60 protein-coding genes and 3 tRNA genes (1 of these 63 only partly in view) are annotated in these 54,282 nt (G+C 70.8%); 38 read left to right on the top strand and 25 right to left on the bottom strand.

Translation table 11 applies throughout. The features are described 5' to 3' along the window. The 4 genes from ABZX22_RS17160 to ABZX22_RS17145 all read right to left on the bottom strand — a co-directional run. Window positions 1–435, bottom strand: partial view of a dienelactone hydrolase family protein gene (locus tag ABZX22_RS17160; RefSeq protein ID WP_354909663.1) — the 5' portion only. It extends 354 nt beyond the left edge of the window; 435 of the gene's 789 nt are visible here — the first part of the coding sequence; its start codon is at window positions 433–435; its stop codon lies beyond the left edge, outside the window. 121 nt (window positions 436–556) lie between these two features. Next, entirely contained in the window at window positions 557–1,144 is a 588-nt protein-coding gene (locus tag ABZX22_RS17155; protein WP_354909660.1) for a GNAT family N-acetyltransferase, read from the bottom strand. A 15-nt stretch (window positions 1,145–1,159) separates the two neighbouring features. Then, window positions 1,160–1,762 (bottom strand): Uma2 family endonuclease, encoded by a 603-nt coding sequence (locus ABZX22_RS17150; protein ID WP_354909657.1) that lies wholly within the window; start codon window positions 1,760–1,762, stop codon window positions 1,160–1,162. A gap of 82 nt (window positions 1,763–1,844) precedes the next feature. Next, complete coding sequence (locus ABZX22_RS17145) at window positions 1,845–2,489, bottom strand: O-methyltransferase (RefSeq protein ID WP_354909654.1); 645 nt, start codon at window positions 2,487–2,489, stop codon at window positions 1,845–1,847. Window positions 2,490–2,558: 69 nt separating this feature from the next. Between ABZX22_RS17145 and ABZX22_RS17140 the strand changes: the two genes are divergently transcribed. Both ABZX22_RS17140 and cimA read left to right on the top strand, forming a co-directional pair. Continuing rightward, window positions 2,559–3,209, top strand: a complete 651-nt coding sequence (locus ABZX22_RS17140) for a thioredoxin domain-containing protein (RefSeq protein WP_354909652.1) — start codon at window positions 2,559–2,561, stop codon at window positions 3,207–3,209. Between the two features lie 175 nt (window positions 3,210–3,384). Next, a complete protein-coding gene (gene cimA, locus ABZX22_RS17135) occupies window positions 3,385–4,959 on the top strand; it encodes a citramalate synthase (RefSeq protein WP_354909650.1) in 1,575 nt (524 codons plus the stop codon). A gap of 189 nt (window positions 4,960–5,148) precedes the next feature. Here cimA and ABZX22_RS17130 read toward each other — a convergent pair whose 3' ends face one another. Continuing rightward, window positions 5,149–6,780, bottom strand: a complete 1,632-nt coding sequence (locus tag ABZX22_RS17130; protein ID WP_354909648.1) for a heparinase II/III family protein — start codon at window positions 6,778–6,780, stop codon at window positions 5,149–5,151. Between the two features lie 96 nt (window positions 6,781–6,876). Between ABZX22_RS17130 and ABZX22_RS17125 the strand changes: the two genes are divergently transcribed. Next, window positions 6,877–7,464: an HD domain-containing protein gene (locus ABZX22_RS17125; protein ID WP_354909646.1), complete on the top strand. Its 588-nt coding sequence runs from the start codon at window positions 6,877–6,879 to the stop codon at window positions 7,462–7,464. Between the two features lie 4 nt (window positions 7,465–7,468). On the opposite strand, the gene ABZX22_RS17120 is transcribed toward ABZX22_RS17125, so the two are convergent. Next, a complete protein-coding gene (locus ABZX22_RS17120) occupies window positions 7,469–7,849 on the bottom strand; it encodes an antibiotic biosynthesis monooxygenase (protein ID WP_354909643.1) in 381 nt (126 codons plus the stop codon). Window positions 7,850–7,992: 143 nt separating this feature from the next. Between ABZX22_RS17120 and ABZX22_RS17115 the strand changes: the two genes are divergently transcribed. Next, a complete protein-coding gene (locus ABZX22_RS17115) occupies window positions 7,993–8,196 on the top strand; it encodes a cold-shock protein (protein WP_354909641.1) in 204 nt (67 codons plus the stop codon). 49 nt (window positions 8,197–8,245) lie between these two features. Here ABZX22_RS17115 and ABZX22_RS17110 read toward each other — a convergent pair whose 3' ends face one another. Genes ABZX22_RS17110 through ABZX22_RS17085 form a run of 6 tightly spaced genes read right to left on the bottom strand, consistent with a single transcriptional unit; the run spans window position 8,246 to window position 10,724 of the window. After that, window positions 8,246–8,827: a hypothetical protein gene (locus tag ABZX22_RS17110; RefSeq protein WP_354909640.1), complete on the bottom strand. Its 582-nt coding sequence runs from the start codon at window positions 8,825–8,827 to the stop codon at window positions 8,246–8,248. Beyond that, window positions 8,824–9,468, bottom strand: a complete 645-nt coding sequence (locus ABZX22_RS17105; RefSeq protein ID WP_354909638.1) for a DUF6286 domain-containing protein — start codon at window positions 9,466–9,468, stop codon at window positions 8,824–8,826. The genes ABZX22_RS17110 and ABZX22_RS17105 overlap by 4 nt, the downstream gene beginning before the upstream one ends. Continuing rightward, window positions 9,465–9,803 (bottom strand): Asp23/Gls24 family envelope stress response protein, encoded by a 339-nt coding sequence (locus tag ABZX22_RS17100; RefSeq protein ID WP_354909637.1) that lies wholly within the window; start codon window positions 9,801–9,803, stop codon window positions 9,465–9,467. Before ABZX22_RS17100 ends, ABZX22_RS17105 begins: the two co-directional genes overlap by 4 nt. Next, window positions 9,800–9,988 carry a DUF2273 domain-containing protein gene (locus ABZX22_RS17095; RefSeq protein WP_354910065.1) on the bottom strand — a complete coding sequence of 63 codons (189 nt, stop codon included), beginning with the start codon at window positions 9,986–9,988 and terminating at the stop codon, window positions 9,800–9,802. The genes ABZX22_RS17100 and ABZX22_RS17095 overlap by 4 nt, the downstream gene beginning before the upstream one ends. Further along, on the bottom strand, window positions 9,988–10,263 hold the full coding sequence (locus tag ABZX22_RS17090) for a hypothetical protein (RefSeq protein ID WP_354909634.1): 276 nt from the start codon (window positions 10,261–10,263) through the stop codon (window positions 9,988–9,990). Before ABZX22_RS17090 ends, ABZX22_RS17095 begins: the two co-directional genes overlap by 1 nt. After that, entirely contained in the window at window positions 10,260–10,724 is a 465-nt protein-coding gene (locus tag ABZX22_RS17085) for an Asp23/Gls24 family envelope stress response protein (protein WP_354910057.1), read from the bottom strand. The genes ABZX22_RS17090 and ABZX22_RS17085 overlap by 4 nt, the downstream gene beginning before the upstream one ends. Before the next feature lie 147 nt (window positions 10,725–10,871). On the opposite strand from ABZX22_RS17085, the gene ABZX22_RS17080 reads away from it, so the two are divergent. Both ABZX22_RS17080 and gltX read left to right on the top strand, forming a co-directional pair. Further along, entirely contained in the window at window positions 10,872–11,636 is a 765-nt protein-coding gene (locus ABZX22_RS17080) for a fumarylacetoacetate hydrolase family protein (RefSeq protein ID WP_354909632.1), read from the top strand. After that, entirely contained in the window at window positions 11,629–13,005 is a 1,377-nt protein-coding gene (gene gltX, locus ABZX22_RS17075; protein WP_354909630.1) for a glutamate--tRNA ligase, read from the top strand. The genes ABZX22_RS17080 and gltX overlap by 8 nt, the downstream gene beginning before the upstream one ends. Here the strand turns inward: gltX and ABZX22_RS17070 are convergent. Continuing rightward, complete coding sequence (locus ABZX22_RS17070; RefSeq protein ID WP_354909628.1) at window positions 12,899–14,161, bottom strand: MATE family efflux transporter; 1,263 nt, start codon at window positions 14,159–14,161, stop codon at window positions 12,899–12,901. The genes gltX and ABZX22_RS17070 overlap by 107 nt on opposite strands. 54 nt (window positions 14,162–14,215) lie before the next feature. Between ABZX22_RS17070 and ABZX22_RS17065 the strand changes: the two genes are divergently transcribed. Beyond that, entirely contained in the window at window positions 14,216–14,776 is a 561-nt protein-coding gene (locus tag ABZX22_RS17065) for a PadR family transcriptional regulator (protein ID WP_354909625.1), read from the top strand. 75 nt (window positions 14,777–14,851) lie between these two features. On the opposite strand, the gene ABZX22_RS17060 is transcribed toward ABZX22_RS17065, so the two are convergent. Beyond that, the gene (locus tag ABZX22_RS17060) at window positions 14,852–16,822 is read right to left on the bottom strand and encodes a M3 family metallopeptidase (RefSeq protein ID WP_354909622.1); all 1,971 of its coding nucleotides are present in this window, start codon (window positions 16,820–16,822) and stop codon (window positions 14,852–14,854) included. 158 nt (window positions 16,823–16,980) lie between these two features. Here ABZX22_RS17060 and ABZX22_RS17055 point away from each other — a divergent pair. The 5 genes from ABZX22_RS17055 (at window position 16,981) to ABZX22_RS17035 (ending at window position 19,186) form a co-directional block, all read left to right on the top strand. After that, window positions 16,981–17,052, top strand: a tRNA-Gln gene (locus tag ABZX22_RS17055). Window positions 17,053–17,200: 148 nt separating this feature from the next. Then, window positions 17,201–17,276: transfer RNA gene (locus tag ABZX22_RS17050), tRNA-Glu, on the top strand. Between the two features lie 17 nt (window positions 17,277–17,293). Next, window positions 17,294–17,366, top strand: a tRNA-Glu gene (locus ABZX22_RS17045). Window positions 17,367–17,450: 84 nt separating this feature from the next. Further along, the gene (locus tag ABZX22_RS17040; protein ID WP_354909620.1) at window positions 17,451–18,563 is read left to right on the top strand and encodes an ATP-binding protein; all 1,113 of its coding nucleotides are present in this window, start codon (window positions 17,451–17,453) and stop codon (window positions 18,561–18,563) included. Then, window positions 18,554–19,186 (top strand): response regulator transcription factor, encoded by a 633-nt coding sequence (locus ABZX22_RS17035; protein ID WP_354909617.1) that lies wholly within the window; start codon window positions 18,554–18,556, stop codon window positions 19,184–19,186. Before ABZX22_RS17040 ends, ABZX22_RS17035 begins: the two co-directional genes overlap by 10 nt. Here ABZX22_RS17035 and ABZX22_RS17030 read toward each other — a convergent pair. Next, a complete protein-coding gene (locus ABZX22_RS17030) occupies window positions 19,176–20,543 on the bottom strand; it encodes a serine hydrolase domain-containing protein (protein WP_354909615.1) in 1,368 nt (455 codons plus the stop codon). The genes ABZX22_RS17035 and ABZX22_RS17030 overlap by 11 nt on opposite strands. A gap of 137 nt (window positions 20,544–20,680) precedes the next feature. On the opposite strand from ABZX22_RS17030, the gene ABZX22_RS17025 reads away from it, so the two are divergent. Further along, on the top strand, window positions 20,681–21,061 hold the full coding sequence (locus tag ABZX22_RS17025; RefSeq protein ID WP_354909612.1) for a hypothetical protein: 381 nt from the start codon (window positions 20,681–20,683) through the stop codon (window positions 21,059–21,061). Window positions 21,062–21,199: 138 nt separating this feature from the next. Here the strand turns inward: ABZX22_RS17025 and ABZX22_RS17020 are convergent, their stop codons facing one another. Together ABZX22_RS17020 and ABZX22_RS17015 are read right to left on the bottom strand one after the other, a co-directional pair. Beyond that, a complete protein-coding gene (locus ABZX22_RS17020) occupies window positions 21,200–22,918 on the bottom strand; it encodes a hypothetical protein (RefSeq protein WP_354909609.1) in 1,719 nt (572 codons plus the stop codon). A gap of 144 nt (window positions 22,919–23,062) precedes the next feature. After that, the gene (locus ABZX22_RS17015) at window positions 23,063–23,779 is read right to left on the bottom strand and encodes an IclR family transcriptional regulator (protein ID WP_354909607.1); all 717 of its coding nucleotides are present in this window, start codon (window positions 23,777–23,779) and stop codon (window positions 23,063–23,065) included. Window positions 23,780–23,842: 63 nt separating this feature from the next. On the opposite strand from ABZX22_RS17015, the gene leuC reads away from it, so the two are divergent. The 4 genes from leuC (at window position 23,843) to ABZX22_RS16995 (ending at window position 26,475) form a co-directional block, all read left to right on the top strand. Then, the gene (leuC, locus tag ABZX22_RS17010) at window positions 23,843–25,228 is read left to right on the top strand and encodes a 3-isopropylmalate dehydratase large subunit (protein WP_354909604.1); all 1,386 of its coding nucleotides are present in this window, start codon (window positions 23,843–23,845) and stop codon (window positions 25,226–25,228) included. A gap of 40 nt (window positions 25,229–25,268) precedes the next feature. Then, window positions 25,269–25,856, top strand: coding sequence for a 3-isopropylmalate dehydratase small subunit (gene leuD, locus ABZX22_RS17005; RefSeq protein ID WP_354909601.1), 588 nt, complete (start codon window positions 25,269–25,271; stop codon window positions 25,854–25,856). Next, complete coding sequence (locus ABZX22_RS17000; RefSeq protein WP_354909598.1) at window positions 25,835–26,074, top strand: hypothetical protein; 240 nt, start codon at window positions 25,835–25,837, stop codon at window positions 26,072–26,074. The genes leuD and ABZX22_RS17000 overlap by 22 nt, the downstream gene beginning before the upstream one ends. 101 nt (window positions 26,075–26,175) lie before the next feature. Beyond that, a complete protein-coding gene (locus ABZX22_RS16995) occupies window positions 26,176–26,475 on the top strand; it encodes an HU family DNA-binding protein (RefSeq protein ID WP_354909596.1) in 300 nt (99 codons plus the stop codon). A gap of 88 nt (window positions 26,476–26,563) precedes the next feature. On the opposite strand, the gene ABZX22_RS16990 is transcribed toward ABZX22_RS16995, so the two are convergent. Continuing rightward, window positions 26,564–26,767, bottom strand: coding sequence for a hypothetical protein (locus ABZX22_RS16990; protein ID WP_354909594.1), 204 nt, complete (start codon window positions 26,765–26,767; stop codon window positions 26,564–26,566). Between the two features lie 57 nt (window positions 26,768–26,824). Between ABZX22_RS16990 and ABZX22_RS16985 the strand changes: the two genes are divergently transcribed. Further along, complete coding sequence (locus ABZX22_RS16985; protein ID WP_354909591.1) at window positions 26,825–28,057, top strand: MFS transporter; 1,233 nt, start codon at window positions 26,825–26,827, stop codon at window positions 28,055–28,057. On the opposite strand, the gene cofC is transcribed toward ABZX22_RS16985, so the two are convergent. Further along, on the bottom strand, window positions 28,029–28,667 hold the full coding sequence (gene cofC, locus ABZX22_RS16980; RefSeq protein ID WP_354909589.1) for a 2-phospho-L-lactate guanylyltransferase: 639 nt from the start codon (window positions 28,665–28,667) through the stop codon (window positions 28,029–28,031). The genes ABZX22_RS16985 and cofC overlap by 29 nt on opposite strands. Before the next feature lie 79 nt (window positions 28,668–28,746). Here cofC and ABZX22_RS16975 point away from each other — a divergent pair, with 79 nt between their 5' ends. From ABZX22_RS16975 to ABZX22_RS16960, 4 genes are read left to right on the top strand one after another with little or no spacing between them, the layout of a single operon-like run. After that, the gene (locus tag ABZX22_RS16975) at window positions 28,747–29,457 is read left to right on the top strand and encodes a lysophospholipid acyltransferase family protein (protein ID WP_354909587.1); all 711 of its coding nucleotides are present in this window, start codon (window positions 28,747–28,749) and stop codon (window positions 29,455–29,457) included. Between the two features lie 5 nt (window positions 29,458–29,462). Beyond that, on the top strand, window positions 29,463–30,473 hold the full coding sequence (locus tag ABZX22_RS16970) for an NAD(P)H-dependent glycerol-3-phosphate dehydrogenase (RefSeq protein ID WP_354909585.1): 1,011 nt from the start codon (window positions 29,463–29,465) through the stop codon (window positions 30,471–30,473). Beyond that, complete coding sequence (locus ABZX22_RS16965) at window positions 30,470–31,411, top strand: PLP-dependent transferase (protein WP_354909583.1); 942 nt, start codon at window positions 30,470–30,472, stop codon at window positions 31,409–31,411. The genes ABZX22_RS16970 and ABZX22_RS16965 overlap by 4 nt, the downstream gene beginning before the upstream one ends. Window positions 31,412–31,422: 11 nt before the next feature. Next, window positions 31,423–32,517 carry a D-alanine--D-alanine ligase family protein gene (locus ABZX22_RS16960; RefSeq protein WP_354909581.1) on the top strand — a complete coding sequence of 365 codons (1,095 nt, stop codon included), beginning with the start codon at window positions 31,423–31,425 and terminating at the stop codon, window positions 32,515–32,517. Window positions 32,518–32,605: 88 nt separating this feature from the next. On the opposite strand, the gene ABZX22_RS16955 is transcribed toward ABZX22_RS16960, so the two are convergent. Then, window positions 32,606–33,028 (bottom strand): DUF3515 family protein, encoded by a 423-nt coding sequence (locus tag ABZX22_RS16955; RefSeq protein WP_354909578.1) that lies wholly within the window; start codon window positions 33,026–33,028, stop codon window positions 32,606–32,608. After that, entirely contained in the window at window positions 33,025–33,258 is a 234-nt protein-coding gene (locus ABZX22_RS16950) for an Lrp/AsnC ligand binding domain-containing protein (RefSeq protein ID WP_354909576.1), read from the bottom strand. The genes ABZX22_RS16955 and ABZX22_RS16950 overlap by 4 nt, the downstream gene beginning before the upstream one ends. 113 nt (window positions 33,259–33,371) lie before the next feature. Between ABZX22_RS16950 and ABZX22_RS16945 the strand changes: the two genes are divergently transcribed. From ABZX22_RS16945 to thiD, 3 genes are all read left to right on the top strand, one after another. Continuing rightward, the gene (locus tag ABZX22_RS16945) at window positions 33,372–34,349 is read left to right on the top strand and encodes a thiamine-phosphate kinase (RefSeq protein ID WP_354909574.1); all 978 of its coding nucleotides are present in this window, start codon (window positions 33,372–33,374) and stop codon (window positions 34,347–34,349) included. Window positions 34,350–34,579: 230 nt separating this feature from the next. Beyond that, window positions 34,580–36,238 carry a cellulose binding domain-containing protein gene (locus tag ABZX22_RS16940; protein WP_354909571.1) on the top strand — a complete coding sequence of 553 codons (1,659 nt, stop codon included), beginning with the start codon at window positions 34,580–34,582 and terminating at the stop codon, window positions 36,236–36,238. A 17-nt stretch (window positions 36,239–36,255) separates the two neighbouring features. Next, window positions 36,256–37,044 (top strand): bifunctional hydroxymethylpyrimidine kinase/phosphomethylpyrimidine kinase, encoded by a 789-nt coding sequence (thiD, locus tag ABZX22_RS16935; RefSeq protein WP_354909569.1) that lies wholly within the window; start codon window positions 36,256–36,258, stop codon window positions 37,042–37,044. A 3-nt stretch (window positions 37,045–37,047) separates the two neighbouring features. On the opposite strand, the gene ABZX22_RS16930 is transcribed toward thiD, so the two are convergent. The 3 genes from ABZX22_RS16930 to rpmB all read right to left on the bottom strand — a co-directional run bounded on the left by ABZX22_RS16930 (window position 37,048) and on the right by rpmB (window position 38,125). After that, window positions 37,048–37,479, bottom strand: a complete 432-nt coding sequence (locus tag ABZX22_RS16930; protein WP_354909566.1) for a hypothetical protein — start codon at window positions 37,477–37,479, stop codon at window positions 37,048–37,050. Next, on the bottom strand, window positions 37,479–37,781 hold the full coding sequence (locus ABZX22_RS16925) for a hypothetical protein (RefSeq protein WP_354909563.1): 303 nt from the start codon (window positions 37,779–37,781) through the stop codon (window positions 37,479–37,481). The genes ABZX22_RS16930 and ABZX22_RS16925 overlap by 1 nt, the downstream gene beginning before the upstream one ends. A 158-nt stretch (window positions 37,782–37,939) precedes the next feature. Further along, window positions 37,940–38,125, bottom strand: a complete 186-nt coding sequence (gene rpmB / locus ABZX22_RS16920) for a 50S ribosomal protein L28 (RefSeq protein ID WP_354909561.1) — start codon at window positions 38,123–38,125, stop codon at window positions 37,940–37,942. Between the two features lie 193 nt (window positions 38,126–38,318). Between rpmB and ABZX22_RS16915 the strand changes: the two genes are divergently transcribed. The 8 genes from ABZX22_RS16915 to mutM all read left to right on the top strand — a co-directional run bounded on the left by ABZX22_RS16915 (window position 38,319) and on the right by mutM (window position 46,104). Further along, entirely contained in the window at window positions 38,319–39,875 is a 1,557-nt protein-coding gene (locus tag ABZX22_RS16915; RefSeq protein ID WP_354909559.1) for a DAK2 domain-containing protein, read from the top strand. Between the two features lie 36 nt (window positions 39,876–39,911). Continuing rightward, on the top strand, window positions 39,912–42,086 hold the full coding sequence (gene recG / locus ABZX22_RS16910; protein ID WP_354909557.1) for an ATP-dependent DNA helicase RecG: 2,175 nt from the start codon (window positions 39,912–39,914) through the stop codon (window positions 42,084–42,086). A 355-nt stretch (window positions 42,087–42,441) separates the two neighbouring features. Next, a complete protein-coding gene (gene rsmD, locus ABZX22_RS16905) occupies window positions 42,442–43,005 on the top strand; it encodes a 16S rRNA (guanine(966)-N(2))-methyltransferase RsmD (RefSeq protein ID WP_354909553.1) in 564 nt (187 codons plus the stop codon). Between the two features lie 14 nt (window positions 43,006–43,019). Then, window positions 43,020–43,496 carry a pantetheine-phosphate adenylyltransferase gene (coaD, locus tag ABZX22_RS16900; protein ID WP_354909550.1) on the top strand — a complete coding sequence of 159 codons (477 nt, stop codon included), beginning with the start codon at window positions 43,020–43,022 and terminating at the stop codon, window positions 43,494–43,496. A gap of 71 nt (window positions 43,497–43,567) precedes the next feature. Continuing rightward, on the top strand, window positions 43,568–44,119 hold the full coding sequence (locus ABZX22_RS16895; protein WP_354910054.1) for a YceD family protein: 552 nt from the start codon (window positions 43,568–43,570) through the stop codon (window positions 44,117–44,119). 1 nt (window position 44,120) lies between these two features. Continuing rightward, window positions 44,121–44,300: a 50S ribosomal protein L32 gene (gene rpmF / locus ABZX22_RS16890; RefSeq protein WP_183656428.1), complete on the top strand. Its 180-nt coding sequence runs from the start codon at window positions 44,121–44,123 to the stop codon at window positions 44,298–44,300. A gap of 292 nt (window positions 44,301–44,592) precedes the next feature. Then, window positions 44,593–45,276 (top strand): ribonuclease III, encoded by a 684-nt coding sequence (rnc, locus tag ABZX22_RS16885; protein ID WP_354910052.1) that lies wholly within the window; start codon window positions 44,593–44,595, stop codon window positions 45,274–45,276. After that, window positions 45,277–46,104 carry a bifunctional DNA-formamidopyrimidine glycosylase/DNA-(apurinic or apyrimidinic site) lyase gene (gene mutM, locus ABZX22_RS16880; protein ID WP_354909548.1) on the top strand — a complete coding sequence of 276 codons (828 nt, stop codon included), beginning with the start codon at window positions 45,277–45,279 and terminating at the stop codon, window positions 46,102–46,104. Here mutM and ABZX22_RS16875 read toward each other — a convergent pair. Next, window positions 46,052–47,200 (bottom strand): MFS transporter, encoded by a 1,149-nt coding sequence (locus ABZX22_RS16875; RefSeq protein ID WP_354909546.1) that lies wholly within the window; start codon window positions 47,198–47,200, stop codon window positions 46,052–46,054. The two genes, mutM and ABZX22_RS16875, sit on opposite strands and share 53 nt — an antisense overlap. 80 nt (window positions 47,201–47,280) lie before the next feature. Here ABZX22_RS16875 and ABZX22_RS16870 point away from each other — a divergent pair, with 80 nt between their 5' ends. The 5 genes from ABZX22_RS16870 to ftsY all read left to right on the top strand — a co-directional run bounded on the left by ABZX22_RS16870 (window position 47,281) and on the right by ftsY (window position 53,913). After that, a complete protein-coding gene (locus ABZX22_RS16870; RefSeq protein ID WP_354909544.1) occupies window positions 47,281–48,159 on the top strand; it encodes a LysR family transcriptional regulator in 879 nt (292 codons plus the stop codon). Continuing rightward, window positions 48,152–48,430, top strand: a complete 279-nt coding sequence (locus ABZX22_RS16865) for an acylphosphatase (protein WP_354909542.1) — start codon at window positions 48,152–48,154, stop codon at window positions 48,428–48,430. Before ABZX22_RS16870 ends, ABZX22_RS16865 begins: the two co-directional genes overlap by 8 nt. 190 nt (window positions 48,431–48,620) lie before the next feature. After that, window positions 48,621–48,815, top strand: coding sequence for a hypothetical protein (locus tag ABZX22_RS16860; RefSeq protein WP_183656443.1), 195 nt, complete (start codon window positions 48,621–48,623; stop codon window positions 48,813–48,815). A 177-nt stretch (window positions 48,816–48,992) separates the two neighbouring features. Next, window positions 48,993–52,676 carry a chromosome segregation protein SMC gene (gene smc, locus ABZX22_RS16855; protein WP_354909539.1) on the top strand — a complete coding sequence of 1,228 codons (3,684 nt, stop codon included), beginning with the start codon at window positions 48,993–48,995 and terminating at the stop codon, window positions 52,674–52,676. 64 nt (window positions 52,677–52,740) lie between these two features. Continuing rightward, a complete protein-coding gene (gene ftsY / locus ABZX22_RS16850) occupies window positions 52,741–53,913 on the top strand; it encodes a signal recognition particle-docking protein FtsY (RefSeq protein WP_354909537.1) in 1,173 nt (390 codons plus the stop codon). Window positions 53,914–54,282: the final 369 nt, after the last annotated feature.

Here is a 54,282-nt window from a genome sequence, read left to right as displayed (position 1 = left end):
GCGCCCGCCGAAACAGAAACCGAGCGAGAAGAGCGACCGGGCCTCGATCGACCGCACGTGCTCGGCCGCCGCATTGATGTCGGCGTCGAGGCTCGCGGGGGTGAGGCGGACCAGATGCGGCATGAGAACGGCCATGTCGTCGAATTCGGCACCGCGGCTGCGGTAATCGATGCCGGCGGTGCGGGCGAAATAGTCGATGGCCAGCGCGGTATGCCCTTGTTCGGCGAGCCGGATGGTGAGCGTTTCATAAAAGACGGACAGGCCCTTGTTGTCGGGCAGCACCAGCACGGCCGCCCCCGACGGCCGTTCGGGACGGGCGAGATAGGCGCCGACCAGGGCGCCGTCGGTGGCGGTGAGCGTCAGCGGGCCGGCCTCGGCGACCTGGGTGACGGCGGGGCCGGGCACGGGGGGAAGGGCGGCGGCGTCATAACACATGAGAAATTCCTCGCGGTGGGAGTTGAACGACCGCGAGGAAGGCTAACAAGAAATACACCGCCTATTTCTCAGCATAGCAGGCGGAAATAAATTTATCGCAACTGTTCGGGCCTGTTTTCGGTCACCGGGTCGAGCTGGAATTGCGGCCGGCTTCCCATTCGGCCTTGGTCAGGGCGTATTCGACCTCGCCCTCCTCGGACCCGTCGATGCTCTCCGGCCAGTCCTGGAAGAAGGTCCGTACGAACCGCAGCCCCGACTTCTCCATCACGCGCCTGGATCCGGTGTTCACCGACATCGTGAAGGCGGTCACCCGCTCCACGCCCTGTTCGGTGAAGCCGCGCTCGATGAGCGCGCGCGAGCCCTCGGTGCCGAAGCCCTTGCCCCACGCCGGCCTCCGCAGCCGGTAGCCGAGCTCGATCTCGCCAGGAGGGGCGTCCCGCTGCGGCCTGAAGTGGAACCAGCCGATGAACTCGCCCGTGGCCTTCTCCTCGGCCCCCCAGAAGCCGAAGCCGCCGGGCCGCTCGTAGTAGGCCAGGAGCCTGGGCAGTGTGACGTCCCTGATCTCCTCGCGGGCGACGGGCTTGCCGCCGTTGAGGAAGCGCATGACGTCGGGGTCGTTGTCGAGTTCGACGAGGTTGTCGAGGTCGTCAGGGGTGAGGCGGCGCAGGATCAGCCGCTCGGTCTCGAGAACAAGGTGCACGCCGGGCATTCTTACGGGGCCAGGTCACCCGGGCGAACCGGTTTTCGGCTCGTCCGCGTCGAAGAGCTGGCCGGTGTCGATGGTGAGCTTCCATGGTTCGGGCAGGTCGAGGGGCGCGCCCAGTGCCACTTCGACCTTCTGCTGGTAGCGGCCACCGACAGGGTCGCTGAACAGGAGAACGACGGCCCGATCGGGATCGATGAGCAGGTAGAGCGGAACCTTCGCCTTGGCGTACTCGCGAGGCTTGGCGACGTAGTCGTCGTTGACGCTGGAGGGGGATACCACCTCGACCACGAGCTTCGTCTCTTCGCCGTAGACCTCGTCGGCGCCCCACATGCGGGGGTTGCGCGGGACGATGGTCAGATCGGGAACGTAGCGATCGGCCTGCGGGCCAAGGAAGACCTTGATATTGGTCCAGAGCTTCCACCCGTTGGCGGCGACCACGGCGACGATCTGCAGCAGCAGGTTGGAGATGATGTCGTTGTGAACTCCTGTTGGCACCTCGTTCACCACGATCCGGCCGTCGACGACTTCGACGCGGTAGTAGGGCAACAGGTCACAGACGCGTTTGTAGGCCTCCTGCATTGTCGGCTTCTCTGTGGTCGGTCGTTCCAGAACCTTGGCCATGGGACCATCATCCCCTCCGGGAGGTCGAGCGCAACGTGTTCAGCGCACGACGGATCGTAACCAAGGCTTGACTGTCTTTTGGCTAATTCTTTCGAATCATCGTCAGCCCGTCCGCGACCGGCAGGATCACCGACGTCACGCGAGGGTCGTTCCTGACCAGGTCGTTGAACTCGCGCATGCTCCGCGTCGCCGCGTCCTCGTAGGACGGGTCGGCGACGTACCCGTTCCACAGCGTGTTGTCCACCATGATCACCCCGCCGGGGCCGAGCCGCTCCATCACCAGTTCGTAGTACGTCGGGTACTGCGCCTTGTCGGCGTCGATGAAGGCCAGGCCGATCTCCTCCTTCAGCTCACGCAACGCGTCGGCCGCCGGCCCGATGGTGAGCGTGATGCGTGCGGCGACCCCGGCCTTCTCCCAGTAGCGCCTGGCGATCGACGTCCACTCCTCGCTCACGTCGAAGCAGCGCAGCCGCCCGCCGGACAGCCCGCGCGCGATGCAGAGCGAGGAGTATCCGGTGAACGTGCCGACCTCCACGGCCAGGGACGGCCGCACGAGTTGTGTGATCATGGTGAGGAAGCGACCTTGGTCGGGTGAGATCTGCATACCGGCGTGGCTGCCGGTGACTTCCCTGGTCTCGGCGGCAAGCTGGTCCAGCAGGTCGTCGGGCGGGGTGGAGTGGGACATGATGTACTGCCCGACGGCGGGTGAGAGGTACGACGCCTTCATGAGGCCCATTCTTCCCACCGGGATAGGCTGACACGCGGTCGAAAACGGATCTTATGGGCGGAGCCATACGTGGAGTTGACGGAGGAGAAGCGGGGTCGTCCCCGGTTGATGGCCGCTTTCGTGGCGCTGGCCGTCCTGGCGGGACTGCTGATCATCGCCGCTCTCCCGAAGGGGAGCGCCGCGGCGGAGGTCAGGCTCGTCCGGCAGGCGGACGGATCCATGCTGCTGGCCAGGCCGGGCGTCGAGGCGCCGGTGCTCGACGTGTTCGAGGACTTCGACTGCCCCTACTGCAAGCAGCTGCACGACACCTCGGAGGCCAAGATCGAGCAGATGGTCGACGAGGGCAGGCTCAGGGTCGTCTTCCACGCCGTGACGATCTTCAGGGAGGAGCCGTCGCGCTCGAACTCCATCAGGGCCGCGGCCGCCGCGCGCTGCGTTCCCTCCGCCAGCTGGCTGGCCTTCCGCTCCCAGATGTACGCCATCCAGCCGACCCCGCACGGCCAGGCGTCGGGCTACTCGGTCGAGGAACTCGTCGAGGCGGGCAGGAAGGCGGGCGTGACCGACTCGGCGTTCGCCGAGTGCGTGACCACGCAGCGGCACGCCGACCAGCACCTCGAGGACAACGCCAGGATCAGGATCGACGGCACGCCGACGCTGCTGCTCGACGGGCGGCCCATCCGTGACCTGTCGGCCCTCGACGACCAGGGCACGTCGGTCTGATGTCTCGGAGTGTGAGATCGATGTGCCAGATGGTGAGTCCGTATGGCAGACTCGCTAGCACCATGTACTTCGGTCTGCTCATTATCGGCAGGCGCGCTGGCTGACAAAGGACAGAGCCAGCGCGCAGACCTCTCACGTCCGTGAGGGGTCTTTTTCTTTTCCTCAGGAGATCTCGATGGCCGACGACCGCTTCCACGTCTACGACACCACGCTGCGAGATGGCGCACAGCAGGAGGGCCTGAACCTCAGCGTCGCCGACAAGCTCGCTGTCGCGCGTCACCTGGACGGGCTGGGCGTCGGCTTCATCGAGGGGGGCTGGCCCGGCGCCAACCCCAAGGACACCGAGTTCTTCAGGCGCGCTCGAACCGAGCTCGACCTGAACCACGCGCAGCTAGCCGCGTTCGGCGCGACCCGCCGGGCCGGTGTGAAGGCAGCCGACGACCCATTGGTGGCCGCTCTGCGCGAATCCGGCGCGCCGGTCGTGACCCTTGTCGCCAAGAGTCACGACCGGCACGTGGAGCTGGCCCTCCGTACGAGTCTCCAGGAGAACCTCGCGATGATCCGCGACACGGTTTCTCACCTTCGTGCGGAGGGTCAGCGTGTCTTCCTCGACGCCGAGCACTTCTTCGACGGCTACAACTCCAACCCAGCCTACGCGCTGGAGGTGCTGAGGACCGCCGCCGAGGCCGGGGCCGACGTCATCGCCCTGTGCGACACCAACGGCGGCATGCTGCCCGACGAGCTCGCCGACGTGGTGCACGCGGCCGTGCAGACCGGTGCCCGCGTCGGCATCCACTGCCACGACGACACGGGCTGCGCGGTGGCCAACACGCTGGCCGCCGTCAAGGCGGGCGCCACGCACGTGCAGGGCTGCGCCAACGGCTACGGCGAGCGCTCCGGCAACGCCAACCTCTTCACCGTCGTGGCCAACCTGCAGCTCAAGCGCGGGTTCGACCTGGTGCCGGCGGCGGCGCTGGCCGACATGACCCGCATCGCCCACGCGATCACCGAGGTCACCAACGTGACCCCCAACTCCCACGCCCCCTACGTGGGCACCTCGGCCTTCGCGCACAAGGCGGGCCTGCACGCCAGCGCCATCAAGGTCGACCCGAACCTCTACCAGCACATCGACCCCGCGCTGGTCGGCAACGACATGCGCATGCTGGTCTCCGACATGGCCGGCCGCGCCTCGGTCGAGCTCAAGGGCCGTGAGCTGGGTTACGAACTGACCCCCGAGTCCACCAAGACGCTCGTGGGCAGGGTGAAGGACCTGGAGGCCAAGGGCTACACCTTCGAGGCCGCCGACGCCTCCTTCGAGCTGCTGCTGCGCGACACCGTCCACGGCGCTCGCAGGCGCCACTTCGAGGTCGAGTCGTGGCGGGTGATCGTGGAGCGCACCAAGGGCGGCGAGGTGATCAGCGAGGCCACCGTCAAGGTCCACGCCAAGGGTGAGCGCATCGTCGCCACCGGCGAGGGCAACGGCCCGGTCAACGCGCTGGACAAGGCGGTCCGGCTGGCCCTGGAGAAGCTCTACCCCGAACTGGCCAAGCTGGAGCTGGTCGACTACAAGGTCCGCATCCTGGAGGGCTCGCACGGCACGGGCGCCATCACCCGCGTCCTCATCACCTCCAGCGACGAGAGCGGCGAGTGGGCGACCGTGGGCGTCGACGAGAACATCATCGAGGCCAGCTGGCAGGCGCTGGAGCAGGCGGTCACCTTCGGCCTGCTGCGCTCGGGCCGCGAGCTGTAGCGAATACCGCGGGCTGTAGCGAACCCGCGGGCTGTTGTGAACCCGCGGGCTGTTGTGAACCCGCGGGCGCCGGCGGATCCGGACGCCGGACCCGGCCCGCGGTCCCGGCCCAACCCTGGCCGAATCCCGGCCCAACCCCGGCCCAACCCCGGCCGGACTCGGCCGGGATGCCGGGTGGGCCGGTGACGGCTAGAAGATCGAGGCCTTGAAGGTGACCGGGCCGTCAGCGGCCTGCACGGTCACCTTCCCCCCTGCGCACGACACCTTGGGCTGGTCCGTGCCCGGCACGATCACCGTCAGGACGGACCGCGCGGCAGGCGAGACGACCGCGGTGGCCGGGTTCTTGGACATGTACGTCGGCGACACCCAGCCGAGGCTGCCGCCCCGCTCGACCTTCTGCCCGCCGAGCGGCTTGCAGTCCGCCAGCTGCACCAGGCTGACCTTGAACTTGCCGTCGCCCAGCACCACCTTGCCGCCGGCGTTGGAGACCTGCTTGAGCGCCGAGTCGAAGCGCCAGATGCTGCTGACCTTCTTGCCGCCGCCCGCCGTGTCGAGCACGGCCATCACGTCCTGGTCGTGGTTGACGAGCACCGACCTGGTACGGCTGACGCCGTACGCCTTGTCGGTGAGCTGGTAGCGCTGCCTGTCCTTGTCGTAGGAGGTCTTCACCAGCCTGGTGGCGGTCCTGGGCCGGAAGCGGGCGCCGACCACGGTCGGGACGTTGTGCGCCTCGGGGGACATGGTCCAGTACCTGTAGCGGGTGGACTCGTAGGAGTGGAAGCCCGCGTCGACCAGCACGTCCCTGCCGTGGGCGAAGTAGGTGAGGCCGAGGTGGTCCTCGTGGCCGTGGAATTTGGCGCCCGGACCGAACCTGATGGAGTAGTGCGCCGCTTCGGGCTTGTTCCAGGCGGTCCTGCCGTACGCGTAGCCGGCCTTGAAGACCTTGACCTTCTCCGACGGGTTGGGGAAGCCGGTGGGCTCGTGGTCGGCGCCGCCGTCGCCGATCGGCACCATGTAGCCGTTGGGCCTGGTGGAGTGCATGATGAAGGTGCCCAGCCTGCCCCAGCGTTCGGCGATCTCGCCCGGCACCTTGCGACCGCAGTCCTTGAGGTTGTCCATCGCGACCTTGAGCCGGTCGTGGACGTAGATGGCGTAGCGGGGGGCCTGCTCCATCAGCGCGCCCTGCGAGTCGATGTCGAGCCGCACGGTCTTGGTCAGCCGCTTGATCGCGTGGTCCTGCCAGCGCCTGTCGCCGAGGCGGCAGCCGATGCCGAGCAGCGCGATGTCCTGGTCGATGCCGTGGTTGTGGCCCCACTCGTAGAGGCGGTCGTCGCCCAGGACCCTGGCGTGCTCGACCAGGCTCTGCTTGAGCCACGGGGCGTCGACGTGCTTGCTCAGGCACACCAGGGCCGGGGTGCGCAGGGCGATGGGATGCTCGGCCCACGCGTAGGGGCTGGCGGGGGAGCGGCGGGGGTTGTCCTTGACCCAGTCCTTGGCGATCTCGGTGGCCCTGGCGAGATAGCGCGCGTCGCCGTTGCCCTCGTACTCGGCGACCAGGCGGCCCATCCAGCGCAGGGAGTGGAACACCATGCCCCAGGACCGGTTGCGGTAGGGGTTGGTGCGCCAGTCGACGTCCTGGCCGATCTTGACGGGCGGCAGGTCGAGGAAGGAGATCTCGCCCTTCATGACGTCACCGGCGGTCGGCGTGGCGGGCAGCCAGTCGCCCTGGCACTCGGCGGTGCGTTTCACGGCCGCGCTCGCGGGGTGGACCAGCCCTCCAAGGGCGAGCAGGAGGGCAAGGGGGAGAGCGAGGCGGCGCACGCCAGATCCTTCCGGAACGAACCGAGGGGGCGGAACATGCTGTCCGGAATAAGATCACCTGGTCAAGCCGGGATGGGACATCGTTATCGTGACGGCATGAACATCGTGATTCCCGACACGACGGCCTGCCGTATGTCGCTCGAAGTCGCCACTGCCTTCCATACGCCGGCGCTGCTCAACCACTCCGTCCGCGCCTACGTCTGGGCCGCCGCCTACGCGCGGGACCGTGCCATCTCCTTCGACGCCGAGCTGCTCTACGTGTCGGCGATGCTGCACGATCTGGGCCTCGCGAAGGCCTTCGACAACCACTCCGTGCCCTTCGAGGAGGCGGGAGGGCACGTGGCGTGGGTGTTCGGCGCGGGCGCCGGCTGGCCCGTCGAGCGGCGGCAGCGCGCGGCCGAGGTGATCGTCCGGCACATGTGGGACGAGGTGGACGTCGAGAAGGACCCCGAAGGGCACCTGCTCGAACTGTCCACCAGCATGGACATCTCCGGGCGCGGCACCGAGGCCATCCCCGCCGGGCTGCGCGACGAGGTGCTGGCGCGCTACCCGCGGCTCGGCCTCGCGAAGGAGTTCGTCGCCTGCTTCGAGAGCCAGGCCGAGCGCAAGCCGGACAGCCTGGCGGCGACGTTCGTGCGCGGCGGGTTCGCCGCCCGCGTGGCGGCCAACCCGCTGGACCGCTAGATCCCTAGGACTTGGGGCCCGCGCTCTGGACGACCTCGAAGGACCAGAGCTCCGAGCCCGTGGCGGCGGGGCCCTGGCCGTGACCGTGACCCTGCCCCTGGCCGTGCCCGTGGCCCTGGCCCTGCGCCTGCCCCTGCGCGTCGGCCTGGGCCTGCGCGTGCCCGGCCTCGAAGGCTCTGCTGGACTGCCAGTTCTGGAAGTCCTCCTCGCTGCGCCAGCGGGTGTAGACGAGGTAGGTGTCGGTGCCCTCGACGGGGCGCAGCAGCTCGAACCACTCGAAGCCGTCGGAGGACTCGACCATCCCGGCCCGCCCGGAGAAGCGGCGTTCGAGCTCCTCGCGCATCTCCGCCGGGACGGACAGCACGTTGATCTTCACTACGGACATGGGATCCACCCTCCCATACGTCATCTTTTTGCCCGCCATTGGCGCTGAGCTTCACACTTTGGTCTGCCACATCGCGGAATGCGGGGTAGGGTCCGCAACGCAGCCTCGCGCACAGTGGCGAGGCTCATCAGAAGGAGAAGCAGTTGTCTGAAGGCACCGTGAAGTGGTTCAACGCCGAGAAGGGCTTCGGGTTCATCGCGCCCGACGACGGTAGCGCGGACGTTTTCGTCCACTACTCGGCCATCGCCACCAGCGGCTACCGCTCGCTCGAGGAGAACCAGCGGGTCTCGTTCGAGACCACTCGCGGCCCCAAGGGGCTGCAGGCCGAGGACGTCGTCCCGCTGTAACCGAATGCTGTAACCGAACGGAGGCGGGGTCCCGGCGGGCCCCGCCTCGTCATTTCACCACCCGCTTCGGCGGCGCCGGCCGTTCCAGGTCGACCCGCGCCACCGCCGGCAGCAGGTCGGTCGCCAGCGCCTGCATGACGTGCGGCACGGTCACCGTGGCCAGCTGGTGCCGCAGCACGCTGATCGGCACCCTGTCGTCGGCGGTCACGCGCAGCCGCAGCCGGGGCCGGTCCCTGTCGCCCGCCAGCGTCGCGCGGGCCGCCTGCACCGACGGCAGCGCGCACAGCTCGGTCGAGGCGGCCTTGGCCACCGCCTGGGCGGCGACCGTGGTCTCGCCCTCCGTGCCGCTGTCCACCCTGATCTCTCCCAGCGTGTCCGTACGGCCCTGCGCCACCAGCCAGCGCATCCCGACCAGCGCCACGATCACCGCGAGCACGGCCAGCGCCCACCAGATCCACGGCGAGTACCTGGCGAAGAAGTCGATGACCGGCCGGCCGACCAGCGGCTCGGCCGCCGGCGCCCAGTCCTGCGGCAGCACGCGCAGCCCGCGCGCCAGCGCCAGGCCGCCGCCGACGACGAACAGCAGGCCGAGGACGGCCAGCCCGGTACGGTTGCCGCGCCCCGTCGTCATCGCCGCTCCTTCATCGAGACGGACACGCGGTGGTCGGCGATGGGGTCGAGCGCCTCGATCCTGGCGGTCACCGCGTGCAGCACGGCCTCCGACAGTCTGGCGTCGTCCCAGCCCGAGGCGCGGGCGACGACGGTCACGCTGCCCCGCCGTACGGTGGCCTTGGCCGAGTGCACGCCGGGCACGTCCTCCGCCGCGCGGGCGAGCGCGGCGGCGAACCCTCTCGGGCGCAGCCCGATGACGAGGTCGGGGTCGCCGGTGTGCACGGGCACCGTGCGGACGCGCCCGCCGCGCAGGGCCAGGATTAGCAGCACGAGTCCGACGAGCACCAGCACGGCGGCCCCGGCGAGGACCGCGGGCTGGTCCCATCGCGTCGTCGTCGCCCACGACAGCAGGACACCCTGCGGGAGCCAGCTCACCGGCCGCCCGGTGAGCGTCGTGACGATCTCGACGGCCGCGACGAACCCGACCGCCGCCAGCGCCAGCGCGGCCAGCGACGCCGGGATCGTCCTGCGCGACCTGAACGCGTGCCGCGCCGCCCGGTCGGCGGCCGGATAGGGTGGCGGGACGGGCTGCGCTCCGGGCGCCGCGGGATGCGGGACCGTCGGCCACCCCTCCTCCTCCGGTACGGCCGGCAGCGTCATGGCCGGACCTCCAGGCTCGTCACGCGCACGTCGACCTGCGCCACCTCGAGGCCGGTCAGCTCCAGCACCCTGCGCGCGACGTGCCCCCTGATCTCCGCGGCCACGGCGGAGATGAGCGAGGGGTACTCGAGCGCCACGTCCAGCCAGATCATGGTCAGGTCGCCGTCGACCCGGGCCACGGGGGCGTGCCGGCGGGCGACCGCGCGCACCATGTCCACCTCGCCGGCGGCCTGAAGGGCGATTCCGGAGACGACCCGCTCGCCGATGCGGGTACGGCCCCGCTGCTCGGCGGGCACCCGCTGGGCGGGGATGACGATCGAGGCGCTCGTGGTCATCGTCGCCTCGAGGAGAAGCCCGACAGGTCGATCGCGCCGGTCTCGGCCATGCGACCGATCAGGAGCCCAAGCCCGCCCAGCACGAGGACCAGCAAGAACGCGCTCAGGCCGCCGAAGGCGGCGGTGAGGCCGAGGATGATGCCGACGGCCATGCCGATGATCGGCAGCACGTGGATGGTGCTCATCAGTCCTCCAGGTCGTCGATCGCCACGTTGACGGGGCGGCTGCCGACCAGCGGCGCGACGGCCATGCGCACCTCGTCGGCGGTGATGTACAGGGGACGGCCGCCCTTGGCGACGATGGCGATCTCCACCTGGTCGTCGCGGACGGCCACGCCGGCCAGCCGCTCGCCGGGAAGGTACGTCGCCACGGTGCCGTACGGGCCGCCCGAGAGCGCCGACACGCCCGGGCAGTTCCGCACCCGCTCGGCGATGGCGTGGGCCAGCCCGTCGTCGGTCATTGGACTCGTGACTCCCGCTGGCCCGAGCTGTCGGGGAGCCTGGCCGACTCGGGCAGGTGGACGTCGTTCACGTTGACGTTCACCTCGGTCACCTCGAGGCCGGTCATGCGCTCGATGGCTGCTATCACGTTCCTGCGGACGGCGCCGGCCAGGTCGGGGATGGCCGCGCCGTACTCCACGATGAGGTCGAGGTCGACCGCCGCCTGGCGCTCGCCGACCTCCACCTGCACGCCCTGGGTGACGCTCCGCTCCGCGCCGACCATGCCGCGCATGGCGCCGATGGCGCGCCCGGCGCCGCCGCCCATGTCGTGGACGCCGGCCACCTCGCGCGCGGCGAGTCCGGCGATCTTCGCGACCACGCCGTCGGCGATGGTGGTCCTGCCCTGCTCGGTGACGAGGGTGTCGTTCTGTGTCCTCGCTCGCGGCACGGTGGTCGTCGTGCTGCCGCTGTTGCTGGGCATCGCTTCTGCCACGATCGGTCACCCCCGCTCGGGAAACGAGTCTCTCGTCCTGTTGCCGGGTGATTGTTGGCCATTCGCGGTTTAAAGGGGGTTTTGGCGATTAATGGAGCCGCCGAGGCATCGGGTGGACGGCACTAGCCTTGTCATGTGCGTATAGCGAGGTTCTCCACAGGCGACGAGGTCGTCTTCGGCGTGGTCGAAGGCGATGTCGTCTCAGCGATCGCCGGGCACCCCTTCAACCAGGTCCAGTTCACCGGTGAGCGCTACCCGCTCGCCGATGTGCGGCTGCTGGCCCCGATGCTGCCCAGCAAGGTCATCGCCATCGGCAGAAACTACGCCGAGCACGCCAAGGAGCTCGGCAACGAGGTGCCCGAGGAGCCGCTCATCTTCATGAAGCCCTCCACCTCGGTCATCGGCCACGGCGACGCGATCGCCTACCCCACCGCCCAGTCGCAACGGGTCGACTACGAGGGCGAGCTGGCGGTGGTGATCGGCAGGCTCTGCCGCGAGGTGCCGGTCGAGCGCGCCAAGGACGTCATCTTCGGCTACACCTGCGCGAACGATGTCACCGCTCGCGACCTGCAGAAGAAGGACGTGCAGTTCACCAGGGCGAAGGGGTTCGACACCTTCTGCCCGATCGGGCCGTGGATCCAGACCGACCTCGACCCCGCCGACCTGGCCCTGACCACCACGGTCAACGGCGAGGTCCGGCAGAGCGGTCGCACCTCCCAGCTCATCAACGACATCCCCGCGCTGGTGGCCTATGTCAGCGCGGTCATGACGCTGATTCCCGGTGACGTCATCCTGACCGGTACCCCCGCGGGTGTGGGCCCGCTCGAGATCGGGGACGAGGTCAGCGTCGGCATCGAAGGCATCGGCACTCTGACGAACAAGGTGGTCTCTCGTGACTGAAGTACGGGTGCGCTTCGCCCCGTCTCCCACTGGCATGTTCCACGTCGGCGGCGCCCGCACGGCGCTGTTCAACTGGGCGCTGGCCGAGCAGTCCGGCGGCAGGTTCGTGCTGCGCATCGAGGACACCGACGCCACGCGTAACCGCCCCGAGTGGACCGAGGGCATCATCTCGGCGCTCGACTGGATCGGCATCAACGGCACCAACCCGGTCTTCGAGGGCCCCTACTTCCAGTCGGCCTTCGAGCCGCAGCACCGGGAGGCCGTCGCCAAGCTGCTGGCCGACGGCAGGGCCTACTACTGCGACTGCACCCGCGAGGACCTGGTCGCGCGCACGGGCTCCGAGCACAAGGGCTACGACGGCTTCTGCCGTGAGCGTGGCCTGACCTCGGGCGCGGTCCGCTTCCGCACGCCCGACGAGGGCGTCACGGTCGTCGACGACGTCATCCGCGGCCGGGTGGAGTTCCCCAACAGCGCGCAGGAGGACTTCGTCATCGCGCGCACCGACGGCTCGCCGCTCTACGTCATCGCCAACGCGGTCGACGACATCACCCAGAACATCACCCACGTCGTGCGGGGGGAGGAGCACCTGGGCAACGCCGCCAAGCAGATGCTGCTGTGGCCCGCGCTCGGCGCCAGGCCGCCGGTGTGGGCGCACCTGCCGGTGATCGTCAACGAGCAGCGTAAGAAGCTGTCGAAGCGGCGCGACAAGGTGGCGCTGGAGTCCTACCGCGAGGAGGGCTACCTCGCCGAGGCGATGGTCAACTACCTCATGCTGCTCGGCTGGGGCACCGGCGAGGACCGCGAGATCATGCCGTGGGCCGACATGATGCCCAGGTTCCGCCTGGAGGACGTCAACTCCGCCAGCGCCTTCTTCGACGAGAAGAAGCTGCGGGCCTTCAACGGCGAGTACATCCGGGCCCTGCCGCTGGAGACCTTCGAGGAGCGCTGCCTGCCGTACCTCGACCCCTCGTGGGACGCCGAGCTGTTCAGCAAGGTCGCCGTGCTGGCCCAGACCCGCATCGCCGTGCTGTCGGAGATCAGGTCGAACGTGGAGTTCCTGTTCGTCGAGGAGCCGGTCTTCGACCATGCCTCGTGGGACAAGGCGATGAAGGCGAACGCCCCCGAGATCATCGAGGCCTACCTGGAGCGGCTGGAGACGGTCAACTGGGATCCCGAGTCGCTCAAGGAGGCGCTGGAGGACGTCGGCGTCGCCCTGGGCGGGCTCAAGCTCAGCAAGACCCAGGCCCCGGTGCGCGTGGCGATCACCGGCCGGACGGTGGGCCTGCCGCTGTTCGAGTCGATCGAGGTGCTGGGGCGGGAGCGCTCGCGCGAGCGCCTGCGCGCCGCACTGGCGCGACTGCGAGGCTGAGCGTGGTCCCGGCCGCCATCGCGAGCCAGACCCCGGTGACACCGAGCCACGAGCTCAGCAGATAGGCGAGGGGCAGCTGTACGGCGAAGCCCGCCAGCGTGGCGGCGAGCAGTCGGCTGCCCCTTCCGCTCGCCTGGGCCACCCCGCCGGCCGCGATGAGGCCGCCGAAGGGCACCAGGTAGAGCGTCATCCAGCGCAGGAAGCTGACGGCGGCGGCGGAGTCGTCGGTGAAGAGAGCCGCGGCGGGCTCGGCGACGGCGTTGAGCACCAGCGCCACCAGCGCGCCGCAGGCCAGTCCCGTCACGAGCGGCGAGCCGGTCGCCTCCGAGCGGGCCGTACGGATCATGGCGGCCTGCCGCAGGGCGTAGAACGCCATCACACCCGCCAGCATGATCTTCATGCCGATGCCGTACCCGGCCTGCGCGGCGACGCCGAAACGGGCGACGATCTCGATGAGGAGCAGCCCGACCAGGGCGCGGGCCAGGAAGTCCGCTGAGATCGGCAGGCCGGTCCTGAGGATCTCCCAGGCGCCTTCACCGCCCCCGGCGTCGCGGGGCGCCATCTTCGCGAGCGTCCGCAGGGAGACCGCCAGCGTGATGGCGCGCGCGAGCACGGTGGCCAGCGCGGCGCCCTGGACGCCCATGCCCGCGCCGTAGATGAACACCGGGTCGAGCACGATGACCAGCGCGTTGCAGATCAGCGCGTTGCGCATCGGGATCCTGGTGTTGCCGAGCCCCTTGACCACGCCGTCGGCCAGCGACTGCGCGAAGTAGATCGGCAGGCCCGCCATCGAGATCAGGAAGAAGTCGGCGGTCAGCGCGGCCGAGGCGGCGTCGGCGGTGAGCAGTCGCGCCAGCGGCTCGCGCAGCAGCAGGCCGGGAACCGCGACCGCGGCCGAACCCACCAGCCACAGCCGCCAGCCCGACCTGATCAGCGGCGCGATGGGAGCCTTGCCGTCCCTGCGGCCGACCAGCACGGTGACGCCGGTGACGAGGGACATGATCAGCCCGTAGGCGAAGTACTCGGTGGTGGTCGCCACGGTCACCGCCGCCACGGCGGCGTCGCCGAGGCTGGAGACCCAGAGCAGGTCGATGACGCTCACCGCGACGACCGCGGTGAGCAACTCCACGTAGATGGGCAGGGCCAGACGGATCACGACTTACCTCGATTCGCTATATCTCGTTTAGAGGTATAGCGATACGATGCGCCCATGGCAAGTGGCGGGGATCTGACGCTGATGATCCTGGGATTCCTCAACCAGCGGCCGATGCACGGCTACGAGCTCAAGTCGCGGCTGGCCGCGCTCACCGGGCACCTGCGCCCGGTCAGTGACGGCGCGCTCTACCCGGCCATCGCGCGGATGGAGAGCAAGGGGCTGCTGGAACGGCACGAGGAGGAGGGCGCGGCCGCGGCGCGCAGGCAGGTGCTCACCATCACCGCCGAAGGGCGGGAGGAGCTGATGCGGCGGCTGCGGGAACCGGCCGAGCTGGACATCAGCGACCAGACGCGCTTCTTCGCGCTGCTGACGTTCCTGTCGGCGCTGGAGGACCCTTCACTCCAGGCCGAGGTGCTGCGCAGGCGTCTGGCCTTCCTGGACAGGCCGACGAGCTTCTTCTACGAGGACGGCAGGCCGCTACGGGCCGAGGAGACCCCCGACCCGTTCCATCGCGGCATGCTGCTGATCGCCCGAGCCACCGGCACGGCCGAGCGCGACTGGCTCAGGGCGACCATCGCGGAGCTGACGGGCTCCGGCCGGGTCGGCGACCCGTGAGCAGGAGCCGCCCGCCGGCGCGGGCCGGCAACGCGTGAGCGGCGGCCGCCCGGCCGGGACCGGGGGCGGCGGCTGCTAGTCGAGACCGCGGCGCTTGAGCAGCGGCTCGATGCGCGGGTCGCGCCCGCGGAAGTTGCGGAAGGCGGTCAGCGGGTCCATCCCGCCACCACGCGACAGCAGCTCCTTGCGGAAGTGGTCGCCGTTCTCCCTGGCGAGCCCGCCGTTCTCCTTGAACCACTCCACGCTCTCGGCGTCGAGCACCTCGCTCCAGATGTAGGAGTAGTAGCCGGCGCTGTAGCCGCCGGCGAAGATGTGGGCGAAGTAGTTGGTCCGGTAGCGCGGCCTGACCAGCGGGAAGGCGATCTGGGCCGCCTCCAGCGCGGCCGCCTCGAACGCCTCGGCGTCCGCCACGCTCTCGCCCGGCGCGAGCCTGTGCCATGCCCAGTCGAGCAGCGTGGCGGCCAGGTACTCGACCGTCATGAAGCCCTGGTTGAACTTCTCCGCCGCCTTCATCTTCTCCACCAGCTCGGCGGGCATGGGCTCGCCGGTCTCGTGGTGCTTGGCGTAGTTGGCGAGGATCTCCGGCCAGGTCGTCCACATCTCGTTGACCTGCGAGGGGTACTCCACGAAGTCGCGGGGCACGTTGGTGCCCGACACCCGGGGGTAGCGCACCTCGGAGAACAGGCCGTGCAGGGCGTGGCCGAACTCGTGGAAGGCGGTGTTGACCTCGTCGTAGGTGAGCAGGGTCGGGCCGCTCGCGGGCTTGGTGATGTTGAGGTTGTTCATCACCACCGGCTTGTCGCCGAACAGGTACGACTGGTCGACGAGGTTGTTCATCCACGCGCCGCCGCGCTTGGTGGCCCTGGCGTAGGGGTCGAGCGCGAACAGGCCGAGCGGCGAGCCGTCCTCGTTGAACACCTCGAAGATCGTCATGTCCTCGTGGTAGCCCTTGAGGTCGGGCCGCTCGGTGAAGGTCACGCCGTACAGCTGGGTCGCGGCGTGGAAGACGCCGTCCCTGAAGACCCTGTTGAGCTCGAAGTAGGGCCGCATCGCGTCGGCGTCGAAGTCGTAGCGCGCCTTGCGCACCCTCTCGGCGTAGAACGACCAGTCCCACGGCTCGATCTCGAACCCGGCCTGCTCGGCCAGCGCCTCCGCCTCCTTCCTGGCGTTGCGGACGGCCGGCCCGACGAGCTGGCCGAGCATCTCCTCGACCGCCTCGACGGTCTTGGCCGTCTGGTCGGCCACGACGTAGGCGGCGTGGGAGGGGAAGCCGAGCAGGGCGGCGCGCTCGGCGCGCAGGGTCGCCATCCTGACGGCCAGCTCCAGGTTGGGCCGGGCCCGCTCCACGCTGAGCGTGTAGAGCCTGCGCCTGGTCTCCCTGTCGGTCAGCTGGGCGAGCCCCGGCTGGTTGGTGAAGTTGAGCAGCGGCAGGACGTAGCGGCCGTCCTCCTGGCGGATCGCCGCGATCTGGGCCTCGTCGAAGCCGTCGAGCTCCTTGGGGTCCGTCACGACCAGGGCTTCTTCGGTGGAGGCCTTGAGCAGGTTCTGCGAGAACTCGGTGGAGAGCCTGGACAGCTCCTCGTTGAGCTCCCTCAGCCTGGCCTGCTCCTGCTCGCCCAGGTCGGCGCCGGCGCGGATGAAGTCCTCACGGTACTTCTCCAGCAGCCACGCCTCCTCGGCGTCCTCGGTGGTGACCCGTTTGATCCGCTCCCACAGGGCGCGGTTGAGCCTGACCTCGTCGCTGTGCTTGGTCAGCCGAGGGGAGACCTCGGTCTCGATGGCCATGATGCCGTCGGTCGAGTTGGACGCGGCGATGCTGAAGAAGACGGTCGCGGTCCTGTTGAGGATCTGTCCCGAGCGTTCGAGCGCCGCGATGGTGTTGTCGAAGGTGGGCGCTTCGGGGTTGTTCGCGATCGCGTCGACCTCGGCCAGGTGGTCGGCCATGCCGCGCTCGAAGGCCGGCAGGTAGTGCTCCTCGCTGATCTCCTCGAACCGGGGCAGCTGGTAGGGCAGGCTGCTGGGGGCGAAGAACGGGTTCTCAGCCAACGCTAGGGCTCCTCCACGTGGTGTTTTGTCCTCTTCAGCTTGGCACGAGCGAGCCGCGGACGCGCTGGTTGAGCAATCGTTTTGGCCTTGTGCCCCTACCTGGGCTATTCTTTCGGAGTCGCCAGCGAGCGGATCCCGACAGGGAAACGTGAGCGCGGTGGGGTATGGTGTAATTGGCAACACGACTGATTCTGGTTCAGTTATTCTAGGTTCGAGTCCTGGTACCCCAGCTCTGCAAACGGATGTCCGCACATGGACATCCGTTTTTGCGTTTCCGCGACATGCCTGGTGGGTAGGCCGTCAGTTTGGCTGTGCTCCACGAGGTGCGGTACAGTTACATCCGTTGCCGGGGAGACCCGGCACATCGCTTGTGGACAGGGTCCCGTCGTCTAGTGGCCCAGGACGCCGCCCTCTCAAGGCGGTAGCGCCGGTTCGAATCCGGTCGGGACTACCACTGTCGCAAGCCGCTTCGGTCCCGTCGTCTAGTGGCCCAGGACGCCGCCCTCTCAAGGCGGTAGCGCCGGTTCGAATCCGGTCGGGACTACATCGGCAGAAACCCGGATGTCCGCTGGCATCCGGGTTTCTTCGTTTTCCGGGTGGATCGCCGGCCCTGGCTAGACTCCGCCTCATGCGACGATCGGCCACGACGCTTTCCCGGCGCGCGATCGGCCTGATCGCAGGCGTTCCCACCGGGCTGGCCGGGCTCGGCTGGTGCGGCCTCGCCTGGGTGGCGGGGGAGCGCCGCGCCCGCACGGTCACCGCCACCCTCGTGCGGCTGGAGCGGGCCCGCCTGGCCGCCTGGTACGACCACCACGCGGGCGGTGCCCGGGGCGGCCGCGCCTACCTGGCGCTGCGCGGCCTGACCGGCCTGCTGGGCGGCTACCTGGCCGCCATGGGGGCGTTCGTCGCCGCCCTCCTCCTGTACGGCGGCGCCGCCCAGCTGGCGTCAGGGGAGGCGGACCTGCTGCCGCTGGAGTTCCCCGGCCTCCGCCTGATCGGCAGCAGCTGGGCCTACGGGCTCGTCCTCGGCGCGATCGTCCTGGCGCTGACCGGCGCCTGGAGCGCCGCGGTGATCGGTGTCGAGCGCCACCTCGCCGACCGCTTCCTCGGCCCCGATCCGAACGAGGCCATGACCCGCCGGATCGCGGAGCTGACCGTCTCCCGCTCCGGCATCGTCCGCGCGGTCGACGAGGAGCGCAGGCGGATCGAGCGCGACCTGCACGACGGGGTCCAGCAGCGGGGCGTGGCCCTGGCGATGCTGCTCGGCCGCGCCCGCCACACCGCCGACCCCGCCCTGCTCGACGAGGCCTACGTCGAGTCCAGGAGACTGCTCGACGAGTTGCGGAGCGTGGCCTGGCGGGTCTATCCCACCGCGCTCGACACGCTGGGGCTGCGGGAGGCGCTGACCGAGGTGGCCGACCGCTCGGCCGTACCGGTGCGCGTCGCGTACGCGGTCGGCGGGCGGCCGGCGCCGGAGATCGAGACCGCCGTCTACTTCGTGGCCAGGGAGGCCGTCACGAACGCGAACAAGCACGCGGAGGCAGGCCTGATCGTGGTCGAGGTGCGCGCACGGGAGGGGGAGGTGGCCGTGACGATCACCGATGACGGCAGGGGCGGCGCCGTACCGGGCGGTGGTCTGTCGGGGCTGGAGCGGCGGGTGCGCGCGCTGGACGGCAGCTTCGCCGTCGACAGCCCGCCGGGCGGCCCGACCACGGTGACGGCGAGGCTGCCGTGCGCCTGATCCTCGCCGACGACTCCGTGCTGCTCAGGGAAGGGCTGGCCCGGCTCCTGCAGGACGCCGGACACGAGGTGACGGCCGCGGTGGGCGACGCTGACGCGCTCATGGCCGCCGTGGCCGAGCACCGGCCCGACGTGGCGGTGATCGACGTGCGCATGCCGCCCTCCCACACCGACGAGGGGCTGAGGGCGGCGCTGGAGATCCGCGTCAGGTGGCCGGAGGTGGGCGTGCTCGTGCTCTCGCAGTACGTCGAGCAGGCCTCGGCGGCACGGCTGCTGGCCGGGCCCTCGGAGGGCCTCGGCTACCTGCTGAAGGACAGGGTCTCGGAGGTGGCCGAGTTCCTCGACTCGGTCGAGCGGGTCGGGTCGGGCGGCACGGTGTTCGACCCCGACGTCGTCCGGCGGCTGCTGGCGGCCGCGCCGCTCGGCACACTGTCCCCCCGCGAGCGGGCCGTGCTCGAACACCTGGCCACCGGCATGGTGAACACCGCGATCGCCGAGCGGTTGCACGTGTCGCAGAGCACGGTCGAGAAGCACGTCAACGCCGTCTTCGACAAGCTCGGGCTCGCGCCGACGCCCGGCTACAGCCGCAGGGTCCTGGCCATCCTCCGCTACCTCAACGGCTGAGCCGCACGGCCGTCACCACCACGCCCGCGGCGGCGGCCGTCACCAGCCAGAGCATGAACGTGGGGTACAGGTAGAACACCTGGATCCACATGGCGTCGCGCCCCCGGGCCAGGAACCTGAAGACGGGCGCCGCCGCCGCGCACAGCGCCAGGGGCGCCAGGAGCGGCAGCACCCACAACCGCCCCCATCCCGTACGGCGGGCCGCCCACCGCCGCGAGCGGGCCAGGCCGCGCGCCGCCAGGGCGACGGTCACCAGCGTCAGCAGCAGGAACACCAGGTCGGTGACCAGGTAAGGGTCCGACGGCGGCTCGGGGGTGCCGCCCTCGATCATGGCGACGAGACCGTCGAGGAGGGCGGAGCTGTCGCCGAAGGCCATGCCGGTGTTGGCCATGACCGCGATGCCGTAGCCGGACTCCGGCATGAGCAGTTGCTCGGCGGTCGAGGTGAACAGCTCGCCGCTGTGCCCGATCACCGGGTTTCCGCGCGGGGTCCTACCGATCGACCAGCCCAGCGCGTAGGTGTCGTTCTGCCGGGACGGCGTGCGCAGCTCCGCCGTGCTCGCGGGCGAGACGATCCCGGAGCGTTGCGCGATCAGCCATCTGGCCATGTCGTTCGCCGTGCTGATCACGCCGCCGGAGCCGTTGCCGAAGCCGGGCGGCTCGGGCACGGCGACCGCCTGCCCGAGGACGGTGAGGTGGCCGCGCGCGCTGTCCGGCATGTCGCGCTCGGTGTCGATCGTGCTGCTGTGGCTCATGCCGAGGGGGGTGAACACGTGGGTCTTGAGGTAGGCCGCGAACGGCTCCCCGCTGACCACCTCGACCAGCCGCGCGGCCACCTGGTAGTTGGTGTTGTGGTAGCTGAAGGCGGTGCCGGGCGCGGTGGCGAGCCGGGCGTCCTTCAGTCGCGCCACGGCGCCCTGGAGGGAGTCCGGCTGGGGCAGGCTCTTCTCGCGGAAGGTGGTGTCGGCCATGCCCGAGGTCTGGTTCAGCAGCTGGCGAACGGTGATCCGCGCGGCTCGTGGATCGGCCATCGTGAACTCGGGCAGGTAGCCGCGCACCGGCTGGTCGAGCCGGATCGTGCCCTTCTCCACCAGCTGCATGACGGCGAGCGAGGTGAACGACTTGCTCACCGAGGCGACGGCCATGGGGGTGTCGGCGGTCAACGGGGTGCCCGAGGCGGTCCTGCCGTACCCGGTGGCGTGGACGACCTTGGATCCCCGGGTGATCGCGACCGCCACCCCCGGCAGGCCCGTCCTCTCCTGGTAATCGGCGACGTAGGCGTCGACCTGGGCGGGGGTGATGTCCACGGCTGGTGGCGGGGCGGCGAGGAAGAGCGCGGTCAAGACGGCTGTGAGCATGCGCCGACGCTAGTGACGGCGGCGTGCCCGCGACCATGGCGAGAATCCTCCGCGTTCGTTACGGGAAACCGCCAGTTGACTAGATAGTGAAGCTATCCAATAATGGAGAGTGTCACTATCTAATCAGGAGGTGCCGAATGGCGATCATCACCCCGTGGATTCCCGGCCCCGCCGCGGCCCACGACCAGCCCGTGCAGGTCATGGCGTCGCGCTTCGAACTGCGCAGCCTGTGGCACGTGCCCGGCTTCCTGTTCCAGTCGATGCGCATCCTGCTGCAGGCCCGGCGGAGCCCCGGCGCGGTCGGCGCCACGCTGAAGGCCGCCCCCCTGCGCCGGACGTTCTGGACCCTGTCGGCCTGGACGTCCGACGAGGCCCTGTCCACCTTCGCCCGCAGCCAGCCGCACCGCAGCATCATCGGCGCCTACCGCGACCGGATGGCGGGCTCCACGTTCAAGTTCTGGACCGCCGAGCGGCCGGCGGACTGGGCCGAGGCGCACACCCGCCTGAAGGAGGGGTGAAGGCCCGCCGGCCGCACCCGGCCCTCACCCGGACCCCACCGGTCGCCACGGCCACCTCGCCGCCGCGACCAGGCAGGTGATCCTCCGCCCGGAGACGCGCAAGCCCCCCGCCGGGCACCGGCGGGGGGCTGCGCAGGGTCAGGAGGTCGAACGGGCCTTGAAGAGCGCTCGCTTGGCCGCCTTCGCCACATGCTTGTCCGGGTGGACCTGCGAGATCAGCTCCAGCAGCTCCTCCACATGCGCGTGCGGGATCTTCCAGATCACCTCGAGCAGGTTGTTGAGCAGGTCGGGCCCGATGTCACGCAGGCTGCTCACGAACTCCGCCCGCCCGAGACCGGCGGAGATCGTCCACATGTCCAGGATGAGCCAGTGGGTGTCGTCCTGGGTGGGCTCGGGAGCGCCTTCCACCTCCAGCTGCGTCAGGTGGGTGGCCGCGTACGGGCGCAGCGAGGGCTCCTTCAGCGCCGCCTGCCAGGCCGGGATCGCGTCCTCGCCGAGCGTGCCGACCACGCTCGCCGCCTGGACCCTGATCAGCGCGTCGGTGTCGTCCTCGCCGGCCGCCTCCAGCAGCTCGCGGGCGGCCTCGCCCGGCTCGCGCAGCTCCATCCACGCCGCGAACTCCGCGTCGGCCTCGTCCTCGGGCAGCTCGGCGCTGAAGGCCAGCAGTTCGAGGGCGGTCATCGCGTCGATCGCCGGGCGGGCGTCGAGCTCGATGTCGGCGTCGTCGACCAGGTGCACGACGCCCTCGGTGCCGAGGGGAGTGAGCGTGACCTCGTCGCCGGTGACGGTGAGCATGCCGTACCCGACGAGCCAGTCGAGCACCGGCGCCAGCGGGTCGCCGTAGTGGTCGCGGGCGGCGGCCCAGGCGTCGGCGCCGAGCTCGTCGATGTCGGCGGCGGCCTCGGCGAGCTCCTCACGCAGCGCGGCCAGCCCGCGCGAGCCGCCGCCCAGCAGCAGGCGGACCAGCAGCCCGCGGCTGAGGCCGCCGAGCGCCATCGTGAGGTCGTCGTCCTCCAGCTCGGGGTCGCCGTAGTCGACGGAGTGGAGGCCGAGCATCCAGGCGTCGAGCACGTCCTCGTCGTCGTCGAAGGGCCACTCGGCGGTGTCGTCGTCGACGCTGACGGTGTCGTCGCCGTCGGGTTCGAGGAACTCCAGGTCGACCGCGAGGTTCCAGATGTTCCACAGCTGGGGGACGGCCTTGGACAGCGAGCCCTCGGTCGCCGGCCTGGGCAGGCCGATGACGGCCAGCGCCTCCTCCACCTCGGCGTCGGACAGCAGGCTGTCCTCGCCCACCTCGCGCGCGTCGCCGACCCAGACCGCGAGGTCGCGGGCCTTGGCGATGAGCGGGACGGCCCGCGCCGCGGCGGCGAGCTCGGCGTCGGGGCGCAGCCGGATCGTGGGCAGGTCGGCCAGGTCGTCGGCGAAGGGCTCGAAGTCGCCGAGGTCGCCGGTCTCCTCGCGCACGTCCTCGTCGTCGTCGATGAGGTCCTCCATGGCCTCGACGAAGTCGTCCTCCAGATCGTCGAGCTCGTCGAGCAGATCATCGAGGGAGTCGGAGCCCTTGGCCAGCTTGTCGGTGTCCGACAGGAAGGTCAGATAGGCGCGCACCGCGCCGATCATCCCGTCGGCCGCCTCGTCCGGATCCTCGACGACCTTGGGCATGCGGTCGAGCAACACCGTCCTGAGGTCGGCGCGGCGCCACCGGGCGACGTCGTCGGAAGCGGACAGCCGGTGCCACAGCGCGGCAGGGCCGACCAGGTCGGGGTCGCTGGCCGGGGCGTGTTCCCGTGCCCACACGATGAACTCTTCGAGCAGGGGACGCAGCTCATCGGCGGCTAGCTCGATGCGATCTGTCACCCACTCAGGCTAGTGCGCTCCGGCTGCGGTCGGCCCACGAAATCGACGGAGCGCCGATCACGAAAAGTCGCGAAACGGGGGGACGGAGCGCGTGGGAGCGCGTCCAACCGCTCCCACACCGGTCATCCCGTACGGCACGCGCGGTCAGTTGGCCCGGCGCATCGCCTCGGTGATCCGTTCGGCGGCGGCCATGACCGGCACCGCGTGCAGCCTGCCGGGCGTGCGGGTCAGGCGCTCGATCGGTCCGGATACCGAGACGGCCGCGACCACCTTGCCGCCCGTGCCCCTGATGGCCGCCGAGACGCTGGCGACGCCCTGCTCACGCTCGCCGACGCTGTGGGCCCAGCCGCGCCGCCGTACGGAGGCGAGGGTCGCGGCGGTGAACTTGGCCCCGCGCAGGCCCCTGTGCAGCCGGTCGGGCTCCTCCCAGGCCAGCAGGATCTGCGCGGCGGACCCCGCCGTCATCGGCAACGCCGAGCCCACGGGGACGGTGTCGCGCAGGCCGCTGGTGCGCTCGGCCGCCGCGACGCAGACACGCTCGTCTCCCTGGCGGCGGTACAGCTGCGCGCTCTCGCCCGTCAGGTCCCTGAGCTGGGTCAGGACGGGCGAGGCGACCGCGAGGAGCCGGTCCTCGCCGGCCGCGGTGGACAACTCCGACAGTCGCGGGCCGAGGACGAAACGGCCCTGCGTGTCGCGGGAGACGATCCGGTGATGCTCCAGCGCGACGGCCAGCCGATGCGCCGTGGGACGGGCCAGTCCCGTGGCCTGCACGAGCTGGGCGAGCGAGGCCGGGCCCGCTTCGAGGGCGTTGAGCACGAGAACGGCCTTGTCCAGTACGCCGACTCCGCTAGAGTTGTCCATACACCGATACTGCCGTCTCGACATATGAGAAGGCAAGTCGGGGCAATCTCAAGGAGGAGATCAATGGGCCGCACACTCGCGGAGAAGGTCTGGGAGCAGCACGTCGTGCGGCGTGCCGAGGGTGAACCCGACCTGCTCTACATCGACCTGCACCTCGTTCACGAGGTCACCAGCCCGCAGGCCTTCGACGGCCTGCGCATGGCGGGACGCAAGGTGCGCAGGCCCGATCTCACCATCGCCACCGAGGACCACAACGTCCCGACCGTGCTCGGCCCGATCTCCGACCCCGTCTCCAAGACGCAGGTCGAGACGCTGCGCAAGAACGCCGCCGAGTTCGGCGTCAGGCTGCATCCCATGGGCGACGCCGGCCAGGGCGTGGTCCACATCATCGGCCCGCAGTTCGGCCTGACCCAGCCGGGCATGACGATCGTGTGTGGCGATTCTCACACCTCCACCCACGGCGCCTTCGGCGGCATCGCGTTCGGCATCGGCACCTCCGAGGTGGAGCACGTGCTGGCCACGCAGACGCTGCCCGCCTACCGCCCGAAGACCATGGCCATCGAGGTCGGCGGCGAGCTGCCGGTGGGCGTCACGGCGAAGGACCTGATCCTGGCGATCATCGCGAAGATCGGCACCGGCGGCGGCCAGGGCTACATCGTCGAGTACCGCGGCGAGGCCATCCGCAAGCTCTCCATGGAGGGCAGGATGACCATCTGCAACATGTCCATCGAGGCGGGCGCCCGCGCCGGCATGATCGCGCCCGACGAGACGACGTTCGCCTACCTGAAAGACCGCCCCCACGCCCCCAAGGGCGAGGCGTGGGACCAGGCCGTCGAGCACTGGAAGTCGCTCAGGAGCGACGACGACGCCGTCTTCGACAAGGTCGTGGAGATCGACGCCACGACGCTGACGCCGTTCGTCACCTGGGGGACCAACCCGGGACAGGGGCTCCCGCTGGGCGCGGCCGTACCGTCGCCCGAGTCCTTCGCCGACCCCATCGAGCGGTCGGCGGCCGAGCGGGCGCTGGAGTACATGGGTCTGACGGCCGGCACGCCGCTGCGCGAGATCGAGGTCGACACCGTCTTCGTCGGCTCGTGCACCAACGGGCGCATCGAGGACCTGCGGGCCGCGGCCGACATCCTGCGCGGCCGGCAGGTCAAGACCCGCACGCTGATCGTGCCCGGCTCGATGCTGGTGAAGCTGCAGGCCGAGAAGGAGGGCCTGGACGAGGTGTTCGAGGCCGCGGGCGCGGAGTGGCGGCAGGCCGGGTGCTCGATGTGTCTCGGCATGAACCCCGACACGCTCGCCCCGGGCGAGCGCAGCGCCTCGACCTCCAACCGCAACTTCGAGGGCCGGCAGGGCAAGGGAGGCCGCACCCACCTGGTCTCGCCCGCGGTCGCCGCGGCCACGGCCGTGACGGGCCGGCTGACGGCTCCGGCGGACCTGTAACCCTCTCCGGCCTCACCACACGACTTCAAGGACAGCCACGATGGACGCTTTCACCACGCACACCGGCACGGCGGTGCCGCTGCGCCGCAGCAACGTCGACACCGATCAGATCATCCCCGCCGTCTGGCTCAAGCAGGTCAGCCGTACCGGCTTCGAGAAGGGCCTGTTCTCCGCCTGGCGCGAGGACCCCTCCTTCGTCCTGAACGACCCGGCCTACCAGGGGGCAAGCATCCTGGTCTCCGGCCCCGACTTCGGCACCGGCTCCTCGCGCGAGCACGCCGTCTGGGCGCTGCAGCAGTACGGCTTCCGCGTCGTGATCGCCGCCAGGTTCGGCGACATCTTCCGCAACAACTCCACCAAGATGGGCCTGCTCCCCGTCGTCCTGCCGGGCGACAGGGTCGAGGCGCTGCAGGCGGCCGTCGAGGCCGACCCGAACCTGCCCGTCACCGTCGACCTGGCCGAGCGGCAGGTCCGCTGGGCCGGCGAGGTCGTGGCCTTCGAGATCGACGACTACACCCGCTGGCGCCTGATGGAGGGCCTGGACGACATCGGCCTGACCCTGCGTCACGCCGACGACATCACCACGTACGAGAATGGTCGGCAGTCATGGCTGCCGACGACCGTCTAGAGGACGACGAACTGGCGCGGCGGTTGCGCGAGGCGCACCGCCGCGTCCGCCTGCTGCCCACGGCCCACCGAGAACGTTTCGCGCGCCGATACCTGGCCATCTGTGATCTCGCCAAACGTGATCCCGAACGTGCGGCGACCCGGTTGGCGACCTTCCTCGCCGAGCTGAACAGCGAATCCGACACGCCGGGTGCCCAAAAAAACGCGTCTGGTGATTGAGTTCCTTCGCAATCCCCCTTTAGATTCAACCCGTAAGGGGTTTCTCGACCGTTGGACTCGTTGCTGGAACCCCGAGCCGTAACAGGGGGAGCGAAACCTACATGAACAAGCGGGAACTCGTCGACGCCATCGCGGACCGGGTGGGCGACAAGAAGACGGCGACCGAGGCCGTGAACGCCATTCTCGACGCCATTCAGAAGGCCGTCGCGAGTGGCGACAAGGTCTCGATCACGGGCTTCGGCGCGTTCGAGATGGTCCACAAGCCGCAGCGCACGGCCAGGAACCCGTCGACCGGTGCTGAGATCAAGGTGGCCGAGAGCTGGGGGCCGAAGTTCCGTCCTGGCTCGGACTTCAAGGAGCTGGTCAACGCCGGAGGCAAGAAGGCCGCCAAGAAGAAGTAAGTAACTACGGAGCGCCCGGACACCCGATAAGGGGGTCCGGGCGTTTTATTTGCGAAATCCAGGTGTGCTATTTGCGTAAGCGGGCCGCTCAGCCGGGCACCGGGAAAGTCGACAGCGTGACATAGGTGATCTCCTCTCCGGAGACGCCGAGATTCACACGCTGTCCCGTACGCAACAGCCGTAGCGGCCCCGCGTCGAACGCCTCCGCGCCGAACTCCAGCACACTTCCGTCGTCGAGGAACACCGACCCCGAACGGGTCTCCGGATCGAAACTCCGCACCGTCGCCTGCACGAGCCCCAGCGTAAATCGTTTGACCCCCGCACAGGGAACCGGTGAGGATCCCGCTTCGTGCCCGTTGCGCAAAGCGTCTGGCGGAACTCCGCCTTCCGGCGGCTGGTCGGCGCCGACGTCCTCAGCCAGTTCGGCACCCAGGTGACGCTGGTGGCCCTGCCGCTGACCGCCCTGCTGGTGCTGGACGCGACACCGTTCCAGCTCGGCCTGCTCACCGCCGCGGAGATGGCCGCCTTCCTGGTCATCGGCCTGCCGGCCGGCGTGTGGGCGGACCGGATGCGCCGCCGTCCCATCCTGGTCGCCGCCGACGGCGTGCGCGCGCTGGCGCTGTTCAGCGTCCCGGTGGCGGCCTTCGCCGACGTGCTGACGCTCGCCCAGCTCTACGCCGTCGCGCTGGTCATCGGGGTCGGCACCGTCTTCTTCGACGTCGCCCACATGAGCCTGCTGCCCTCGATCGTCCGCAAGGACGGCCTGTCCACCGGGATCGGCACCCTGGAGACGCTGCGCAACGCCGCCTGGCTGGCCGGGCCCGGCTTCGGCGGCTGGCTGGTCCAGGTGCTCGCCGCGCCCTTCGCGCTGCTGGCCGACGCGATCTCGTACGCCTGCTCGGCGCTGGTCCTGTCGACGATCAAAGCCGACGAGACCTCTGCCGCCCCGGCGGAGCGCAGGAGCGTCAAGGCCGAGGTCGCCGAAGGGCTCAGATACGTGCTCGGCCACCAGGTGCTGCGCCGCGTCGCCCTGGTCGGCGCGCTGAACATGCTCACCAACGGCCTGTGGGCGATCGTCCAGCCGCTGTTCCTGGTGCGCGAGCTCGACCTCGGCGCCGGAGCCTACGGCCTGATCGTCTCGGCCGCGGGCGCCGGCGGCGTGCTGGGCGGCGCGCTCGCCCCGAAGATCGTCGCCAGGTACGGCAACGGCGGCGCCATGTACGGCGGCGCCGTCCTCGCCGGGCTGTTCCCGCTGATCGGCGGGTTCGCCGGCGAGGGATGGCGGGTCCTGCTGTACCCGCTGGGGCTGTTCCTGATGCTCGTCGCCGCGGTCGTCTTCAACGTCGCCCAGAGCAGCTACCGCCAGGCCGTCACCCCCGACCACCTGCGCGGCCGGATGAACGCCAGCATGCGCTTCCTCATGTGGAGCGCGATGCCGGTCGGCGGCCTGCTCGGCGGCCTGCTGGCCGAGCGGGTGAGCGTGGGCGTGCTGCTGTGGGTTGCCTGCCTCGGCACGGCGACGGCCCACCTGCCGGTCATCGTGTCGCCGTGGATCAGGCGTCTGCGAGCCGAAGCCGGCTGACCACCTCGGCGGTGTGCGGGCCGAGGCCCAGCGCGATGGCCGCGCGCAGGTCGTCGGGGGTGTCGACGTCACGCCTGACCGACTCGATGCCCTCCAGGGTCAGCTCCTTGGCTCCGCCGGCCAGGTGCTTGGCCCTCGACTCGCCGCCGAAACGGGGGGTGAACGGCACGCCGGGCCGTACGCCGTAGAAGGTCGTGCCGACGTCGAGCGCGTCCGGCACGAACGCCTGGTCGAACTCGGCCGCCGCCTCCAACACCGTGGCCAGCTCGGCGGGGCGCAGGGCGGGCAGGTCGGCCTGGAGGGCGCCGACGGCGTCGCCAGGCGCCAGCCGTACCGCATGGGCGGCACCCGCGCGCAGCGCGGTGTTGAGACCGCGGTCGGGGTCGGGGACCACCACGGCCCCCAGCGCGGCGAGCGGCCCTGCGGCGCCCTGGTCGGCCGTGACCACGATGACTCTGGCCACGGGCGCGGCGGCCAGCGCCGCCGACAGCGTGTCGCCGGCCACCGCGACCGCGAGCGCGGTCCGGTGCGGCCCGGTCGCCGCGGCCAGCCGGCTCTTGGCCGCTACCAGCGTCTTCACCGGGATGACGAGTGACCAGCGGATGCTCATAGGCTTAAGCATCTCGTCTCGACATCCCGAGCGGCCAACCGGGAGACTTGGGGCGCAGTCGTCTGTCTTGGAGGAGTTCATGAGCCGCCCCGGCCGACCATCCCGCCCTTGGGAGACCTTCGCGGTGGTGATCGTCAAACCGCTCTCGTGGCTGCTCGTCAAGAAGGACTGGCGCAGGGGCGAGCTGATCCCGAAGACCGGCGGGCTCATCATCGCGACCAATCACCTGTCGTGGACCGATCCCGTTCTCATCGCGCACTTCCTCTACAACCACGGGCGCTGGCCGGTCATTCTCGCCAAGGCGTCGCTGTTCAGGGTGCCGTTCCTGGGCGCCGCGGTGCGCGCGCTGCAGGCGATCCCGGTGGACCGGGGCACCGCCGAGGCCGCCCGGTCGCTGGAGATCTCCGAGCAGCGGCTGCGCGACGGGGGCGCGATCATGTTCTACCCCGAGGGGACCGTCACCCGCGATCCCGGGCTGTGGCCGATGGTCGGCAAGACCGGCGTCGCCCGCCTGGCGCTGCAGACGGGGGCGACCGTCATCCCTGTCGCCCACTGGGGTGCTCACGAGCTGTTGCCCTACGGGGAAAAGAAGCCGAGACTCTTTCCTCGCAAGACGTTCACCGTACGGGTCGGACCTCCCGTCGACCTGTCGAAGTACGAGGGGCAGCCGTTGCGAGGTCCGGTGCTGCGTGAGGCGACCGCCGACATCATGGCCGCGATCACCGTTCAACTGGCGGAAATCAGGGGAGAGAAAGCTCCGGAGACCCCCTACGACCCGGCAGGGCGGTGAATCAGATGACCAAGGCCGCCGTTTTCGGCACCGGCTCGTGGGGCACCACGTTCGCCATGATCCTGGCGCGTGCCGGCGTGCGGACCACGCTGTGGGGCCGCCGCCCCGAGATCGTCGAGGCGATCGACCGCCGCCACGAGAACCCCGACTACCTGCCGGGCGTCCTGCTGCCCGAGACGCTGCGCGCGACGACCGACCCGGCCAGGGCGCTGGACGGCGCCGACTTCGTGGTCCTCGGCGTCCCCTCGCAGACGCTCAGGGAGAACCTCACCCTCTGGAAGCCCCACCTGCCGGACGACGCGGTGCTGGTCAGCCTGATGAAGGGCATCGAGCTCGGCACCACCAAGCGGATGAGCGAGGTCATCTGCGAGGTGGCCGAGGTGCCGCAGGAGCGGGTCGCGGTCGTCTCCGGCCCCAACCTGGTCGGTGAGATCGTCAGGGGCCAGCCGGCGGCGACCGTCGTCGCCTGCCCCGACGAGCGCACCCTCGAACGCCTGCAGGAGGCCTGCCACGTGCCGCCGTGGTTCCGGCCCTACACCAACCCCGACGTCGTGGGCGTGGAGCTGGGCGGCGCGGTCAAGAACGTGATCGCGCTGGCGGTGGGCGTCGCCGTCGGCATGGGCATGGGCGACAACGTGGCCGCCATGCTGATGACCCGCGGGCTGGCCGAGATCTCCCGGCTGGGCGCGGCGCTCGGCGCCGACCCGCACACGTTCGCGGGCCTGGCCGGCATGGGCGACCTGGTCGCCACCTGCACCTCGCCGCTGTCGCGCAACCGCACGTTCGGCGAGAACCTCGGCAAGGGCATGACGCTGGCCGAGGTCGTCGCGGTCACCAAGCAGACGGCCGAGGGCGTCAAGTCCTGCGAGTCGGTGCTCGAGCTGGCCAGGAAGCACGACGTGGAGATGCCGATCACCGAGGTGGTGGTGGGCGTGGTCCACGACGGCATGACCCCCGAGGAAGCCGGGGTGCTGCTGATGTCGCGCACCCCCAAGCCGGAGAGATACGGCGTGTGAGAGAGAACACCCGGTGCGTCCGCGCGCCCGCCGGGGGCGGGTACGCCACGGCCGTGGCCGCCCTCGAGGGCGTGGCCGCGCCAGAGAACGTGGCAGGCAAGACGTTCGCCTCGGGCGATGCCGCCCTGGCCGCCGTCCTGCTGACGTTCCTGCGCGGCGGCTCGCACGTGATCGCTCCCGCGCCTGGGGCCGGCGTGCTCGCCAACGTGCTCGGCAGGTTCGGGGTCAGCGCCGACTTCGTCGACACGGGTGACCTGTCGGCCGTACGGCAGGCCGTCCGCGGCAACACGAAGATCATATACGTCGAGACGCTCTCCGACACCGCCGTGGCCGACCTGCGCGGGCTGTACCGCCTGGCCAGGGAGGCCGGCGCGATGCTCGTGGTCGACTCCACACTGGCCACGCCGATCGTCTGCCGCCCGCTCGAACACGGCGCCGACCTGGTCATCCACTCGACCGGCACGCTCCTCGGCGACCGCGAGGGCGGCGTCGTCGTCGGCCGCCACGACCTGATGCGCAGGCTCACCGACGACCTCGGCGCGCCCCTCTCGCCCGCCGACGAGGCCGCGCTGCTCGGCGCGCTGGAGACGCTGACGCTGCGGGTCAGGCGCAGGTGCGCGACCGCCATGGAGTTCGTCGCGGCCGTGGCCAAGCATCCCGGCGTGGCCGCCGTCGACTACCCGGGCCTGCCCCACCATCCGGGGCACCACCTGGCCCGCCGGCTGTTCGACTCGGGACCCGAGGGCACGCGGTTCGGTCCGCGGGTGAGCGTCACGCCGCGCGGCGACGCCGACGACCTCGTCACGTCGCTGCGGCTGATCGGCTGCAGCACCTCCGCCGTCAGGCAGGGCGCCGCCGTACGCTTCACGATCGGGCTCGAGGACGTCGAAGATCTCGTGGCGGACGTGACACGAGCCCTTGACTCCCAAGCAGGGTAGATTCGGGCGACATGAGCAAGCCACGCGTCGCGGTCGTTTTCGGTGGTCGCAACTCCGAGCACGCCGTCTCCCTCATGGGGGCGGGCAGCGTACTCGAAGTGATCGACAGGTCCAAGTACGAGGTGATCCCCATCGGGATCGCCCAGGACGGCCGGTGGGTGCTCGCCGCGAGTGACCAGCGGTTCGCCATCGAGGACGGCGAGCTGCCCGTGGTCGACACCTCGGGCGCCGAGCTGGCCCTGCCGTCGGGCGAGGGTGCGCTGGTGACCTACGAGCAGGGCAGCATCCCGGTCGAGCTCGGCACCGTCGACGTCGTCTTCCCCGTCATGCACGGCCCCTTCGCCGAGGACGGCACGATCCAGGGCCTGCTGGAGATGGCGGGCGTGCGCTACGTCGGCTCCGGCGTGCTGGCCAGCGCCGTCGGCATGGACAAGGCGTACATGAAGGCCATCCTCGCCGCCGCCGGGCTGCCCGTCGGCCGCCACGTGGTGGTGCGCGAGCGCGACTGGCGCCTCGACAGGGAGCGCGTGGTCAAGGAGGTGGAGGAGCTCGGCTGGCCGGTGTTCGTCAAGCCCGCCCGCGCGGGCTCCAGCCAGGGCATCTCCAAGGCCCACGACCGGGCGTCGCTGGAGGCGGCGGTCGAGCACGCCCGGGTGCACGACCCGAAGGTGCTGGTCGAGGCGGCGATCGTCGGCCGCGAGATCGAGTGCGCGGTGCTGGAGTCGCTCGGCGACGAGCCGCCGGCCGCCTCCGTCCCCGGCGAGGTGCTCGTGCAGGGCGGCCAGGAGTTCTTCGACTTCGAGGCCAAGTACTACCCGGACCAGATGTCGCTCGACGTGCCCGCGGACATCCCGGCCGGCAAGGCCGAGGAACTGCGGGCGATGGCGGTGCGGGCCTTCGAGGCGCTCGGCTGCGAGGGGCTGTCCAGGGTCGACTTCTTCTACACCCCTGACGGGCGGCTGATCCTCAACGAGATCAACACCATGCCCGGGTTCACGTCGCTGTCGGTGGCGCCGCAGCTGTGGGCGGCCACCGGGCTCGACTATGGGCAGCTGGTGGAGCGGCTCATCCAGCTCGCGCTCAACCGCCGCGCCGGGCTGCGCTGAGCCGTTCCGCGCCCCTGGCCGGCGCTCGGGGGCTGTTCCCCGGGGCCGGCGTCAGGGGGCGCGTCTCCAGCCCCCGGCCGGCCCCCGATCAGCCGGTGGCCTTCTTGACGGGCTCGGCCAGGTCGATCAGCACGCTGGACGCCTCGTGCGTCTTCGCGATCGTCACCTCGACATAGGCGGTGTCGGTCACCGCCGTGAACAGCGTCGGCGTCGTGGGGTCGGCGAACCAGCCCACCCCGTCGAGTTCGAGGAGCTGGTCGGTGGCGGCCATCCGGGCAGGCCGCGGTACCCCGCACCGCAGCGCGATCTCGGCCGAGCCCCAGACGGCGACGTACGGCGACTCGGGCGTGGAGGCCACCCGCCCCGCCCCGTCGACCTGCTGGGGCAGCAGGCGGGAGAGCTTCGTGCACGCCGCCACCGCCTCCCCCTGGGGGACGGGTGGTTCGACCTGGACGGCGCCGCCGCACCCGGCGAGCAGGACCAGCGCCAGGACGGCGACGCCTCGCTTCATATGTGGACGATAGGGCACGTCAGCGTACGCGTTATCCCCTCGACCGCCTGGATCTGGGCGACGACCAGCTTGCCGAGCTCGTCCACGTTGCGGGCCTCGGCGCGCACGATCACGTCGTAGGGACCTGTCACGTCCTCGGCCTGGGTGACCCCGGTGATGCCCGAGATCTCGCGAGCCACTGCGGCGGCCTTGCCGACCTCGGTCTGGATCAGGATGTACGCCTGCACCATTACGTCCTCCCGGGCGATTGGATCAGCGCCGAAGGGCCACCGTACCCTGTGTGCCACCTCATGAGAAACGTGGGTTCTGTCCATGCCGTACGGTGGCTGGCGTTTTGGTGGGCATGTCTCTTATGAGTAGGAGGTGCGTCATCACAGTCGGAGATCTCGGCGAGTTCGGAGTTGTAGCACGCATTGCTCGGCGCTTGCCACAGGGCGAGAGCGTGCTGCTCGGTCCTGGTGACGACGCCGCGGTGGTGAAATCGCCCGATGGGCGGGTCGTAGTGACAACGGACTTGTTGATCGAGGGTAGGCACTTTCGCCGTGATTGGTCCAGCGCGTATGACGTAGGCAGGAAGGCCGCAGCACAGAATCTTTCCGATATTGCCGCAATGGGGGCTGTTCCCACCTCGCTCGTGGTGGGGCTCGGCATGCCGGGTGACGTTCCCGTGGAGTGGGTCGACGGGCTGGCCGACGGGTTCAGGGACGAGTGCGCGCTGGTCGGCGCCAGCGTGGTCGGCGGTGACATCGCCCGCTCCGAGCGCGTGGTGATCGGCGTGACCGCGCTGGGCGACCTCGCGGGGCAGGCGCCCGTCACCCGTGCGGGAGCGCGCCCCGGCCAGGTGGTCGCCTACGCGGGGCGGCTGGGCTACGCGGCCGCGGGGCTCGCCGTGCTGGACGCCGGGATCGTTCCGGCCGCCGGGCCGCTGCTGGAGGCGGTCGAGGCGCACCGGCGGCCGCGACCGCCGTACGAGCGAGGTCCTGAGGCGGCCCGGCTGGGCGCCACGGCGATGCTGGACGTCAGCGACGGGCTGCTGCAGGACCTCGGACACGTGGCCGAGGCGAGCGGCGTGGGCATCACCCTCGATCCCGCCGCCTTCCCCGTCGGCGAGCCGGTCTCAGCCGCCGCGAAGGAGCTCGGGACCGATCCACTCGACTGGGTGCTCACGGGTGGCGAAGATCACTCTCTGGCCGCGGTCTTCCCCGCGGAGGTACGGCTTCCGCCCCACTGGACCGTCGTCGGCCACGTGACCGAGGGGGCGAAGGTACAGGTCACCGGACGCGCGATGGGACCCGGCGGCTGGGATCACTTCAGAGCGTGAAAGAGCCGTTCCGAGAAGATACCCTCGGGAAAGTTGTGACAAACGCGTATTAAAGATGTTATTAAGATGGGCGGCCCATGTATCCGGCAGGAAGGGCAAACATGGCCCGCCACGGCACCGGCGAACCAGAGAACGCGTGGAACCAAGGGGGACGCGACTCGGAAGACCCCCGGAAGGCGGACTTTCGCTCCTCCGACGACCCCATCACCACGGGGGCCTTCATGGCGCCCGTGGCCGATCAGGCAGGGTGGCCCGCGCCGCCCGACCAGATCGACCAGCAGTTCCAGGCCGGTCCCTCGACGGGGGAGTGGGCTGTGCCGCCGCAGCAGCCCGACATGCTGGGCCGTCCCGCGACGGAGCCCATGTCGGCCCGTGACGCCTTCGGCGACCCCGTGTCCGCCTTCGGCGGCGGCCCCTCGGGCGCCGGCTCTTCCTTCTTCGGCGACCCCGACCCCGGCCCTGGCCCCGGCTCCGGCGACCGCGGACCTCGCCAGGACTCCTTCTTCGGCGACCCCGGCCCTGGCCAGGACTCCTTCTTCGGCGACCCGGGCCCTGGTCCCGACTCCGGCTTCGGCGAGCGGGCGTACGGCGGTCCGGCGTTCGGTGACGCGGGCCGGGCCGCGCCCGGCCCAGGGGAGCAGGCTCCCGGCGGCCGTGGCCCCGCTGACCCCGCATTCGGCGGCCAGGGCGACGACGCTTTCGGCGGACCCGGGCACGGGGAGACCGCCGTGTTCGGCGACCGCGTCTTCGGCGACCCCGCGTTCGGCGACCCGGTCCCCGGCGGGGCACCGTACGGCGGGCAGGGCTTCGACGACGCCGGAGGTCCCGCCACGGGCCCCACTCCCGTCACCAGCTCGCCGACCGACAGGCTCGTGGCCACCGGCCCGCCGCGGCAGCCCGTGGCCGCGTGGGAGGACGCCGCCGAGCCCAACGAGACGGCCTTCCTCTCCGGCGGCGAGTGGAGCGAGAACGCGGACTGGGAGGACGAGCGGGAGGACCGGTCGTCCCGCGGGCGGCGCGGCAGGCGCCGCCCCGCCGCCGACGCGCGCGAGTCGGGGCAGGGCGGCAGGGGCAAGGTCGCGCTCCTGTCGGTGGCCGCCGTCGCCATCGTGCTCGGCGGCACCGTCGTGGGCGTGCGGATGGTGAGCTCCTCCGGCGAGTCGTCCAAGGCGGGCGCGGGAACGACGAGCCAGTCGGCCTCACCCGTCTCCGAGACCTCCGAAGCCGCCGAGCCCGACCCGAGCGCGGAGGAGAGCGACCCCGCCGCTGAGGAGACCGCAGAGGAGCCCACGGAGGAGCCGACGGACCAGCCGTCGGAGACCAAGGCCGCGGTCCGGCCGCGCCCGTCGGCCTCGACCGCCCCCGAGCGCGAGCCCCGCCGTACCACCTCGCCGCGGCCGTCCAACCGGCCCACCAGGTCCGCCGCGCCCGAGGACCCCGAGCCCTCCGAGGAGCCCACGCCCGCGGCCGAGCCGTCCGACATGCGGGAGGCGAACAACACCGGCCAGCCCGGTGTCCCCGACCCCGTCACCAGCTCCACCTCGGGCACCGGGTCCGGCTCCCAGTCCAGCTCCACCAGCAGCGGCGGCGCGGCCGTCAACGTCAGGTTCGACGTCGTCCGGCAGCGCCTGGCCGGTTACACCGCCGAGGTGCAGGTGGTGAACGACTCGACCAGGTCGCTGAGCGACTGGACCCTCAGCATCCCCGTGGGCGGCCTGGTCTCCGCGGTCCGGGGGGCGCAGTGGGTGCAGGACGGCGGTCTGCTGGTCCTCCAGTCGCGCACCACGCTGACCGCCGGTGAGTCCGTCGAGGTCACGTTCACCGCGACCGGCAGCGGCGACGCCCCGGTCTCCTGCGGTCTGGTCGGCGGGGAGTGCACGGTCGGCTGAGTGGTTGGATGGATGCCATGACCCCTCCCCGCGTACTCACCGTCGCCGGATCCGACTCCGGTGGCGGCGCCGGCATCCAGGCGGACCTCAAGACCATGCTGGCGCTCGGCGTCCATGGCATGAGCGTCATCGCCGCCGTGACCGCGCAGAACTCACTGGGTGTGCAGGGGTACTGGGAGCTGCCGCCCGAGGCGGTGCGCGCCCAGCTCGACTCGGTGCTCAGCGACATCGGCGCGCAGGCGATCAAGACCGGCATGCTGGCGTCGCCGGTCCTCGTCGAGACGGTCTCCGAGGCGCTGGCCGCGGCGGGGGCGCCCGTCGTCGTGGACCCCGTCGGGGTCTCCAAGCACGGCGACCCGCTGCTCGTCCCTGAGGCGATCGACACGATCAAGACGCGGCTGCTGCCGATCGCGACCGTGGTCACCCCGAACCTGTGGGAGGTCGAGCAGCTCACCTCGGTCAAGGTGGAGGACGAGGGCGACCTGCGCCGCGCCGCCGACTCCATCCTCGCGCTCGGTCCCGCGTGGGCCCTCATCAAGGGCGGCCACCTGCCCGGCGAGCCGGTCGACCTGCTGACCGACGGCACGGAGGAGTACCGCTTCAGCGCGCGGCGCCTGGACAACAGGCACACCCACGGCACGGGCTGCACGCTTGCCTCGGCCATCGCCTCCCGGCTGGCGCTCGGCGACGACGTGCCGACCGCGGTCGGCAAGGCCAAGGAGTACGTCACGGGCGCGATCGCCCGCGGCTTCCCCCTGGGCGACGGCATCGGTCCGGTCGACCACGCGTGGATGTGGCGCCAGTAGCGGTCAGATGTCGGTGATGGCGTGGGCCAGCTCGGGGTCGACGCGCACCAGACCGCCCCGATCGGCGGTGACGACCGTGCAGTCGACCCGTTTGCTCACCCGGCTCCTGCCGCACAGGGCGACGTTGACGTCGACGATGTCGTCGTGGCCGCACTCACCGATCTTCTTGCCGATCTCCTTCGCGCGCTGAGGGGTGAGCTCGTCGAGCACCACGCGCGTGGCGGCGGGCGCGTCGGCGAGCTTCACCAGGGCCGCCAGCCTGGAGTGCCGCAGGCCGGTACGGCGCACCTCGGCCAGCGCCATGCGCGGGATCGTGACGACGATCTGGCCTTCGAGGACCTGGCTGAACAGCTCGATCATCCGCTGGTCGCCTCGTTCGAGCTGGATCAGCGCGCCGGAGTCGAGAACGAAGCGCTCCGCCGGCTCCGGTGTCATCACGACTCCTGCCCGTCGGTCGGCAACCTGCCTTCGCGCGCGGCCCTGGCCCGTTCGAGGGCCTCCCGCGTCCAGGCCTTCGCCTCGGGCCCCGGCTCGCCGAACTCCTCCTTCAGGTCGGCGACCAGCATGGCCAGCTGGGCCAGCTGCCGCCGGGAGGCGAGCGTCTCGATGATGAGACCGGAGACCGAGTCGGCGTGACCCTGCTCGACCATGTCCTGCATCCAGGCGTAGAGGTCGCCGGGGAGGGTGACGCCTATCTTCTTGATCATATTGTGGCGGGGGGTTAGCGTGATCGTCACGCGCTGACCATAGAGACCACACTGAGCGTGACGCAAACCGCTCTTCGAGCAGATGTTCGTCCGGGTGTAAGAAACCTCTACCCGCGGTCTAGCTCCCTCCACAGACGCCGAAAGCCCGGCGCTCAAGAGAGCGCCGGGCTTTCCGGAAGTCGTGAAGGTTAGCGGGCGACCTTGCCCGCCTTGATGCACGAGGTGCACACGTTCAGCTTCTTCGGCGTGCCGCCAACGACCGCGCGCACCGTCTGGATGTTGGGGTTCCAACGACGACGGGTGCGACGGTGGGAGTGGGACACGTTGTTACCGAAGGTCGGGCCCTTACGGCAGACATCGCAGACCGAAGCCACGGTATCGCTCCTTTTCAGTCGATAAGCCCAGTCCGCTTGGATCTTTCGGGCGGAGGGCATGCCGGGACAACCGGCCAGCCAGACGAGGATATCCGATCCAGGCCCATGACCGCGAACTCACGCGGCAACACGTGGATGTTGGGGATATTCTCCGCAATAAACGCTAGCGCATCGCGGCCGCGAGGGAGCACACATGGAGGTTCTCGACCCGCCCGCGGTGCGCCGCTGGGTACGGCTGGCCGCCGACGCGCTGGGAACCGCGCGGGCCGACATCGACGCGCTCAACGTCTTCCCGGTCGCCGACGGCGACACCGGCACCAACCTGCACCTCACCATGATCTCGGCGGCCGAGGCGGTCGAGGCGCTGCCGGAGGACGTCGGGGCCGCCGTGGTGTGGCAGACCCTCGCGTACGGCGCGCTGGTCGGGGCCAGGGGCAACTCGGGCGTCATCGTCAGCCAGGCGCTCAGGGGCATGGCCGAGGTGCTGAAGGAGCGCGAGGGCACCGCCGCCGACCTGCGCGGGGCGCTGACCAGGGCGGCGGAGCTGGCCAGGGGCGCGGTGGCCAGACCGGTCGAGGGCACCGTGCTGAGCGTGCTGGAGGCGGTCGCCGCGGACCCGGGCGACGGCGATCTCGACGCGACCGCGCGGCGGGCGGCGGCACAGGCGCGGACGGCGCTGCGCCGTACGCCTGACCAGCTCGACGTGCTGGCCCGCAGCGGAGTGGTCGACGCGGGCGGCGCCGGCGTGGCGATCATCATGGAGGCGCTCGCCGAGGTCGTCACCGACTCCTACACCCAGCGCTACGACGTGCCCGCGCCGACACGGCGCGTGACCCCGATGACCGAGTCGGGCGCAGGCTACGAGGTGATGTACCTGCTCGACGCCGACGACGAGGCGGTCGGCAAGCTGCGCGCCGAGCTCGACGCGCTCGGCGACTCCCTGGTGGTGGTCGGCGGCGACGGGCTGTGGAACGTCCACGTGCACGTCGACGAGGCAGGCCAGGCGATCGAGGCGGCGCTGCGGGTGGGCAGGCCGCACCGCATCAGGGTGACCTACCTGGCCGCGCCCGGCCGTACGCACCGGGCCGCGGGCGGCAGGGGAGTGGTGGCGGTGGCCGCGGGCGCGGGCATCGCGGCCCTGTTCGAGGAGTGCGGCGCCGTCGTCGTACGGCGGGAGCCGGGCTCCAGCCCGTCGCTGCCGGTGATGCTGGCGGCGATCCGCGAATCGGGCAGCGAGGTCGCGGTGCTGCCGAACGACGAGGGCGTGCGGGCGGTCGCCGTCGCGGCGGCGGAGATCGCGCGCGAGGACGGCGTGGTGGTGAGCGTGCTGCCGACCAAGGCGACCGTGCAGGGCCTGGCGGCGCTGGCCGTCCACGATCCGCTGCGCCGCTTCGACGACGACGTGGTGGCCATGACGGACGCGGCCGGCCACACCCGCTACGGCCACCTGACCGTCGCCGACCGGCAGGTGCTCACCAGCGCCGGCCTGTGCAGGCCCGGCGACGTGCTGGGCATGATCGACGGCGACGTGGCCCTCATCGGCGACACGCTGGCCGAGGTCGCCGAGCGGATCGTCGGCAGGATGGTGGCCGGCGGCGGCGAGCTGGTCACGCTCGTCACCGGAGCCGACGCGCCCGAACGGCTCGCCGAGGCGGTGACCGGCTTCCTGACGCGGACCAGACCGGACGTGGAGGTCGCCGTCCACGAGGGCGAGCAGGGCGGTTACCCGTTGCTCATCGGTGTCGAGTGAATATCCTGTCGGTCTCAGGCGGTAGAACTGGTTGACGTGAGTCGATTCGACGAGCCGCTGTCCAAGGCGCTCGATCCCAAGACCGCCAAGCTCCTGGAGAGCGTCCTGGAGCTGGAGACCGTCGGCGACCTGCTGCGCCACTACCCCCGCCGCTATGCCGAGCGGGGCGAGCTCACCTCGCTCGACGCGCTCGAGGTCGACGAGCACGTCACCGTGGTCGGCGAGGTCACCAGGCTGATGCGCAAGCCCATGCGCAACAGGGGCGGCACGTGGCTCGAGGTCGAGGTCGTCGACGGCACCGGCAAGAAGATCTACCTGTCGTTCTTCGGCAAGGGCTCCCACGTGGCCGAGTCGCGGCTGCGGACCGGCCGGCGCGGCATGTTCGCCGGCAAGGTCGGCCTGTTCGGCGCGCGCGGCACCCCGCGCTGGCAGCTCAGCCACCCCGAGTTCGAGCTGTTCGAGGACGAGGCCGAGGCGAGCGCGGAGGAGTTCGCGGCGGCGCCGGTGCCGATCTACCCGGCAGGCAAGGACGTCACCCCGTGGGCGATCCGCAGGGCGGTGGGGGTCGTCCTCGACACCCTGGGCCCGCTCGACGACCCGCTGCCGCTGGAGCTGCGCCGCCGCCACAAGCTGCCGGACCTGGCCGACGCGCTGGAGGCGGTCCACCGGCCGAAGGACTTCGGCGACGTGGTGCGGGCGCAGAAGCGGCTGAAGTTCGACGAGGCGTTCGTCCTGCAGTCCGTCCTGCTGCAGCGCAGGCGGGCGGCGGTCGCCTGGCCGGCCAAGGCGCGCCCGCGGGTGGCGGGCGGCCTGCTCGACTCCTTCGACGAGCGCCTGCCGTTCTCGCTGACCGAGGGGCAGGCGGCGGTCGGCGAGGAGATCGCCGCCGACCTCGCCCAGCCGCACCCGATGCACCGGCTGCTGCAGGGCGAGGTGGGCGCGGGCAAGACGGTGGTGGCGCTGCGCGCGATGCTGCAGGTCGTCGACGGGGGCGGCCAGGCGGTGCTGCTCGCGCCCACCGAGGTGCTGGCCCAGCAGCACCACCGCTCCATCACCGCGATGCTGGGCGACCTGGCCACGGGCGGCATGTTCGGCGGCACCACGGTGGCGCTGCTCACCGGCTCCATGGGCGCGGCCGCGCGCCGCGTCGCCCTCCTCGACGCCGCGTCGGGTACGGCGGGCATCGTCGTCGGCACCCACGCGCTGCTGCAGGAACACGTGCAGTTCGCCGACCTCGGCCTGGTCGTGGTCGACGAGCAGCACAGGTTCGGCGTCGAGCAGCGTGACGCGCTGCGCGAGAAGGTCTCCGGCGGGCGGCCCCACGTGCTGGTCATGACCGCCACGCCGATCCCGCGCACGGTCGCGATGACCGTCTTCGGCGACCTGGAGGTCTCGACGCTCTCGCAGCTCCCGTCGGGCCGCGCGCCGATCACCTCCCACGTCGTCCCCGCCGCCGAGAAACCCCACTACCTGGAGCGCACCTGGGAGCGGGTGCGGGAGGAGGTCGGCCTGGGCCGCCAGGCCTACATCGTGTGCCCGCGCATCGGCGACCTGGAGGGCGACGAGGGCGACCTGGCCGCCTCCGACGACGACAAGCGACCGCCGCTCGCCGTGCTCGAGGTGGCCGAGATGCTCGCCTCAGGGCCGCTCCACGGGCTGCGGGTGGAGGTGCTGCACGGCAAGCTCCCGCCCGAGGAGAAGGACGCGATCATGCGGGCCTTCTCCCGTGGCGAGGTCGACGTGCTGGTGGCGACGACGGTGATCGAGGTGGGCGTCGACGTCCCCAACTCCTCCGTCATGATCATCATGGACGCCGACCGGTTCGGCGTCTCCCAGCTCCACCAGCTCAGAGGGCGGGTCGGCCGGGGCGGGCTGCCGGGGCTGTGCCTGCTGGTGACGGAGTTCGCGACGGGCACGCCGGCCCGCGAGCGCCTCGACGCGGTGGCCGCCACGCTCGACGGGTTCGAGCTGTCGCGTGTCGACCTGGAGCAGCGGCGCGAGGGCGACGTGCTGGGGGCCGCGCAGTCGGGCAAGCGCTCGTCGCTGAAGATGCTGCAGCTGCTGCGCGACGAGGAGGTGATCGTCGCCGCCCGTCAGGAGGCGGCGGCCCTGCTGGAGGCAGACCCCTCGCTGTCGGCGCACCAGGGGCTCCGGGCGGAGATCGAGCGTCTCCTGGGCGACGAGAAGGCCGACTTCCTGGAGAAGACCTGATCGGCGGCTCGGGGCGCGCCGGTGAGTTGGAGTGGCGTGAAGGACGGACGGCCACCCGTGACGGCGGTGGCCGAGACTCGGCTTCGCCGTACACGATGACCATGAAAACGCCCAGCGCCGGGGACGGCCTCCCCCCGAATGCCGTCCCCGGCTGGGCCCACCCTCGGGTCAGGTGCCGAGGGAACCGGCGTGCGGAAGGGCTCACGATCACGCCGGTCGACCTTCATGTGGGTCACCTCGAAGGTCGCAGTCATCATCATGCTGGCCGTCACGGGGCGTGGCTACGACCCTTGCGCAGTCGAGGCAGACACTTGTCCACTCTTGACCTGCACGGACATGCGGAAGAATGGGCGGCATGACGCGGATCATCGCGGGAAGCGCGGGTGGCAGGCGGTTGGCCGTGCCGCAGGGCAGGACGACGCGGCCTACCAGTGACAGGGCGAGAGAAGGGATTTTCTCGACCCTCGACGCGCTGCACGGGCTGGAGGGCGCGCGGGTGATCGACCTGTACGCCGGTTCGGGCGCGGTCGGGCTCGAGGCGCTGTCGAGGGGCGCGGCCCACGCGCTGCTGGTCGAGGCCGATCCGAGGGCGGTCAGGACGATCAAGGCGAACGTCAGGGACCTGGGTTTCGAGGCGGCGAGCGTGGTGGCCGACAAGGTGGAGCGGCTGCTGGCCAGGCCGGGCGAGCCGTACGACATCGTCTTCGCCGATCCGCCCTACGCCGTCACCGGCGAGGAGGTGACGAGGGTCCTGGAGTCGCTGCGCGACAACGGGTGGCTCGCGCCGGGCGCGCTGGTCGCGGTGGAACGCGAGAGCAGGGGAAAAGACCTGGTGTGGCCCCCGGGCTACGAGGAGGAGAGGGTCCGTCGATACGGCGAAGCGGCCGTTTGGTACGGTCGCGCCGCCGGGAACCCGTAAACGTGGGAGGCGATGTGCGCCGCGTAGTGTGCCCGGGGTCGTTCGACCCCATCACCAACGGACACCTCGACATCATCAGCCGGGCCGCCCGGCTGTACGACGAGGTGACGGTCGCCGTTCTGATCAACATCGAGAAGAAGAGCCTGTTCACCGTGGAGGAGCGCATCGACATCCTCCAGACGGTGACCAAGGAGTATCCCAACGTCAGGGTCGAGAAGTTCCACGGCCTGCTCGTCGACTTCTGCCGCCAGAACGACATCCCCGCCATCGTCAAGGGCATCCGCGTGGTCAGCGACTTCGACTACGAACTGCAGATGGCGCAGCTCAACTACCGGCTGTCCGGCGTGGAGACGCTCTTCATGCCGACGAACCCGGAATACTCGTTCCTGTCGTCGTCGCGAGTGAAGGAGATCGCCCGCTACGGCGGCGATGTCTCGGGGCTCGTCCCGGATCTCGTGCACAAGCTCTTGATCGAACGGCTCAGGGGCTGACCGGCGCCTGGTATCGTTTCTATCTGGCCTTGTACGACGGCGACGGTTTCGCCATGCCTAGCGAGAGCAGGATGACTCAGCACCTCGACCCCCGCGCCCCGTGGGTGATCTCCACTCATGACCTGGGCAGGCGGCCGGGTTCGATGCGGCGGATGACCCTGTCCCTCCCGGCACCGGCGAATCTCGGCGTCGACATGATCGGTGTCCCCAAGGACGCCGAAGTCGAGCTGGACATCCGGCTTGAAGCAGTGATGGAAGGCGTGCTCGTCACGGGTTCCGCACGCGCGCCCCTCGCGGGGGAGTGCGTACGGTGCCTCGACCCGCTCTCTTCGGAGATCGAGGTCGGCGTGCAGGAGCTGTTCTTCTACACCGACGAGGACGCCTCGGAGGAGGACTCACTGCTTGACGGTGACCTTCTCGACCTCGAACCGACGTTCCGCGACGCGGTGGTGCTCGCACTGCCGCTCAGCCCGGTCTGCGGTGAAGACTGCCAGGGGTTGTGCGTGGAGTGCGGGGTCAAGCTGGCCGAGGTCGGCGCTGACCACGGGCACGAGAAGATCGACGCTCGCTGGGCGTCGTTGCAAGGTCTGTTTTCCGAGAACGATAACGATCAGGAGAAGTGACGTGGCCGTCCCGAAGCGGAAGATGTCGCGGAGCAACACCCGCTCCCGCCGCGCCCAGTGGAAGACGTCTGCTGTCGCGCTGGTGAGCTGCCCGCAGTGCCGTTCGCCCAAGCAGCCGCACATCGCGTGCCCGACCTGCGGCACCTACAACCGCCGTCAGGTCATCGAGCCGTCCGCCTGATCGCACATTCCAGCAAGGAGCACGGCGCGGTCGTGCTTCTTCACGGCTGTTGACGGAGTGCCGACCGGATGCGAAAGCGCCCGGTCGGCGTCACCGTCTCAGGTGCGTGCGGCGGCGGTTCGCCCGCGGCCGTGGTGGACGCCGGGGCAGTGCCCCCGACGCCCACCACGTTTTCGGGCATCTCTCAGTTCCCTCGCCCACGCGTTCAGGAGAGATGCTCTGAGGAGGAGAGAACGTGGGCACAGGTCCCAAGCCAGTTGCCGTCGAAGTCGCGCGAGACGAGCTTGAGCGGGTGCTGTCCGTCAGGCTCGACCCCGACATCCTGGAGCGGGCGCTGACGCACCGCTCGTACGCCTACGAGAACGGCGGCCTGCCCACCAACGAGCGCCTGGAGTTCCTCGGCGACTCGGTGCTGGGCCTGGTCGTCACCGACACCCTCTACCGCAACCACCCCGACCTGCCCGAGGGCCAGCTGGCCAAGCTCAGGGCGGCGGTGGTCAACATGCGGGCGCTGGCGGACGTGGCCCGCCAGCTCGGTCTGGGCAAGTTCCTGCGCCTGGGCAGGGGCGAGGAGGGCACCGGGGGCCGCGACAAGTCGTCGATCCTCGCCGACACCCTCGAGGCGCTGATCGGCGCCATCTACGTCGACCTCGGTCTCGACGAGGCGTTCAGGGTCGTCCACCTGCTGTTCGACCCGCTCATCACGCGCTCGGCCTCGCTCGGGGCGGGCCTCGACTGGAAGACCTCGCTGCAGGAGCTCACCGCCTCCGAGGCGCTGGGCGTGCCCGAGTACCACGTCGAGGAGAGCGGTCCCGACCACGCCAAGTCCTTCACCGCCGAGGTGCGGGTCGGTGGCGAGTCCTACGGCTCGGGCAAGGGCCGCAGCAAGAAGGAGGCCGAGCAGCAGGCGGCCGAGGCCGCGTGGACCCGCATCAGGGCGCGCCGGGACCAGCGCGAGAGCCAGCCGGCGGGCTAGATGCCGGAACTGCCCGAGGTAGAAGTCGTCCGCCGGGGCCTGGCCACCTGGGTCGCCGGGCGGACGATCGCAGCCAGCGACGTGCTGCACCCCCGGGCGGTGCGCCGGCAGGCGGGCGTCTTCGACGTCGCCGACCGCGTGATCGTCTCCGCCGAACGGCGCGGCAAGTACCTGTGGCTGCCGCTCGACGGCGACGAGGCGATCCTGGCCCATCTCGGCATGAGCGGCCAGCTGCTGGTGGTCGCGCCGGACACCGCGCCGGAGAAGCATCTCAGGGTGCGGCTGTCGTTCGCCGACGGCGGCAACGACCTGCGCTTCGTCGACCAGCGGACCTTCGGCCACGTGATGCTCACCTCGCTGGCCGGCGGCGTGCCTGAGCCCATCGCGCACATCGCGCCCGACCCGTTCGAGCCGGCCTTCGACGAGGAGCTGTTCACCCGCCGGCTCCGGGCCAGACGCACCGAGATCAAGCGGGCGCTGCTCGACCAGTCGCTGATCAGCGGCGTCGGCAACATCTACGCCGACGAGGCGCTCTGGCTGGCCCGGCTGCACTGGGCGCGTCCCACGGAGACGCTCTCGAAAGCCAAGATCGCCGAGCTGCTCGCGGCGGTGCGCCAGGTGATGAGCGCCGCCCTGCTGCAGGGCGGCACCTCGTTCGACAGCCTCTACGTCAACGTCAACGGGGAGAGCGGCTACTTCGACCGCTCGCTCGAGGCCTACGGCAGGCGTGACCTGCCCTGCTCGCGGTGCGGCACGCCGATCAGGCGCGATGCGTTCATGAATCGGTCGTCCTTCTCCTGCCCCAGATGCCAGCGTAAGCCGCGGTGAGCAGGGCGAGCGCGGCCCCGAACGCCATGGCCGCGCTCGGCGACGCGGCGTCCACGAGCCGGCCGCCGAGCAGCGCGCCCAGCGCGATGGCCGCGTTGAAGATCGACGACAGCATGGCCATGCCCGCCTCGCCGCCGTCCGCCCTGATGACCCAGAGCTGGCCGGTCACCGAGACGCCGCCGTAGGACAGGCCCCACAGCAGGATCATCAGGGCGCCCGCGAGCGGCAGCCCGGCCGTCGAGACCGCGATGAGGGCGGCGAGCGCCACCATGACCTCTCGCGGGCGGCGGGCCGCCTGGTTGCCGGCGCCGGCGTTGCCGATGACGCCGGCGATGCCGTACGCGAGGAGCAGGCCGCTGATCAGCGCGGGGCCGGCGCCCGAGACCTGCTCGAGGAACGGGCGGATGTAGGTGTAGGCGGCGAAGTGGCCGGTCACCACGAGCGCGGTGGCGACCAGGACGGTCCTGAGGGCGGGGTCGCGCCAGACGCCGGCGAGTTCGGCGGGCCGTACGGCGCGGGTGGGCAGCAGCGGCGGCAGCAGCAGGACGAGCGCGGCCAGGACCGCGACGGCGAGCACCGCCACCGCCACGAACGCCGCCCGCCACCCCGCCCACGAGAGGATCAGGGTGCCCGCGGGCACGCCGAGCACCGAGGCCACGGCGACACCACCGGCGATCATGGCGGCGGCCCTGCCGACGTGCCGCTCGGGCACCAGCCGTCCGGCCAGGCCGGCGGCGAACGCCCAGAACCCCCCGATGCTCACCCCGACCAGCACCCTGGCGGCCAGCATCACCGGGTAGGCGGGTGCCACGGCGGCCAGCAGGTTCGCGCCCACGAGCAGGGCCATGAGCGCGACCAGCACCACGCGCCGGTCGAGCCGGCCGGCCACCACGGTCAGCAGGGGCGCCGAGAGCGCGGCCACGATGCCCGGCGCCGTCATGGTCAGCCCCGCCGTGCCGGCGGAGACGCCGAGGGTCGCGGCCATGGGCGTCAGCAGGCCGACGGGCAACATCTCGCTGGTCACGATGGTGAAGGTGCCCGCCGCCACGGCGGACACGGCGAGCCAGGGCACCCTGGCGGTGTCGATCGTCGTCATGGTCACAGCCTTCGGGGGCCGGGGGTGCGGGAACAATGACGAGGATCGAACCCTTGGTTTAGTCAGGCTAAGGAGTCGTGATGGAGTTCAGGGAACTGGAGTGCTTCGTCGTGCTCAGCGAGGAACTGCACTTCGCCAGGGCCGCCGAACGCCTCTACCTGTCGCCCGGCCGGGTCAGCCAGCTCGTACGGGCGCTGGAGACGCGTATCGGGGCGCGGCTGTTCGACCGCACCAGCAGGCGGGTACGGCTGACGCCGCTGGGCGAGCGCTTCCTGGCCGACCTGCGCCCGGCCTATGACGGCCTGGCGATCGCGGTCGGCAGGGCCAGGTCGGCCGCTCGCCGGGTCGAGGGTGTGCTGCGGGTGGGTTTCCTGGGCACCCCCACGGACGTCGTCACCGGCACGGTCAGGGAGTTCGAGCGGCGCCATCCCGCCTGTGCGGTGGAGCTGGTCGAGGTGCCGATGGCCGACCCGTTCGGCAAGCTGCGTGAGGGCAGGGTGGATCTGAGTTTCACGCTGCTGCCCGTGGACGAGCCCGACCTGGTGACGGGGACGGGGCTGAACAAGGTCCCGCTGAAGGTGGCGCTCTCGCCGCGCCACCCGCTGGCGGGCCGGGCGCGCATCGGGGCGGAGGAGCTGGCCGAGCTGCCGCTCGTGGGTCTCGACGGCCCCGCGCCGCGCCGGTGGCGCGAGCTGACCGCGCCTGCGACGACGCCGCTCGGCCGTCCGATCCCCTCGGCGGGTACGGTCTCCACGAGCCAGGAAGGGCTCACGCTGGTCGCGCTGAACAGGGGTGCCATGCTGTTCTGCACCCCGACCGCGGCCTACCACGGGCGCGACGACATCACGTTCGTGCCGGTCGAGGGGTTGCCCGACTCGGTGCTCGGCCTGGTCTGGCGCAAGGAGGGGGAGACGGCGTCGGTGCGCGCCTTCCAGCAGGCAGGAGTGGGTCATGAGTGAGAACGTACGGTTGACCGCGTGGGTGCGGGGCCATGTGCAGGGTGTGGGGTTCCGCTGGTGGACCAGGGCGCGGGCGCTGGAGCTGGGGCTGGTCGGCTGGGCCCGTAACACCCCGGACGGCCGGGTGGAAGTGGTGGCCGAGGGGTCCAGGGAGGCGGGCGTCAAGCTGGTCGAGCTGCTCAAGGGTTGCGACACCCCGGGCAGAGTCGATGGAGTTGTGGAGCGCTGGAGTGAAGCACGAGGTAGTTTGAGTGGGTTTGTGGAACGGTAGGCCTTTCGTCAAACGCTCCAAATAGGGTATATTTGTATGTCGGGAGTGCCCATCGGAAGGGACATGCGGTGCGTTCGACTTGACCGCCCACACTGCCGATGCGACTCTTGTTAGGTACCACGCGCACCCCTCCCGCAGAACAACAAGTGCGCGAACCAATCTGGTCACTCAGCGTGGAGGACCCTTTACCATGGCGAAGGCTCTACTCGGCCACGTCGGCGGTCCTGATCCTCGGATGGTCTCGGAGATGCGGCGGTTGCAGCAGCGGATCCGTGACCTGGAGGCAGAACTCACCCGGCTCCAGGCACAAAACGACGCTCTTGCGGCGCAGACTCGTGACGAGGCATTCAGCCGTCTGCAGGAGCGCGAGCCGGCTCTCACCTGAGAGATCGGGAGCGCCACATCAGGGACGTCTCGGAGAGACGTCCCTTGCTATTTTCTCCGCCGCCTTTTCTTGGCGGCGTTTTTACTGCCCGTCCCGTGTGGAACGCGCGGTGACCAGCGGCCGGGTCCGCGGCCCAGTAGGCTTTCCCGAAGTCGTTTCAGGGGAGGGCAGCGTTCGGTGTATCTGAAGACCCTCACGCTGCGCGGCTTCAAGTCCTTCGCCTCGGCCACCGTCCTCCGCCTCGAACCCGGCATCACCTGCGTGGTCGGCCCCAACGGCTCGGGCAAGTCCAACGTCGTCGACGCCCTCGCCTGGGTCATGGGCGAGCACAGCGCCAAGTCGCTGCGCGGCGGCAAGATGGAGGACGTCATCTTCGCCGGCACCTCCAGCCGCCCGCCGCTGGGCCGGGCCGAGGTGACGCTGACGATCGACAACAGCGACGGCGCGCTCCCGATCGACTACACCGAGGTCACGATCAGCCGCCTGATGTTCAGGTCGGGCCAGAGCGAGTACGCGATCAACGGCGACACCTGCCGGCTGCTCGACATCCAGGAGCTGCTGTCCGACTCGGGCATCGGCCGCGAGATGCACGTCATCGTGGGCCAGGGGCAGCTCGACGCGGTTCTCCATGCGGGTCCCGAGGACCGGCGGGCCTTCATCGAGGAGGCCGCCGGCGTTCTCAAGCACCGCAAGCGCAAGGAGAAGGCGCTGCGGAAGCTCGACGCGATGCAGGCCAACCTCACCCGCGCCCAGGACCTGGCCACGGAGCTGCGCCGCCAGCTCAAGCCGCTCGGACGGCAGGCCGAGATCGCCCGCAAGGCCGCCGTGATCCAGGCGGACCTGCGCGACGCGCGGCTGCGCCTGCTGGCCGACGACGTGTGCATCCTGCGCGAGACCCTCGAAAGGGAGGCGGCCGACGAGGCGGCGATCCTGGCGCGCAGGGCCCAGGTGGAGACCGAGCTGGCCGAGGGGCAGCGGCGGGAGGAGGCGCTGGAGGCGGCCGAGGCCGAGGCGCAGCCCAGGCTCACCGCCGCCCAGGAGACCTTCTTCCGCCTCGCGTCGCTGCGCGAACGCTTCACCGGTCTGGAGCACCTGGCGGCCGAGCGCCACCGGCACGCCCTCGACGCCGCCTCGATCGAGCGGCGCGGCCGCGACCCCGAGGAGCTGGAGCGGGAGGCGGCCGAGGTCCGCGAGCAGGAGCTGGAGCTGGCCGCGGCGCTGGAGCAGGCCCAGGAGCTGCTGGAGGCGGCCGTGGGCAGGCGCGAGGAGGCCGAGGCCGCGCTGAAGGCGGAGGAGCAGCGCCTGGCGATGGCCGCCAGGGCGGCGGCCGACCGGCGCGAAGGGCTGGCCAGGCTGCGCGGGCGGGTCGACTCCGCGCGCAGCAGGGCCCGCGCCGCCGAGGACGAGATCGGCAGGCTGAGCAGGGCGGTCGCGGAGGCCGACGAGCGGGCCGCCCGCGCCCGCGAGGAGCTGCAGGCCCAGGAGGCCGAGGAGCCCGCCGTCGATCCGGCGCTCACCGAGGAGCTGCTGACGGCCCAGGCGGCCGTCGAGGAGGCCGCATCGGCGGCCGACGCCGCGCGCGAGGCCGTCGAGCGGGCCAAGGAGGCGCTGGCCGCGCCGCGCGCGGAGCTGCAGGCCGCCAAGGCCGCGGCCGCCGCGGCACGCGGCGCCGACCAGGAGGCGCAGCGGTCCGTCGCGGCGCTCCAGGCCCGTCGCGAGGCGCTGGAGCTGGGCCTGGCCAAGGGCGCCGACGGCGGGGCCGCGCTGGTGGCGGCCGGCCTGCCGGGAGTGCTCGGGCCGCTGGCCGCCACGATGACGGTCACGCCAGGCTTCGAGGTGGCCGTCGCGGCCGCCCTCGGGCAGGTGGCCGAGGCGGTCGCCGTCGAGTCGCTCGGCGCGGCGGTGGAGTCGCTGGAGCACCTGCGGGCCAAGGACGCGGGACAGGCGACGTTGCTGGTGGCGGCCCCTGACGGGCTCGCGGGTCCGGCGGGCGGGCGGGCCGTCCTGCCGGACGCGGGCCGGTGGGCGGCCGAGCTGGTCGGTGTGCCCGAGCAGCTGCGGGCGGCGGTCGACCATCTGCTGGCGGACGTCGCGGTCGTGACCGACCTCGAGGCGGCCCGCCTCCTCGTCGAGCGGCACCCGGCGGTGCGGGCCGTCACGCGGGGCGGCGACGTCGTCGGCGCCCACCTGGCCAGCGGCGGATCCGAGGGCGGCACCTCCGTCCTGCAGGTGCGGGCCGCGCTCGACGACGCCGTCGCCGACCTGGAGGAGGCGAGGGAGCGCGCCGAGCGCACGGCGGTCGACCTGGAGGCGGCAGCGGCCGGCGAGCTGGCCGCGCAGGCCGCGCTGGAGGCCGCGCAGTCCCACGTCAACGAGGCGCAGAGCGCCGCCGGGAGCGCGCAGGCCGGGGTGAGCGCCGCGCAGAGCGCGCTCGACCGGGTCAGGGCCCGCCAGCGCGAGGCCGACCAGGCCGGCGCGGCGGCGGCCAGGCGGCTGGCCCAGCTGGGCGCCGCGGCCACGGCGGCGGCCGAGGAGTCCGAGCGCCTGGCGGCCGGCGTGCGCGCGGCGCAGGAGGCGCGCGAGGAGGGGCTGGCCGAGCTGTCGGAGCTGGAGATCGAGCTCGCCGAGGCCGAGTACGCCCAGGAGCTGGAGACCGAGCCGACCACCGAGGTGCGCGACGAGCTGGCCACCGCCTGCCAGCTGGACAGACAGGCCGAGATGGAGACCCGGCTGCAGGTCCGTACGGCCGAGGAGCGGGTCAAGGGCATCGCGGGCCGGGCCGACGGGCTGCTGCGGGCCGCCCAGCGCGAGCGCCAGGAGCGGCTGACGGCCGCCGCGCAGCGGGAGCGGCGCAGGCGGCAGGCGGCGGTCGCCGACTCGGTGGTGCGCGGCGCCAAGCAGGTGCTGCGGGCCCTGGCGGCCTCGATCGAGCTGGCCGCGCGGGAGCGCGACGAGGCCGACCTGGCGCGGGTGGCCGTCGACGCCGAGCTCAAGCAGGTACGGCTGCGCGTCAGGGAGCTCGGCCAGGAGCTCGACAAGCTGGTCAACAGGGTGCACGGCAGCGAGATGGCCCGCACCGAGCAGCGGATGCGGCTCGAGCAGATGGAGGAGCGGGCGCTGGAGGAGTTCGGCATCTCCTCCGAGGCGCTGATCGCCGAGTACGGCCCCGCCGCCCTCGTCCCCGGCGACCCGCCCGTTCCCTACGTGCGCGAGGAGCAGGAGAAGCGGATGAAGGCCGCCGAGCGGCAGATGAACCAGCTCGGCAAGGTCAACCCGCTGGCGCTGGAGGAGTTCGCGGCGCTGGAGGAGCGCCACGCGTTCCTGACCTCCCAGCTCGAGGACCTCAAGAAGACGCGGCGCGAGCTGATGACCGTCGTGCAGGAGGTCGACAACAGGGTGGAGCAGATGTTCGCCTCCGCCTACGAGGACGTGGCCAGGGAGTTCGAGCAGATCTTCACCCGCGTCTTCCCCGGCGGGGAGGGGCGGCTGATCCTGACCGATCCCAGCGACATGCTGACCACGGGCATCGAGGTGGAGGCCAGGCCGCCGGGCAAGAAGGTCAAGCGGCTGTCGCTGCTGTCGGGCGGCGAGCGGTCGCTGACGGCGGTCGCGTTCCTGGTCTCCATCTTCAAGGCGCGGCCGTCGCCCTTCTACGTGATGGACGAGGTCGAGGCGGCGCTCGACGACACCAACACGCAACGCCTGCTGACGCTGTTCGAGGAGCTGAGGGAGAATTCCCAGCTGATCGTCATCACGCACAACAAGCGGACGATGGAGATCGCCGACGCCCTGTACGGCGTGTCGATGCGCGGCGACGGCGTCACCCAGGTGGTCTCTCAGCGTCTGAGGGAGAACGTCTGATTTTGTACAGCACGTGGCATTGCGGGGCGTGACCATCCCGGACGATCTGGAAAACTGAGTTGCTGTGAGTGAATACCTCGGCATCATCGTGATCGTGATCGCCGTCGCCGTTCTGGCGGTCGGCGGCATGTTCTTCCTGTACAGACCGGGGCGTAAGGCCGTGCCTCCGCCGGTCGAGGCGCCCGAGGTCAAGCCTGCCCCCGAGCCGGAGGCCGAGCGGGCGCAGCCCGAGGAGGAAGGCGCCACGACCACGGTGCCGCCTCCGGTCAAGCCGGCTGAGCCGCTCATCAAGAAGCCCGAGGTGGAGATCCCTCCACCGTCCGCGGGCCGGATGGTACGGCTGCGCTCACGCCTCGCCCGTTCGCAGAGCGTCCTGGGCAAGAGCCTGCTGGAGCTGCTCTCCCGCGACAGGCTCGACGACGAGGTATGGGACGAGATCGAGGAGAGCCTCATCACCGCCGACGTCGGCATCGCGCCGACCCAGGTGATGGTGGAGGAGCTGCGCACCAAGGTCAAGGTCCTGGGCACCCGCACCCCGGAGGAGGTGCGCGGGCTGCTGCGCGAGGAGCTGCTCAAGCAGATCGACCCCGAGCTCGACCGGACCCTCCGGGTGGGCAAGCACGGTGAGCGCCCGGCGGTCGCGCTGGTCGTCGGCGTCAACGGCACCGGCAAGACCACCACGACGGGCAAGCTGGCCCGCGTCCTGGTCGGTGACGGCAAGAAGGTCGTGCTCGGCGCGGCCGACACCTTCCGCGCCGCGGCGGCCGACCAGCTGCAGACCTGGGGCGAGCGGGTCGGCGCCGAGGTGGTGCGCGGCCCCGAGGGCGGCGACCCGGCCTCGGTGGCCTTCGACGCGGTCTCCAAGGGCATCGGCGACAAGGCGGACGTGGTCATCGTCGACACCGCGGGCCGCCTGCACACCAAGACGGGCCTGATGGACGAGCTCGGCAAGGTCAAGCGGGTCATCGAGAAGAAGGCCACGGTCGACGAGGTGCTGCTGGTCCTCGACGCCACCACGGGCCAGAACGGCATGCGGCAGGCGCAGGTCTTCGCCGAGGTGGTCAACATCACCGGCATCGCGCTGACCAAGCTCGACGGCACGGCCAAGGGCGGCATCATCATCGCGGTGCAGCGCGAGCTGGGCGTGCCGGTGAAGCTGGTGGGCCTGGGCGAGGGCCCGGACGACCTGGCGCCGTTCGACCCCGAGGTGTTCGTCGACGCGATCCTGGGCGACTGACGTTCAAACATGTTTTCGGCTGCCCCGTGCCCCGGCACGGGGCATGTCCGTTTAAGTAAGGAAATGTCCCTTATCGGACATTCTCTTGATCTCGATGATCAGCCGTGTTCACATGAGTCGGTCAATACGAGATCGCGGACGGCTGCGCGAACGTCCGCGGTCTCTTCGTGGGGTCCGACGAAGAAGGTGGACATGAAGAAGGTTGTCGTGTACAAGAGCGGCTCCGTCAAGCCGGTAGGCTCCGCCGCTCCGCGGCACAAGGGCTGATCGGCGGGTGGCCGGCGCGCACATCTCGCGCGCGATCACCAAGCTGGGCGTCAGGGACAGGGTCCAGCTGGTCATCCTCGCCTACGAGAACGATCTGCGGTC

The organism is Nonomuraea sp. NPDC003804 (genome assembly GCF_040610675.1).
In the GTDB taxonomy this organism is placed as follows: Bacteria; Actinomycetota; Actinomycetes; order Streptosporangiales; family Streptosporangiaceae; genus Nonomuraea.
The sequence above is the reverse complement of the archived record's forward strand: the minus strand, read 5'-3'. Positions and strand labels throughout refer to the sequence as shown.

Coding starts and splice junctions, on each gene's coding strand:
- ABZX22_RS17085 (WP_354910057.1), bottom strand. CDS start 10,724: ATGCCCAGCAACAGCGGCAGCACGACGACCACCGTGCCGCGAGCGAGG.
- ABZX22_RS16930 (WP_354909566.1), bottom strand. CDS start 37,479: ATGACACCGGAGCCGGCGGAGCGCTTCGTTCTCGACTCCGGCGCGCTG.
- ABZX22_RS16875 (WP_354909546.1), bottom strand. CDS start 47,200: ATGACGACGATCGACACCGCCAGGGTGCCCTGGCTCGCCGTGTCCGCC.
- ABZX22_RS16995 (WP_354909596.1), top strand. CDS start 26,176: ATGAACAAGCGGGAACTCGTCGACGCCATCGCGGACCGGGTGGGCGAC.
- mutM (WP_354909548.1), top strand. CDS start 45,277: ATGCCGGAACTGCCCGAGGTAGAAGTCGTCCGCCGGGGCCTGGCCACC.
- ABZX22_RS16950 (WP_354909576.1), bottom strand. CDS start 33,258: ATGGTGCAGGCGTACATCCTGATCCAGACCGAGGTCGGCAAGGCCGCC.
- ABZX22_RS16865 (WP_354909542.1), top strand. CDS start 48,152: ATGAGTGAGAACGTACGGTTGACCGCGTGGGTGCGGGGCCATGTGCAG.
- ABZX22_RS17015 (WP_354909607.1), bottom strand. CDS start 23,779: ATGGACAACTCTAGCGGAGTCGGCGTACTGGACAAGGCCGTTCTCGTG.
- cofC (WP_354909589.1), bottom strand. CDS start 28,667: ATGAGCATCCGCTGGTCACTCGTCATCCCGGTGAAGACGCTGGTAGCG.
- cimA (WP_354909650.1), top strand. CDS start 3,385: ATGGCCGACGACCGCTTCCACGTCTACGACACCACGCTGCGAGATGGC.
- ABZX22_RS16945 (WP_354909574.1), top strand. CDS start 33,372: ATGTCTCTTATGAGTAGGAGGTGCGTCATCACAGTCGGAGATCTCGGC.
- ABZX22_RS17025 (WP_354909612.1), top strand. CDS start 20,681: ATGGCGATCATCACCCCGTGGATTCCCGGCCCCGCCGCGGCCCACGAC.
- ABZX22_RS17125 (WP_354909646.1), top strand. CDS start 6,877: ATGAACATCGTGATTCCCGACACGACGGCCTGCCGTATGTCGCTCGAA.
- ABZX22_RS16970 (WP_354909585.1), top strand. CDS start 29,463: ATGACCAAGGCCGCCGTTTTCGGCACCGGCTCGTGGGGCACCACGTTC.
- ABZX22_RS17145 (WP_354909654.1), bottom strand. CDS start 2,489: ATGAAGGCGTCGTACCTCTCACCCGCCGTCGGGCAGTACATCATGTCC.
- ABZX22_RS17150 (WP_354909657.1), bottom strand. CDS start 1,762: ATGGCCAAGGTTCTGGAACGACCGACCACAGAGAAGCCGACAATGCAG.
- ABZX22_RS16915 (WP_354909559.1), top strand. CDS start 38,319: ATGGAGGTTCTCGACCCGCCCGCGGTGCGCCGCTGGGTACGGCTGGCC.
- ABZX22_RS17000 (WP_354909598.1), top strand. CDS start 25,835: ATGGCTGCCGACGACCGTCTAGAGGACGACGAACTGGCGCGGCGGTTG.
- ABZX22_RS17030 (WP_354909615.1), bottom strand. CDS start 20,543: ATGCTCACAGCCGTCTTGACCGCGCTCTTCCTCGCCGCCCCGCCACCA.
- ABZX22_RS16870 (WP_354909544.1), top strand. CDS start 47,281: ATGGAGTTCAGGGAACTGGAGTGCTTCGTCGTGCTCAGCGAGGAACTG.
- ABZX22_RS17155 (WP_354909660.1), bottom strand. CDS start 1,144: ATGCCCGGCGTGCACCTTGTTCTCGAGACCGAGCGGCTGATCCTGCGC.
- leuC (WP_354909604.1), top strand. CDS start 23,843: ATGGGCCGCACACTCGCGGAGAAGGTCTGGGAGCAGCACGTCGTGCGG.
- ABZX22_RS16975 (WP_354909587.1), top strand. CDS start 28,747: ATGAGCCGCCCCGGCCGACCATCCCGCCCTTGGGAGACCTTCGCGGTG.
- ABZX22_RS17040 (WP_354909620.1), top strand. CDS start 17,451: ATGCGACGATCGGCCACGACGCTTTCCCGGCGCGCGATCGGCCTGATC.
- leuD (WP_354909601.1), top strand. CDS start 25,269: ATGGACGCTTTCACCACGCACACCGGCACGGCGGTGCCGCTGCGCCGC.
- ABZX22_RS17110 (WP_354909640.1), bottom strand. CDS start 8,827: ATGACGACGGGGCGCGGCAACCGTACCGGGCTGGCCGTCCTCGGCCTG.
- ABZX22_RS17095 (WP_354910065.1), bottom strand. CDS start 9,988: ATGAGCACCATCCACGTGCTGCCGATCATCGGCATGGCCGTCGGCATC.
- ABZX22_RS17120 (WP_354909643.1), bottom strand. CDS start 7,849: ATGTCCGTAGTGAAGATCAACGTGCTGTCCGTCCCGGCGGAGATGCGC.
- ABZX22_RS16960 (WP_354909581.1), top strand. CDS start 31,423: ATGAGCAAGCCACGCGTCGCGGTCGTTTTCGGTGGTCGCAACTCCGAG.
- thiD (WP_354909569.1), top strand. CDS start 36,256: ATGACCCCTCCCCGCGTACTCACCGTCGCCGGATCCGACTCCGGTGGC.
- ABZX22_RS17105 (WP_354909638.1), bottom strand. CDS start 9,468: ATGACGCTGCCGGCCGTACCGGAGGAGGAGGGGTGGCCGACGGTCCCG.
- ABZX22_RS16860 (WP_183656443.1), top strand. CDS start 48,621: ATGGCGAAGGCTCTACTCGGCCACGTCGGCGGTCCTGATCCTCGGATG.
- ABZX22_RS17100 (WP_354909637.1), bottom strand. CDS start 9,803: ATGACCACGAGCGCCTCGATCGTCATCCCCGCCCAGCGGGTGCCCGCC.
- ABZX22_RS17065 (WP_354909625.1), top strand. CDS start 14,216: ATGGCAAGTGGCGGGGATCTGACGCTGATGATCCTGGGATTCCTCAAC.
- ABZX22_RS17090 (WP_354909634.1), bottom strand. CDS start 10,263: ATGACCGACGACGGGCTGGCCCACGCCATCGCCGAGCGGGTGCGGAAC.
- rsmD (WP_354909553.1), top strand. CDS start 42,442: ATGACGCGGATCATCGCGGGAAGCGCGGGTGGCAGGCGGTTGGCCGTG.
- ABZX22_RS16895 (WP_354910054.1), top strand. CDS start 43,568: ATGACTCAGCACCTCGACCCCCGCGCCCCGTGGGTGATCTCCACTCAT.
- ABZX22_RS16955 (WP_354909578.1), bottom strand. CDS start 33,028: ATGAAGCGAGGCGTCGCCGTCCTGGCGCTGGTCCTGCTCGCCGGGTGC.